The following is a 57,671-nucleotide window of genomic DNA, read 5'->3' on the forward strand; positions in this document are numbered from 1 at the left end:
CGCTATTTCAGGACAAGACAATCTGTGGATTAAAAAAAGCTCTTGTTGTTATGCATCAGGGCAGATTTTTTTTTTGAGATAATCAAGCATTGTTTGGGTGATTGGTTTCGAAAGAAAATCTATGATAATAGGATATTTTTTAGCTTTCGCTAAATCGTCAGGATCAATAGTAGAAGATAGTACGATTACGTTGGCAGTATTAAATTCGGAGTAATCAGCAGAAACAAAATAATCCAAAAATTCCCAGCCACCCATTACTGGCATATTTAAATCCAGAAAAATTAATTCAGGCTTATTTGTCTTGTTTTTATTGTATTTTAAAGTGTTGAAATAGTGCAAAGCCTCTTCACCATTTTGAGCTGTGATAATTTCTTTAGAAAATTCAGATTTTGAAATTACTTTTTTAGATAGCATTAATGTTATTGGATCATCATCAACGCATAAAATTTGCTCAAGCATAAAAATTAATTTTTAAATGTTATTGTAAAGGTAGTTCCTTTATTTACTTCGCTATCGATACTAATAGTTCCACCCATTGTTTCGACTTGCGATTTTACGAGATACAATCCCAGACCTTTGCTGTCAGGATAATTATGAAATCGTTGGTAAAGACCAAAAACTTTGTCCCGATTTCTTTCAAGATCGATTCCTATTCCATTGTCTTTAAAAGTTAAAATAGCTTTATGATCTATTTGTTCTGCAGTAATGGATATTTTTAATTTTCTGTTTTCTGATTTGTATTTTATAGAATTGGTAAGCAAATTAAGCAAAATACTTTCTAAATAGGCTTTGTTGGTATTTAATAGCGGAACACGGTCAAACTTAAGTTTAATGATCGGTTTGTGCAATTCTATTTGAAAAGCGAGCTGACTAAAAACATTTTCAAATACTTCTTTTAACGAAACTTCTTCTTTTTGCATAGAAGGGTTGTCTTTAATAATAATAACCTTGACAAGATCATTAATCGTTTCGTTCAATAAGTGAGTAGATTTATTAAAGCCAGCAAGAATTTCTTCAAGTTCCGGGTTTTTAATTGGAATGTCTTCTATAAGATTTAAAAGTCCGATTAAATTAGACAAAGGTGCTCTCAGATTATGTGATGTAATGTATGAAAACTGTTTTAAATCTTTGTTGTTTTGTGTTAACTCTCTAATTAAATGTTCCTTTTCTGTTTCTAATTTTTTCTCATCCGTAATATCTCTTTGAATAGAAATCCAGTGCGAAATGACCCCTTCATTAGTAAAAATAGGAATCATGGAAAAACGAACCCAGTATTCTTCCTTCTTCTTGGTGTAGCTAATTGTTTCGATAAGACATTCTTCCTCGTTTTTGATAGCTCTTAGAAGTTTTTTTAACTCATCAGAATCTGAATTAGGACCTTTATTGAAAATACTGGTTGATCTGCCTATTATTTCTCCTGATTCGTAGCCCGACATTTGAGAAAACGCAGGATTTACATAAACTATTTTAGGAATTTTTCCACTGGCAGAATTTGCTTCAGTAATTAAAATAGAGTCTTTAGACTGTGTAATTACGGTTTCTAAAAGTTTTAGACGTTGTTCTTCTTCTTTTTGTTTGGTAATATCCTGAATGGCTCCAATCATTCTTATGGCCCTTCCGTTTTCATCTTTCAATAAAAAACCTCGGTCTAATACATATTTATACGTCCCGTCTGCGCATCTGAAACGGTATTGATCCTGCCATTTTTCTGTTTTTTGTTCAATAAATGAATATAATTTGATAGACATTCTAATGCTGTCTTCGGGATGAATTTTATCGAACCACCATTTAGAAGTTTTACCAACTTGCTCTTGTCTGTAACCAAAAACACTTTCTATTCCTTTATTCCAGCTAATGCTGTCTTCCTGAATTTTCCAGTCCCAAATGGTATCACTTGTTGCTTTTGCTACAATATCATACTTCTCATTAGATTCTTTAATATCTTCATTCGTTTTTTTGTTATTTTGGAAAAAAGCAATATTTTTGCTTTCGTTTTTTGATAGTATATGTCTGAAAAACAGACCTGTAATAAGAATGAAAAGGGAGTCTTTTATAATGAAAAAATAAAAGTTTTCTTTTGAAGAAATAACGTTAACGAGTACTTTGTGACAGATAAAAGCCACAAATAACGAAATAATAATATAAATTAGAGTAATTTGGAGAGTTTTACTTTTCATTACTCAAATATAGTTAAATTAACCATAACTAAACAACAATTATGTTCAATTTGAAACTTCTGTTTACATAGATTTAATGAACTAATTACTTGTATATACGCAAACTATCGCAGAAACGTTTTTTATATCAAAATAAAGTGTACCTTTGCACCCATTAAAAATCTCAGATGGAATCTATTAGAAACATTGCAATTATTGCCCACGTCGATCACGGTAAAACCACTTTGGTTGATAAAATTATGTATCACTGTCAATTATTTCGTGATAACGAAAATACAGGTGATTTAATTCTTGATAATAACGATTTAGAGCGTGAGAGAGGTATTACTATTACTTCTAAAAACGTTTCTGTTCAATATAAAGGAACAAAAATCAATATTATTGATACTCCTGGTCACGCCGATTTTGGAGGTGAAGTAGAACGTGTATTAAACATGGCCGATGGTGTATGTTTGCTAGTTGATGCTTTTGAAGGTCCAATGCCACAAACGCGTTTTGTATTGCAAAAAGCGATTGACCTTGGTTTAAAGCCTTGCGTAGTTATCAATAAAGTAGATAAAGAAAACTGTACTCCTGAAGAAGTTCACGAGAAAGTTTTTGACTTAATGTTTGAATTAGGTGCTGAAGAATGGCAGTTGGATTTCCCAACAGTTTATGGTTCTGCTAAAAATAACTGGATGTCTGATCATTGGGAAAACGTAACTGATAATGTTGAAGCATTATTGGATATGGTTGTACAAAATGTACCAGCTCCTAAAGTTTCTGAAGGAACACCACAAATGTTAATTACATCTTTAGATTTCTCAGCTTTTACAGGTCGTATTGCTATTGGTCGTTTAGAAAGAGGTGTTCTTAAAGAAGGTATGCCAATCTCATTAGTAAAAAGAGATGGTACTGTATCTAAATCTCGTATCAAAGAACTTCATACTTTTGAAGGACTTGGTCGTAAAAAAGTACAAGAAGTTATTGCTGGAGATATTTGTGCAATCATTGGAGTTGAAGGTTTTGAAATTGGTGATACTATTGCTGATTTTGAAAATCCTGAAGGTTTAAAAACGATTGATATCGATGAGCCTACAATGAGTATGTTGTTTACAATTAATGACTCTCCTTTCTTTGGTAAAGAGGGTAAATTTGTAACTTCTCGTCACATTAGAGAAAGATTAACAAAAGAATTAGAGAAAAACTTAGCAATGAAGTTAGGTGAAACTGATTCTGCTGATAAATTCATGGTTTTTGGTCGTGGAGTACTTCACTTATCTGTTCTTATTGAAACAATGAGAAGAGAGGGTTATGAGTTACAAATCGGTCAGCCACAAGTTATCATCAAAGAAATTGATGGTAAAAAATGTGAGCCAATCGAGGAATTAACAATCGATTTACCGGAATCACTTTCAGGTAGAGCGGTAGAGTTTGTTTCTTTCCGTAAAGGAGAAATGTTGAGTATGGAAACTAAAGGGGAACGTATGATCATTAAATTTAATATTCCATCTCGTGGAATTATTGGATTACGTAACCAATTGCTTACTGCAACAGCTGGTGAGGCTATTATGGCACACCGTTTTATTGGATATGAGCCTTACAAAGGAGAAATTGCTGGACGTAACAAAGGTTCATTGATTTCTATGGAAAAAGGAAAAGCTATTCCTTACTCTATCGATAAATTACAAGATCGTGGTAAGTTTTTTGTTGAACCAAATGCTGAAATTTACGAAGGTCAGGTTATTGGGGAAAACTCTCGTGGTGATGATATGTGTGTAAACGTAACTAAAGAGAAAAAACAATCTAACGTTCGTTCATCTGGAAATGATGAAAAAGCAAGGATTATTCCTCCAATCATTTTCTCTCTTGAAGAAGCTTTAGAGTACATTCAAAAAGATGAATATGTAGAAGTTACACCAAAATCTATCCGTCTAAGAAAAATTTATTTGACAGAAACTGATAGAAAAAGATTTAAAATCTAATTCTACTTATATAGAAGCTAAAAAAGCCATTCGAAAGAATGGCTTTTTTTATTGTTGTTAGTTGTTAGTTGTTAGTTGTTAGTTGTTAGTTGTTAGTTGTTAGTTGTTGGTTGTTGGTTGTTGGTTGTTGCCTTGCACTGAAGTTAAACTATATTCAAAGTCTACAATCTAAAATCTAAAATCTGCAATCTAAAATCTAAGGCAATCTAAAATCTACAATCAGCAATCTAAAATCTAAAGGGTTATCTCTTCAAGCTAAAGTGTCCTTTTACAACTCTACCGTCTACAAAAGCAATGGTAAACCAATAATCATCAGCAGGTAAGGGTTGTCCGTTAAATCTTCCTGTCCAGCCGTTTGCATTGGGATCCATTTCCTTTAAAAATTTCCCGTAACGATCAAAAATAGAAATAGTACATTTAGGAAGCTGATCCAGATTTTGTATAAACCATGTGTCGTTATAGCCATCATCATTTGGTGTGAAATACCTAGGATAATCTATAACGTAGAATAAATACGAGTTAGAAAAACCACAACCATTTTTATCTCTTGCAATAGCGTTATAAATTCCTGGACTAACACGAGTAAAAAGCGGTTCGTCTTGAAAAAATGTACCGTCTAATGAAAACTCATAGTTTCCAATTCCGGTATATTCTACTGAAACTGTGTTTTCGTTAGCAGAAAAATCTTTTACTACCGTTCCTGTTATTGTTGCCGGTTCTGATGCTACTATTTTAAAGTTTTTTGTTTTTTCGCAACCATTAACATCTTTTACAGTTATCGAATAATCGCCTGCTGTTGTAATTTTTATAGAATTTGAGGTATCACCTGTACTCCATAAATAACCATTAAAACCTGTATTTACGGTTAGATTTATTTCATCTCCCTTGCACAGGTATTGTGTTTCGTTTTCAAAATTTGGCGGGTCAAAAGTATTTACAATAAGCGTTATTGGTGTAATACCGTAACAATCGGAACCGTTGATGGCTCTTGCGTATATGATTTGACTATAAGGTGTAGTGTTGCTGAAAATATTTGGTAAAGGATTAGTTTCCGTTACAGCCTCATTCGCAGTTAAAAAGTAATTAAGCGTTAAGCTTGGAGGAAGTCCTGAAAGTATCTGTGGCGATACTTCTGAGTTAAGGTCAAACTGATATAAGCCATCTTGATTTTCATCTCCATCACAAGTAGCGATTGGATTTTGAGCAGGAATAGAAGTGTTCGAAATCTGCAGTGTTACTTCTGCAACTTTAAAACAGCCAAAGGAATTTTCCACCCTTCCAAATACAATCTGATTAGCCGCTTTGTTCTTGTATTGTTCTGGATTGGAGATAGGATTTGTTTTTGATTGTGCATCAGTTAACGATTCGTAATATCCTGAGTTTACAAACTGTGATGCGTTATTCTTTATTATATTGTTTACTTTGTTTAAATTAAAAATGGTATATCCGTCCGCATCTTCATCACATTGAAATATAGCTGCATTGGAAACGGAGAAATCAGGAGCGTACTCAATTTTAAGCTCTCCCGTAGAAACACAGGTTGTTCCGTTAAGCATTACTTCAACTTTGTAAGTTCCTTCATCTTGTGCCGAATAAGTAGAATTTGTTGCCGAAGGAATAAGTGTGTAATTGTTAGCGTTGTCCTTTTTAAACCACTTAAACGTATTGCTTGTATTGTTTAATTGGGTGTCAAGAAGTACACTTTCTCCGTAGCAAGCCGGATTTCCATTAGCGGCTGTTTTGTCTTCTCCAAACTTTATTTTGGATAGAAAACTTCCTGCATCTATAAATACTGCTGAATTGTATTGGCCAGTTTTATCATCGGCTATAACTAGTTTTAAATGGTAGGTTACATTTGCTTCTACTTCAGTTTCAACGTTCATCACAACGGTTTGTCCTGCAAAATTTATAGGACTACTGATCGTATTATTTCCGTTGTAATAATTTACATTCAAAGGATCGCATCCATCGTATGTTCTGTTGTTAACCGTAACTGATTCTATTTTTGGATGAACTGTTGTAGCAGAAACAGGTATTGTTGTACGAGGTAAAACGGCTAAGTTTTTATACTCTTCTGAAGTACCTGCTTTTTTTATTAAAAATGCAAAACCGTCAGAATAAATACAGGGAAAATAACTCTGATATTCATTTGAGGCAAAAATATAATCGAAACTAATGGTGTTGGTAAGTGGCACAAAATCAAATTCTAAAACAGTTGCCTGTTTGCTTTCGGCGATATTTAATGCTCTGTTTAGATCGTTATCACCTTGCCAGCTATCATTTTTTACACCTATCGATGTCGACTGTACAAACGGGCCTTCAGTATTTTTACTAGGTCCTGTACTTAAAACAATACCACTTGGAAAAGGGAAATTGCTGGTTCCAGAGCTAAAATAAGCATAGCTCTGAGCACCAGTTTGCGGGTTTCCTGTGGCGCTAACGCTTTGTACATTAATGCAGGAGCTATTTATTAAAATATTAGTAACCAGTTCTTGTGCAGTTTTGCTGTCATCTACAATTATGCTTTGGGCATTCATTGTACTATAACATAAAACCATACCTAATACCAATAAAAAAATCTTAAAATGCCTCATGCGCGTAAATATACTATAAATCTCTGTTTTTTAATAGTTTGTAAGAAAAATGTATAAAAAGATACGTCCACGCTAAAACAATCAGAATAGCGAGATAATTCACGCCATATTCTTTTGTATTTTCAACTCCCATTTGGTTTCCAAGGTTTTTGATTACAGATAATCTTGAAAAAGGTTCAATAATTAAGTTGGATAAGGATTCCAAAGGAAAGAATTGAGTAATGTACTCATGTTTATTACTATCCGGAAAAATTTTAAAAGCCAAAATGCCTTTCAAGATTGCTTCAAAAATACTCCAAACTAAAAGAAAACCTAATGCAAATGCAGAACGTTTTACCAAAATTCCTAAAAACAAACATAGGGAAAAGAATCCAGTTAGCTTAACAAAAAACGCCAAAAGATAATCCAGATCAGTAAAAATAATTCCGAATTCGGTGTAAGATGAGAACGATAAACCCAGAAGAAGGCTCATTACAAAAACAAAAACAGTAGAACATAAGGCAAAAAGCACAACAGTTAAGAATTTTGAAAGGATAAATTCTTTTTTGCTTAAACCGTCGATTAGATTTTGTTTTAATGTTCCGTAGCTATATTCATTTGACATCATCGAAACAATTACAATAGCTAAGAAAAATTTAAGTATCGCTGCCATATAGGTATTGAAATGCCAGATAAACGGGAAGTTGAAAATTCCCATTTCAGCTACATGAAATTGAATAACGCCTAAATTAAATTTGATTGATGCGATTAAGGCAATAAAAGAAAGTAAAATGAAATACGTTAAGGTTAGAACTCGGCTGGCTTTATTTTTCCAGATTTTTTGTAATTCTATAGAGATAAGTCTGTTCATGGTTTAGTTGTTTTTGGCAGTAGCGTTTTTGGTTAATTCTAAAAATTGAGCTTCTAAGCTGTTTTTGCGTTTTACTAAATGGCTTAATGCAACCCCTTTAGAAAATAAAAACTGATTAAGAGAAGCAGCCGATAAATCAGCTTTCAGGTACACTAAAATTTTGCCTTCTTCCTCATTAATTCTGTCAATAGCAGGATGATCTTTTAAGTGGTGTTTTAGCGCGATGTTGTCATCTGCCATAACTTCAAAAAAGCCTTCGTTTGCCGACATTCCATCAACAGAACCAGAATATAAAATTTCTCCTTTTCTTAAAACTATAACGTGCGAGCATACTTTTTCTACTTCATCTAATAAATGAGAAGCCAGTAAAATGGTAGTCCCCTGCGATGCAATTTTTCTAATAATATCTCTAATCTGATGAATTCCCTGAGGATCAAGACCATTTGTTGGTTCATCTAAAATTAAAATTTCAGGATCATTTAAAAGAGCTGAAGCAATTGCTAAACGTTGTTTCATCCCTAAAGAGAACGTACTGAATTTGCTGTCTTTTCTTTCTGTTAAACCTACCAAATCCAGTTTTTCAGTGATTTTAGAGTAATCAATACTTTTTATTTTACAAACCAGCTTCAGATTTTCTTCTGCCGTCATGTAAGGATAAAAGTTAGGTCTTTCTATAATGGCGCCTACTTTTTTTAAGGCTTCATGTGTCTGCATTTTACCGCCAAACCATTTGTAATCGCCGGATGTACGGTTTACAACATTTAAAACGATGCCAAGTGTAGTCGATTTTCCACTTCCGTTTGGGCCTAAAATGCCATAAACGCGACCTTTTTGTATTTCAAAAGATACATTTTTTAAGGCTTGAATTCGCCCGTATTTTTTGTGAAGATTTTCAATAGTAAGAATGGTTTCCAAATTTATTTCGGTTTTAGTTTTAGGTATGACGATTCAGTAGGGAAATTGTTACGCTAAATTTTATTTAATGTAAATTTGTAATAAAGATATTCAAAATGAGTGAACCTTTAATGGTTTTAAAAAAGCCATCTTATCCTTTAACACAATCTCTTTTAAGTTATTTAGAGCGATATGAGCGTATATCTAAAGTTTCTGTGTTCTATGATGATTTATTGCGTTTTTCGGGCTCTGTAAACGTTTACGACAAAAATGATTCCGATACGCTTTGGATCAGAGTGTATTATAGTGAATTCGAAAGAACAGAAATCGATCTTAATCTAAAAAAAATATACTCGCTGTTACATTCTGATGGAAATAGCGAAATCATTCAGTTTTTAAATGTGGATGCGATCGACTATTGTACTTTTGGAAACTCAAAACCTTTTAGAATAAAAGTCCGAAATATTCTCAACGATAATTACGTTCATTTTTATATTAAAAAAGCGGATGCTTCACGTATATATGGACTTGAACTAGAAGATATTCTTTCGCCTGATAAGATTAACTTTCTGGTTTATAAAGATACTTTGATAGAGGAACATATTATTGGAATTCCTGGAGATGTTTTTATGGATACTTTATTAGAGAGTTGCAGTGAAACAGAAAAGGCACAGATTGCAAAAGAATTTGTAAAATTTAATGAGCGTTGTATGATACGTCTTTTAGGAGATATGCGTGCTTACAATTATGTTATTGTTCCCATTCACGATTTTGATCAGGTGGTGTACAAAATTCGCCCGATTGATTTTGATCAGCAATGTTACGAAGGAAACTTTAAGGTATATCGTCCACAGTTTTTTAAGGAAAATTATCCGATGATAAAACTAATCAAAGATAAATTAGAGGAACGTTCTATTATTCAATACAAAGACGAAGAAAGAGCTATTTTGGCAAAGCGGATTCACTCTGCAGAAAATAGAGTAAAAAAGTTATTAAATATTATGTGTCACGATACCATTTCGACAGAACAGCATCTGGATCAACTAAAAATGGAATTGTATCGTTATACTAATGATATGAAATTTAAAAATGCAAGATCAATGGGGCACATTATGTTTGCAGCTTTTGAATTTATTACACGTAATTTTAAAAACACCAATCTAATTTGATTTACAAGAGTTCAAATTGAGCTTAATTTTTAAAAATAACATTATGAAAAAGTTTTTTTTATTTAGCGTTTCTATTGTCTTATTGGCATGTCAGCAAAAGTCGCATAGTGATTTTACCACGCTTTATTCTCTTCCTAAGAAATTGAAAGAGGTTTCCGGAATTACTTATGTTCAGGATAAAAAAATAATTTATGCTATAGAAGATAGCGGAAATGCTAATAAAATTTACGCTGTAGATGCGGAAGGAAAATTAGATAAAACGATAGAAGTTACAAATGCAACCAATGTAGATTGGGAAGATATCACACAAGATAAAACAGGTAATGTATATATTGGTGATTTTGGAAATAACGACAACAAACGTCAGGATTTATGTATTTACAAAGTAGCAAAAAACGAATTGAATAACGATCAGGCTAAAGCCGAGTACAAAGTATCTTTTTCGTATCCGGAACAAACAGCATTTCCACCAAAGAAAAAAGAACTGTTTTATGATGTAGAAGGTTTTTTCGAACACGAGAACTATTTCTATCTTTTTACAAAAAACAGGAGTAAAGGCTTTGATGGAACGGCTTTTATTTATAAAATTTTGAATGCACCGGGAACTCAAAAAGCAGAAAAAATAGGTGAAATAAAAACCTGTGACAATTACAATCATTGTGTTTTGACAAGCGCAACCATTAGTCCTGATGGGAAAAAAGTAGTCTTGTTAAGTCATGATAAAATAGTTTTGCTAAAAGATTTCAAAGGAGATTCATTTCACAAGGGAACCCAAACCGAAATTCTTTTAAATCATTTTTCACAAAAAGAAGCTATCGTATTTAAAGATAACAATACCTTACTTATTGCTGATGAAAAAACAAATAAAACCGGTGGGAATGTTTATGAGTTTAAGCTTAGATAAAGTTGCTAAGATACTAAGGTACTGAGGTGCTAAGCTGCTGAGATACTAAGTTTCTAAGAGTTTAAGTTTTATACTTAAAAAAAACAGCCACGAATTCATGAATTATTTTGGAGTAAATAATTCGTGAATTCGTGGCTGAAAATTTTTATAAACGCTCAGTTTTAAGATTAACAACTTAGCAACTTAGTCCCTCAGAAGCTTAAAGCTAAAAACTAAAAGCCGCTGCAAAAATTACCCTTCCAATTTCATCCGGTGATTTAAAATACTGAATTCTTGCAGTAAGTACATTAACAGCATTAAGCCAAAGTCCGCCACCATAATCCTGGTGCCATTTTGTAGAACTTTCACCATCAAGCCAAATTCTTCCGTAATCAAATCCGCCTAGGATTCCATACGTTAACGGAGCAATGGTACGTTGAATTTTACCAATACTGTAACGGATATCACTGCTTTGTGTAAAATAAGAATCTCCTAAAAAGCGCTCGTTTCTGTAGCCACGAAGGTTCATGTCGCCACCCAGAGTAGCTCCCTGATAAAATTCGTAATTGTTGTTCAGAATCTTTTTTCCCTGAAGGATCGTAGCCAGAACTAATTTTCCGTTTTTGTCTATCCTATGTGCAAAACCTAATGAAGTTTCTAATGTTGGAAAGTTTTGTTTCGATTCTTCTAAATTAGTTGTCCAGCTTGCCGAAGCCATAAAAGCCATTCCTAAAGTTGGTTTCGATTTTAAATCAGCATTTTTAAAAGTATATTTAAGTTTTGCTCCTCCGAAAATCTGACCATCAAAAATTGCCGGATTTACAGTATTAGACGCTTCAATAAATCGACCTGTAGTTTCCTCCACTTTCATTTGTTCAAAGAAGGGCTGAACCGTAAATTCGCTTCCATAACGACCAACATGTCTCATGGCTGCTGATACTTTAAATTGCTGAATTCTAACACGATTGTAATCTAAATCGAATCTTTTCTGCTCATTTTGCGTTTCATTTCCAAAACCAAAATAATTTTTAGCAAAGTTTGGTGTAGTATATTGCGACTCAACATCAGCAATCCATCTACCTAATAATCCAGGAAAATGTGCTACATAATTTAATTCTGTACCGCCTGTTGCAAAGTAGTAAAAGGCATTGATCACATGTCTTTGCGTGTACGGATTTTGTTTGAAATTGTTTACCGTATAATTTAAATTAATACCTAGTTTTACACCATCGTCAGGATTAAAACCAATATTTGGAAGTCCTGAAATCACATTGTATTTTGGTTTTTCGTAATTATACAAGTTTACATCATAATCATCTGTAAGCTGTGTTTGCGTTTTATTGTCGAGATTATAGGTGTTTTCTTTTGACTTGAAATCGTACACAATCACCTTTCTTCCGTTTTCAATGTTATAAGTATCATTGTTCTGACCACCAATCAAACGTATTTTGATTCTTGATTTGTGATCGCCAACAACTTGAAAAATATCATTGTCATCTAAACCATAAATCCATAAATTTTTCGTTTTAGCATCGGTTACCGTTTTGGTATAAATTAGTTCCTCACCCTCTTTTTTAGTGCGGTATACTTTGATTTCAATGCTTTTTCTGGCAGTGTGATCAATAACAAATTTGTCTTTTTTATCCGTTCCGGCAATCATAACCGTTTTGCTTAACACGTCAGAATATGCAGAAGCATACTTTTGAAGTTCTTTCTTTCTGTTTTTTAATTTTCTTTTGATGTCTTCAATCGTTTCATCCTGTACTTCTTTTGGTAAATTTTTAAAAGCTTTATCAATAGCAGCGTCAGATAAATTTTCCTGAATGTATTTTGCCTGTGCGATCCAGTCTTGCTCGTTGGCAGTTTTTAAGAAAGCCAAATCCATAGGATAAGGTTCTCTGTTAAGCCATTTTACATTGTCTATCTTATTTCTAAAAGAACGCATGTGACGCAATGCCGGAATATTCATTAGTATAGAAAGTAATGTTCCGTCGTATTTTGAAAAAGCCTGATCACGATCGCGTGGAATAGGTTTGTAAATTATTTTATCGCCTACTTTATATTCTGCCCAGCGCCATTGATCACTATGTCTGTCCCAATCGCCAATCAGCATGTCAAACAATCTGGCTTTAATGTATTCTTTTTCGTCTACAGCATACTTTTCATCCTTATGAAGATTTTTCAGCATGTCATCAGTACTAATGATATTTCTTGGGTTTCCAAAGTTTTTAGCATCTAAATGATTATCAGCAGGTCTTTCTTCAACCATGTACAATTGATCTCCAAAGTTGGAGTTGAATTCTCTTAAGCCATTTTGTTTTGGAATATAGTATAAAATAGGATTGGTATGAGCGATACCTAAATTATCTGCCAAGTTGCCAATTACAAAAGGAGTGTAAGGATGAGAAGTCGTATAGAAATCTAATAAAAAATTCTCTGCGTACGTATCCTGAAAATCATTTACAACATATTGATCTTTAAAAGCAACGGATTGTAGAAATACGGTCGCGCTCTTTTTTAGAGCACGCATTACATATTCACGTCCTTTTGGATCCGACATACGTAACGATACCGATTGGTGTCCGCCGCCTTCACGAATTGGTTTTAAACCTCCTTTTAAGGTGTCGATAGTTGCTACTTTAGCTTCAATAGGAAGGCTGTAATATTTTCTGTAATGATTTCCGAATAAGAATCTATGAAATCCATTTTTCTGCGTCATTTTATCAGAATAGATTGAAGTCGTAATGGTAGCCGGAAATTTATCAGATTCGTTTGCTGCCCAATTGATTTCTTTTGCTTTGATGATCTCACGTTCAAAAAGAAGTTTTTCACTGTTCTTTTCATTTCCAAAAAAGGCAACTTTAGCATCTCCGCTTCTAAACAGAGTTAGCGTTGCGTAACCATTTCCTCCGTATGAAAAGTCATTGGCTCCGACGGCTCTTGCTGCTTCCGATTTTGAACCTGCTCCACTGATAATTTGCTTAATATTATCACCATTTATATATTGCAGATTATGATCATGACCAGAAACCACAATTACATTTTTTTGACCTTGTAATAAAGTTTTTATCCTTTTCGCGTAAGCGGTGTATTGCTTGTTCTGAATATCTTGGGGACTAACACCTGATGTTTTTCGGAGTAAATTGATAAAAGAACCAATAATAGGAAGCGGGATTTTTTTCTCTAACGGAAATAATTGTTTTTCTAATGAAAATTGTCCACCGTGAGTTCCATTGCTTAATAGCGGGTGATGGATAGCAAGCACAACTGTTTTTTCCTGATTTTTATTCAGCAAGTTTTCCAGTTGATCAAAAAAGTCTTCACGGGTTTTAATATCACAATTATCATTTATCGTAGGATGATTGTCCCAGTCTTCCAGAAACCATTCGCTATCAATAGTTATAAGTGTGGCAGTACTGTCGATTTTTACATCTTCAATAGCACAGCTTTTCCTGGGAAGAAACGCTTTTTTATCATTCAGGTATTTATTTACAAAATCTGCCTGTAGTTCCAGACCTTTAATTCCGCTGTACCAATCGTGATTTCCGGGAATAACAATTGTTTTTCCTTTAAAACCTTTTGTTAGTTTCAATTGATTCGTAAGTTTTGTTTCAGCCAAAGCTTTTTCTGCTGCATTATCATCTGAAGGAAAACCTTTAGGATAAATGTTGTCTCCTAAAAATAATAATGTCGATTTTTTGCTTGCTTTTTTAAGCTTTTTATGCAGGAGTTCAAGCGTTTGCTGGGCTTGTTCTTCATCTGCATTTCCTGCATCCCCAACTAAATAAATAGTGTGTGCAATTTTTATGGTATCAGTTGCGTTCTCAGTTTCATTTGCGCTCACATTTTTTCCATACTGAGCTTTGTGTGTAGCGCAGGAAATAAAAAATAGCGTTGTTATAATTACTAAAGAGCAGCTTTTAATTTTAGTAATAAAATGATTATCCAAAAACAATTTCATAATTTAGTGGTATAAAAATATTCTCCATGAATTTAATAGAACAGTCCGAAGAATTCGTCAGTAATTTACTCAAAGATAATCTTTCTAATCTATATTCTTACCATAATTTTAACCATACTTTTTCGGTCGTAAATGCAGTAAAAGAACTCTGCAAAAAAGAAGATGTGGAAGGAGATGATAAAGAATTATTGTTGGTTGCGGCATGGTTTCATGACACAGGTTACACAAAAGGTTATGAGAACCATGAGCTGGAAAGCACAAAAATTGCAGCTGATTTTTTAAGAGAAAAAGGCAAGTCAGATGAGTTCATTGCCAATGTCTCTAAACTGATTATGGTAACGGTAAAAGAATATATTCCGAAGACTCATTTAGAGAAAATCATGAAAGATGCCGATTATGCGCATCTTGTGGGGGTCGAATATGAAGTGACCTGCGAATTATTACGTCTTGAATTGAAGAACACGCATAATGTATTGTTTTCTAATGCAGAATGGGCAAAAGAAAACTTAAACTTTTTATTAAACAAACACCGTTTTTATACCGATCACGCTTTAAAAAAATGGCAGCCTTTAAAGGAGAAAAATTTAATTCTGGTACAGAAAAGAATTGATAAACAAGAAAAGAAAGCGGCTGAAAAAATGAAAGAAGAAAATGCAAAAAAAGATAAAGTAGAAAAACCGGATCGTGGTGTTGATACCTTATTTCGTGTTACACTTGGAAATCATACACGCTTAAGCGGAATTGCAGATAGTAAAGCCAATATTTTATTATCCGTAAATGCCATTATTATTTCGATTGCACTTTCGACTATTATTCCAAAATTAGACAGCCCGAAAAATGCGCATTTGGTCATCCCAACATTTATCATGTTGATGTCGAGTGTTGTTACCATTATTTTCGCCATACTTTCGACAAGGCCAAAAGTCACTACGGGTGTTTTTACAAGAGAAGATATAGAAGCAAAGAAAATAAACTTACTGTTTTTTGGAAATTTCTACAAAATGCCTTTAGAAGAATACGATTGGGCAATGAATGAAATGATGAAAGACCGCGATTATCTGTATTCGACAATGATTAAAGATTTGTATTATTTGGGAATCGTTTTGCAACGCAAATACAATTTACTGAGAATCGCCTACAACCTGTTTATGTTTGGGATAATTATAACCGTAATTTCTTTTATTATTGCTTTTAAAGGAGTAGGAGCCTAAACGAAACCATAAAATAGCAAATGAGCTCAATGTTAATTGAGCTCATCTAATAAATCCTGATAGGTAATTTTTTTTGTGGTTAAATTTTCGGTATTGTTAATCACTTTTACACGAATGGCTTTTAACCCTGAAACTCCCTGAAGATCTTCGACTTCAAATTGTTCGATAGAAGGTTCCAATATTTTTTTATGCTGTAAATATTTGATGTATTTCAAATATTCCGTTTCCTCATTATTTTGAGAATATACAATCGTAATTTTCTCTTTTTCTGTAATTCTTTCTTTTGTTCCTTTAATGTTTGATTTATCGATACGTTTTTTAACTACTTCATATCTTGCATTATATGTTCCGTCAACATCAAAACGTTTTTCATCCATTCTAAAACGAATAGAAAGCGGAGCACTGAATACTAAGATTAAAGACGTTACATCCAATTCATAAGGTAAAGACGCTTTGAGCTGATGATGTTCTAACTCCATTTCGCATAACGTTTGCAATTGCCATAAGCGCAGATTGTGCAAATACATAATGTCAAAAGGTTTTGTTGGCGTAATCGAAGATCCGATATACAAATTATGTTCTACACCATCTGTTTTAAATCGTTCGTAATAATGTGGATAAATTTGTTGCGCTTCCAATTGTTTTTTATCTAAAACCAAGGCAAGTCGTTTGTTGATAATAGACATTGCATTGTCAAATTTCTTTCTTTCCTGATAAAACATTCCTGTTTTTTCATCAAGACTCTCAAAATAAGATTCTTCCAGTTTATGATCCTGACTTGTTCCTTTTGTATTCTTTAGCAGCGGATGAATTTCTTCTTCGATATAACGCTGAATCTGTTGTTCTGTATTTGCTTTTAGCGGACTGTTTAATTCATCACGCATCGATTGCAATTCGAATTTTCTTTGTTCTAAAAGTACCAAATTACTATTTGGCTTTTGATTTTCGAGAATTGTTAAAATGGTTGCCAGCTGATTTTGTAAATCTTTTTTAACCGTTTCATTTCGATGTTCAGATGAACCCTTAATATCAATTTGTCCGTAAAGCGGAAAAACATTTTTGAAAACAATTTCCTTGAAGATATAATCTTTAGTATGATTAATGGTCTGAAAGTAATTTTGAGATTCTTTCTTGAATTTCCAGTATACACTTGGGTGAATCGTAGTGTATTCACGCTGAATGATAGCTTCAATCTGATGTTGCATATCAGTATTGTAGCGGTCTATAGTATCAGTTAAGTACGGAAGAACCAAGTCGAGTTTAGTAGCATTTACGCTATTTAAATCTCTTGGTCTTTCAGAAACCAGTTCAATAACACCCAATAAGTTTCCGTCTTTAATAATAGGAGCAAATAGACAACTTCCAATATTTTGTTTTAGTAAATGTTGCCCCATTAGTTTGTTTGGACTTTCTTCTGTAAATTTTTTGACATTAGAAATTACAAAAGGCTCTTTTTTATCTAATAAATTTTCAAAAGAACATCCAAAAAAAGCATTTTTACAATCGATTTCCTGATCTTTAGACAACAAGAAACTATGAATTTGTTTGTCGTATTTAATAGGTCGTATGAATTTTTCTTCTTCCTGATTATAGATAATGAAACCTACTCTTAAATCCGGAATATTAAAAATGGATTTAAAAATATTAGATATGATCTCGTCAGAAGTAACACTTTTTGCGTCTGGTTTTAGTAAGTTACTTTTTAAATTGGAGATCGAACTTTCGGTCGTTGCATCAAATAAAGAAACAATTCCAAATCCTTTTAGAATCCAGCTTCCGGGAGGAAATTTCGATTTCCATAAATCGATGTCATTATAATTGTCAATCAATTGATCGATATCATCCTGCGTGAGCGCTACCGAATTTTCTGTTGGTGTAATTTCCATGAAATCCGCATTGTACAAAATACGATAATGTTTCTCGATTCCATCTTCATCCGGAATATCGTAGAAAAAAGGTTTGTTGAAATCGATATGTTGCTTGTAATAATTACTTAGAATTAGACAGCAGTTATTTACGTAAAACTGATGACTGTCAAAATCACGGATTTCCATATAAAATTCATCTCCCGCATTGCGCAAAATTTTCTTGAAACGCTCTGTGTAATTGAATGATATATTTTGAAAAGGAATGGTAACCGCTTTTATTTCGTTTTGGGTTAAAGCGGTTGGAAATAAATCGGCTAATATATTTTTGATTAAAGCTTCATTTTTTTTAATAATAGCATAATCGCGAATACCTGTTTTCAATTCAGGAATCAATGCTATTTGTTCCAGTATTGCTTTTGCATAGTTCGATCGGTAATCGACTTCAGACAACGCAATTTCTTCGAAAGATTCAATTAATCTGTGAAAAGAGATAATAGTTTCGAAAGGGCTTTCGAGATGTAAAAGATTATCCATCTGAATTTTAGTTTAGGATGCAAAATTAAGCATTATTTGAGTATGTTATTCATTTTAATGATTTCTTTCGCTTATAATAGTATAGATTTTAATTGTTTATTGTAATAAGAGAAATGAAAGCTATGTCGTTGATTTACAATTTGGTTTTAATTAAAAAACGGCAATTACATAATGTAGTTGCCGTTTTTTGTTTTAAGTAAGTAATAGAAAATGAATAACTTCTAGCTTTTTTCTTCTTTATTGAAATAAACCAGGTAGTAATACATTTGTTTTTCTTCATCCCAGCCTTTTTCAACAAATTTTTCTGCACTTTCAGGATTGATAAAATCCATTTTGATCTGAATGTGAGTATCCAGGTTGATAACGTTTTTAATCGATTTTCTAGCGTCAGAAACTGCTGCGTTGGCGATAGGGAATGAGGTTACATCTTCGATGCTGTATTTTTCTCCTTTATCAACTTTGTAGTTTTTGAATTCAGGAATTAAGTCAGGATTGTCTAATACTTCATTCAGGAAGTTTTGTTCTTCAAACTGATCGTTTTTTGCGAAATAATTCACAGATCTGTTCATAAACATTACTTCTTCTTTTTTGTCTTCTGCCGGTAAAACAACGTCTTTTGCGAAGTTTTGACAGAATTTCAAGTATTTTTTTGTAATGAAGTTTTCATCTTCAAAAGCATCAACAGATAAAAAATGCTCTAACCAGTAGCGTGCATCATAACGGTTGCTGTCTACAGTTAAAATTTTATATCCTTCGTCTTTTTTATAATTAAAAATCAAACACCCTTTATCTAGTTTACTCAAGTTAATTCCTTGTTGTAAAACCATTTCAAGATTGCTTTCTTTTTCTTCAAATTGTAAAAAATCAGCCTGTAACTCACTTTTAAAAATTCCAATAGCATCAACAACATTATTGTCGATACTTAAATTGGTTAGGTACGTTACATAAACCTCTCCGTTTTTAATGTGCGGATGATTGGATTGTTCGTATAAATGCTTGGTTATGTTTTTTGAAACCTCATGCAATTTGCTTGGATTGTCAAAAATTTCACTTGCAAATTTAAACATGTCGTTATAGTCCAAATCGACTTCGTGTGCAAACTGAAAATAGTTTTCTTCTTTTTCTCTAAAAGGCTTAAAGAAGTACTCTTTTATTAAAGGCACAATTTCGTCATTTAAGTTAAATGCTTGTTCCGATAAAAAAATCGCTTCGTTTCGGCTTTTGTTTCCTACGCGGTGTATCGCAAGCGTCTCGATGTGGGTGTTGAAAAGGTTGATCATATTTTTTAGGTTCAGAGTGGCAAAGGTTCGAAGGAACAAAGGTTTAGTTTCGTTCTTTAATCTTTCGAATAAAAGCACTTAGCATGCGCTCTAATTCTCTGCTTTCTCCATTTATTTTGTTAAATTGATTCTCGTTTAAAAATTTTAAATTGAATGAGATTTCAAGTTGGGTTTGCATCTCGAATAACGATGACATTGAAATGTTTAAAAATCTCAGGTAATCATTATTTCCGTCTCTGCCGTAACCTTCTGCAATATTGCTTGGTATTGATATTGAACATCTTCTGATTTGTGAAGATAGTCCATAAATTTCTTCTTTTGAAAATGAGTTTGTTAATTGGTAAATTTCAGTTACTATGTTCATTGATTTTTGCCAGATTAAAAGGTCTCGAAAAGTATTCATAATTCATGTATTTAAATAAAAAACACAAAAATAAGAATATTCATATTTCTAAGTTAGCGATTTTAAAGAAAACCTCTGAACCTTTGCAACTCTGAACCTTTGAACCTAGAAAGAAAAAACTAATTCCAATTTTCCTCAAATCCGTAATCTTCGAAACTGTCATCGTCTTCGAACATGTCAAGATCGTCTTCGTCAAGATCGTCTTCGAATTCGCCGTAAATGTCGTCGTGCATATCAGCTTCAAAGTTTTTTTCAATCGCTTCGTCAGGCATTTCTCCGTGTGAGAACAACGTTTCAGGGTATGGAGCTCCTGCGATTTGATCTTCGATAGCAGCCAGTTCCACTAAGAATGTCCACATGTTAATGAAGTCGTATACGTAAATGATTTTGGTGTTTTCTTTGTCTAAAATAGAAGATAACGGATAATCTCCCATAGTTCGTTGCTCACCAGGAACATCACCAGTATCAAAAAGCGGAATTTCGTCTTCCTGATTCCAGGTTTCATCACAAGTGTAAAACGAAGCTACTTCCATTCCGTCAAAACCAAATGCATTGAAGATAGCATTGTGTAAATCTTCAAGAGTATCATCTTCAAGAATTGCAATGTCTCTAAAAATATCTTCTTCGGCGTCTAGAATTACTCTAAATTTATAAACCATAATCTTTGTTTTTATTGAAAGGTCAAAGGTAAAATATAATTAATGATTTACGAATTGCGAATTACGATTTGTTGAAAAGATTTTAATTCGCTGTTTTTTAGTGATTTAATTTATTCAGCAATCCTGTAAGGTTTTTAAAACCTTGTAGGTTTAATGTTCATTTTTAAGGTATTAATCACAATCTTTTCAAAACCTGTAATTATATTATTTGCGAATCAATCGTTTCCTGATCTTATGAATATGTTTATGATACATATTGTGACTCGGATATGACCTGCTTGGTGTCATATTGTTAAAGATTAAAGCGGTGAATAATAAAATCAAAACACCAACCAAAACCGGAGAAACCACGTACATATATCCTAAATCTTTTATCTTATCTGAACCAATAACAGCAATAAGCGCTGTTGCGCCTCCAGGAGGATGCAATGTTTTGGTTATTTGCATTAAAATAATAGCAAGTGAAACCGCGAGGGGAGCAGCAATCCAAATAATATCCGGAGCCAGTTTTTGAACCGTTACACCTATGAAAGCAGAAACCAAATGTCCGCCAACTAAATTTCGGGGCTGTGAAAACGGACTTTGAATAATACCGTAAACTAAAACACTCGAAGCTCCAAAAGAACCAATTAAATAGACAGCATCATTTCCTGAAAAATGAATAGACTGAAAATAAGCTAATAATCCAATCCCGACAAAGGAACCCAGAAAAGACCAAAATTGTTCATTAAAATCAATAAGTGTTTCCTTGTAAAGAATATAACGAGTTTTACGATAGCCTCTTTTTATTTTTTTTACAGCCATTTTTCTATTTTAAAATGCTTGGTGCATAAGAATAAACAGTGAACGGATAAATCAGTTTTGCCGTGTATTTAGAAATTAGACAAACCACTAAAATAGGCAGGAACAAAGTATAATCATTAGTTAAACCACATACTAAGAAAATAGCAGTAAAAGGCGCATGTATACTTGCACTTAGCACGGCTGCCATCCCGATGATCATAAAGTTAACCGGAATTACATGTACGTGAAAAAAGGTGTTTAGGAATGAAGCCAAAAGCAATCCTAAAAAAGCACCAATGAAAAGGCTAGGGGCAAAAACACCACCATCTCCTCCTGAAGCCAATGTAATTGAGGTTACAATTGGTTTTAAAATTAAAATTCCAATAAAGCTTAATGCCAAAGTTATGGTAAGCGGAATTTCTCTTGTGGTAGCAAATATTCCTTTTATAGCGTGATATCCTTCTCCGTATAATTGAGGGAAGATGAATAAGGAGATACTTAATACAGCAGATCCTATTAAGATTTTATAATAATGCGTTCCAATTTTTCCAAATTGAGATTTGAAGAATAGCACACAACGAGTCAGGTAAACAGAATTAACTCCGGCCAAAATACCCAAAAGAATAAAATACGGAATCGCTTTTAAATGCCAGGTTGTTATAGAAACCGCAAAAAGTGGTTCTTCTTTTAATATTGTAATTAATCCGAATGCAATTGAAACGGCAATTAAATTTGAAATTAGAAAGGCTCGCGTTACTTTTCGTGAAATAACTTCGAGGGCGAATAAAATTCCCGCGATTGGACTGCTAAACAAAGCCGTAACTCCGGCTGCCACTCCTGCACAAATCAATTCGGTTTTGTATTTTCTAAACACATTTTCTTTTTCGTGTGCAACAGAACCAATTGTGGCTGTAGCAACTACCGTAGAAACTTCGATTCCTGTAGAACCTCCAAATACAACAGTCAATAATCCGTTGATAAAGTGAGATGGAATTTTATAAGAAGGTAAGTTCTTAGATTTTGATTGTGTACTTTCAAAAACTTCTTTAATTCCTTTGTTTTCTTTTTTCTTGAATAAATATTGTCTCAGAAAATAAATGACAGACAATCCAAAGACAGGAAAAACGATATAAAAGATTGGATGTACCGAAACTTCGTGAAAGAAAATTTCTTCGTAATATTCGGTTATTTTTTTTAGTGTAATTCCTAAAAAGGCTGAAAGAAAGCCAATTAAAAGGGAAACGATAACTAATTTTTGAAGTACAATAAATTGATGATTTTTTTTGATTTTCGCCGTTTTGTTCATCAGATGTGGTATTTGTAAACCGCTATTTTTTTTCGCGGATTACAAAATTAGGCAATCAATTCTGTTTTTTAATAGAAATACTTGAATATATTGTGTTAAAGTTACTAAAACAGGAAATTTCTTTCCGTTAGGAATGTTTTGCCGGAGGCACAAAGTGCGTTTAAAAAGATTGAGAAACGAATATAAAAAATCCGTATAAATCTGTGTTTTCGCATAGCAAATCCGCGTCATTAGCGTAACAAATAAGAAGATGTGATAAACATCTGCTACTACTTAATTAGCGCTCATAAAACTCAATAGGCAAATCATCAGGATCAGCAATAAAAGTAAAACGCTTTTGAGTTGTTTCATCAATTCTGATAGGTTCTGATACAATTTTTTTAGAATTCAAAAAATCGATTGTTTCATCTAAATTAATTACTTCAAAAGCCAAATGACGCAAACCCGTAGCTTCCGGTCTTGATGGTCTTTTTGGAGGATCCGGAAACGAAAATAATTCGATGACATAAATGCCATTCAAAGCAAGATCAAGTTTATATGACTGACGTTCTTCGCGATAAATTTCTCTGATGATCGTTAAACCTAAAATCTGAGTGTAAAAATCTTTTGACTTTTGATAGTCAGAACATAAAATGGCAATATGGTGAACTTTGTTTAGCGTAAGCATTATTTTGTTGATTCAGTTTCTTGATTTAATTTTCTAATCACTTTTGCAGGATTTCCCACTGCCAGAGAATTGTCTGGAATATCTTTTGTTACCACAGATCCTGCACCAACTACACATCCTCTTCCAATGGTTACTCCGGGACAAATAACAGAATTACCGCCAATCCAGCAATCGTCACCAATAGAAATTGGTAAAGCGTTTTCGAGTGTTTTTCTTAATTCGGCGTCAAGCGGATGTGTTGCTGTGTAAATTTGCACATTTGGAGCAAAAAACACATTGGAACCAATAGTTACCGGAGCACAATCCAGTACAACACAATTGACATTAAAATAAACGTTGTCTCCGCAAATAATATTATAGCCGTAATCACAATGAAATGGAGGTTCGATATAAAAACCTTTTCCTGTATTTGGAATTAGCTCTGACAGGATTTCTTTGGCTTTTTTTGTTAAGCGATACTCCGTAACATTCAGACGATGAAGCAAATTTTTGGCTGCTCTGCGCTCTTTTATTAAAAGAGGATCTGTAGCAACGTAATATTCACCGGCAATCATTTTTTCTTTTTCTGTACTCATGTGCGTTTAAGATAGTTTTTTCAGAATCACGATTTGCCCTAAATGGTAAACATCATGCTGAATAATTCCCTGTATATGTTCGTAGAACGTGTGATTGTTTGCGGCGTATATTTTTTGAAGATCTTCATCATTAAAATCAGTAAAAAAATCATTCCATGATTCCTGAGATTTCGCCAGACTTTGAAGTGATTGTTCCCACGCAGCTTCAGACGAATCCAAAACAGGAACAAAGTAATTGTGATCCGGTGTCGTGATAACTTCACCCTGAAGACGTTTTAAAATATTTCGTCTCCATTGAATGAGATGATTTACAATCTCCCAAATTGTGTTTAAATTAGGATTCACTTTCGTGTAGGCCTGAGCTGCTGTTACTTCATCTAAAGTATCAGTTAAGTTAACTTCCAGCCATGGATTTCCATTATAAATGGATTGATACAAATTCGAAATTCTTTTACTTTCTGTCATAAGCACTGTTTTTTAAAACACAGAAGCTAAGATACAAAAATAACTTACTTACAGCTCATCCTTGAATTTCAACAATTGGGTTATTTATAATTTTTACTCTGTATGGCTAGAGATACATTTGTCTCATCAAAACCAAATGATATGAAAACCACCATTACCTTTATTTTATTAATTTTTACCTCTTTTATTTTTGCTCAAAACACCATTTCGGGAAAAGTGGTAGATGAAAAAGGAAAACCAGTTCCGGGAGCCAATGTTTATTTAGACGGAACTTATGACGGCGCTACAAGTTCTGAAACAGGAGAATTTTCTTTTGAGACAACAGAAACCGGAAATAAATTTTTGATTGTGACTTATCTAATTTATGATACGTTCAAACAAGAAATAGATGTTGCCAATTTCAAACAGCAAACGATCAAATTGCGCGAAAATGTAAACTCACTTGATGCTGTCGTTATTACAGCCGGAACTTTAGAATCGGGAGATAAAGCAAGAGTTTCTGTTTTGAAACCTCTGGATATTGTTACAACAGCCGGTTCAGCCGGTAATATTATTGCTGCTTTGCAAACATTACCGGGAACACAAACAGTGGGCGAAGATGGCCGATTGTTTGTTCGTGGAGGAGAAGCCAGCGAAACGCAAACCTTTGTAGACGGACTTCGTGTAGCACAGCCTTACGGCGCTACAACGAATAATTTACCAACCAGAAGCCGATTTTCGCCTTTTTTGTTTAACGGAATCGCCTTATCTACCGGAGGATATTCAGCAGAATACGGAGAAGCTTTGTCTAGCGTTTTACTTTTGAATACACAAGATGAACCAGATCAAAACAAAACTGAGATTGCATTAATGACAGTAGGTTTAGGCGTTGGAAATACGCAAAAATGGAAAAAAAGCTCTTTTAGTATTAATACAAATTACATTAATCTGGCACCTTATCAGGCTGTTATTCCTCAAAATGTAGATTGGAATAATCCATATCAGTCCTTAGGTGGTGAAGCAGTTTACAGATATCATACTGAACGTGGAATATTTAAATTATACGCTGCTTTTGATGCAGAGAAATTCGACTTAAACCAAAAGAATGTAAATTTTGAAAATCCCGTTAGAACAGATTTAAACAATAACAATGTTTATGTGAATGGTTCTTATAAAGGCGATTTTGGAACGGGCTGGCAATTGACTACGGGAATTAGTTACGGATACAGCAAGAACAAAATTAAATATGATATCAACAATATTGATAACGACGAAAACGCAGCACAATTGAAATTGAAGTTGAGAAAAAACTTTTCAAGACATTTTAAATTGTCTTTTGGAACAGATTATTTTATTACCAAATTCAATGAAAATGTAGCTGATAATGCAACCTTCAATGTTACAAATGGTTACGACTCTAATATTGCGGCTTTTTATACAGAAGGAGATATTTTAATTTCGAAAAACTTTGCAGTAAAAGTAGGAGCACGATTTTCAAACAATAGTTTGCTATCTGAAACCAATCTGGCGCCAAGAGCATCTTTTGCATACAAAGTATCTAAGAAAAGTCAGTTTTCATTTGCATACGGAGATTTTTCTCAGACTCCTGTTGTTGATTACATTAAGTATTCAAAATACCATCAGTTTGAAAGCGAAAAATCAAGTCATTATATTTTAAACTATCAATTTACACGACCAGGTCAAACGCTTATTGCCGAGGCTTATTACAAAGATTACAGCAACTTGGTTCAATATGATACAAGAGATATTCAGTACAATTCTATATTTAATAATAAGGGATCGGGTTATGCTAAAGGATTAGATTTATTTTGGAGAGATAATACTTTGGTTAAAAATTTACAATATTGGGTATCCTATTCTTATATCGATTCAGAAAGACAATATAAAAATTTCCCAACAGTGGCAACACCAAGTTTTGTAGCGAATCATACGTTGTCTTTGGTAACAAAATATTTTATCACCGATTGGAAATCGCAAATAGGTTTCACCAATAGTTATAGTTCAGGACGTCCGTACAATGATCCAAATCAAACGCAATTCATGAACGGAAAAACAAAAGCATATAATAGTTTAAGTTTTAACTGGGCATATTTATTAACAACGCAAAAAATTATCTACTTCTCAGTTTCCAATATTTTAGGAACACAAAATGTTTTTGGCTATGATTATGCAAGAAATCCAAATGCAAACGGAGTTTATAACAGACAAGCTGTTGTACCTACTGCAGATCGCTTTTTCTTCGTTGGTTTCTTTTGGACAATTAGCCAGAATAAAAACGATAATCAGTTAAAGAATCTTTAATCCTTAGATTTATTAAAATACAGAATTTCTTCAAAATTGAGATAGAACTTCGTCTTATGATAAGTGATTAAAGAATAAAAACGTGTTATTGTTTTTTAGCCACAAGCATGAGTATTAATTTCTAAATCTATTTAAAATGTCAAAAATGTTCTTGTTTTTTATTTTTGGTACAAGTTTAATTTACGGGCAAAACACAGTAAATGATACCATTATTGTGCAGGATACTTTATCTAATTTAAAATTTAATTACAAGCAATTGATCATTCCAGGAGTTCTTGTGAGTTATGGTGTTATAGGTTTAGAAAGTGACCAGCTGAAGGGGTATAACTCAGATATTAAGAAAGAGGTAAATGAAGATATTGATCATAAAATTTCTATTGATGATTTCTCCCAATGGGCTCCGGCAGTTTCTGTTTATAGTCTAAATGCTTTTGGTGTAAAAGGAAAACACAATTTAAAAGACCGATCTATTATTTTGGCCAGTTCGTATTTAATGATGAGTGCTACAGTGTTTGCACTAAAAGGTATTACTAAAGTAGAAAGACCAGACGGATCTTCTAATAATTCTTTTCCGTCAGGACATACAGCGACAGCTTTTGCAGGTGCTGAATTTATGTATCAGGAATATAAAGATCAATCTATTTGGTATGGAATTGCAGGATATGCGGTAGCAACTGGAACAGGACTTTTTAGAATGTATAATGACAGGCATTGGCTTACAGATGTTGTTGCGGGCGCGGGTATTGGAATTTTAAGCACCAAAGCCGCTTATTGGATGTATCCTTTTTTACAGCATAAAGTATTTAAATCATCTATAGAAAACAAAACTACATCGATGATTATGCCTTTCTATAACTGAAAAGAACTTGGATGCAGTTTTGTTCGACGATTTTAAATATTTGAATAAATCATTATTTCAGCAGTTTTTTTGTAAAAAGAAAATCTGCTGTTTGATACCATGAAATTGTCTCTTCTAAAAAAGAATGATTTATTGGAATTGATTTTAAACTATTATTATTTTTGTTCCAGGAATAAAAGGCTTGTTTTTTCTGATCTGATAAAATCATAACTTTTTCCTTTTTCATCAAGACTAATTTGCGATAAGTACCCATTAAGGCTCTTTGTTCAAAACTGTTATCTAAAACATTTTTTCCAAAAAAATCAGAATCATAACTCCAGTGAAATAAAGAAAAAAGAGTAGGCCATAAGTCAATTTGGGAACATTGTTTTGCTATTTTCTGATTTTGACTTTCAGGTAAATTCACAATGAAGGCCGGAATATGGTAATTCACTACATCAATTTCGTCTTTTCCGGCACTGCTGGCGCAATGATCTGCAATGATTACAAAAACGGTATTTTTAAACCAAGGTTTGGTCTTGGCTTTATTAAATAATTCTTTTAAAGCAAAGTCGGTGTATTTTACTGCACCTTGACGGCTTGTTCCTGATGGAATATCAATTTTTCCTGAAGGATAAGTAAAAGGCCTGTGATTAGACGTTGTCATTACAAAATTGAAAAATGGCTTTTGGTTTTTGTATTGCAAGTCAGCAACTTTTAGCATTTTATTAAAAATGTCTTCATCACAAATTCCCCACGCATTTTCAAAAGTTACTTCTTCGTCAATAATGTTATTTCGGGTAGTTTTGATAGCATCGCTTAAAACACTGCCACGTCCGCGGTCGTAAATATTAAATCCGTTTCCTCCAAAATAAGCATTCATATTATCAAAATAACCGTCTCCACCATAGAAAAAATTACAATCGTATTTTCTGGATTTGAAAATACTGCAAATGGTATAAAGATTTTGATTATCGGGTCTTTTTACAATACTTTGTCCCGGTGTAGGCGGAATACATAAAGTTACAGCCTCCATACCTCTAACTGTTCTGGTTCCGGTAGCGTACAAATCTTCAAAGAAGATACTTTTTTGAGCAAGACTGTCCAGAAACGGAGTGATATTTTCTTTATTTCCAAATTCTTTAAGAAAACTGCCGCTTAAGCTTTCTACCAAAATAAAAACGACGTTTTTGTTTTCAAGAGACGGAACGCTATCGATAATTTTTCTGTGAATAGCATAATTATTTGTAGAATAAACGGAATTACGATCTGCTAATTTGTTTTTAATAATCTTAAAGGCTTTATCATTATTAATCGATGTGTAGAAATCAACATATTCCATTTGGTTGTTTCTAAAAGCAGCAAAAAAGGAATAAATTCCCGATTTTGAAATTTCTGAATTGTATCGATTCGAAGACCATTCTGCTTGATTATTGGTAATGAAAAAGCCAAAAAACAAACCAATAACAATTGTAGTTGTTAAAACTTCGAGCCTTGTTTTTAAATTAACTTTAGAAGAAAAGGTCGTTTGAAAGGCTTGTTTTTTAGAAAAAATAAATAGAAATAGTAATGTAAGCAGCAATACTCCTCCAATTAAAACAGGTAGGGGATATGATTGTTTAATGTTGGCTACAACTTCATGGGTGTAAATCAGATAATCGACGGCTATGAAGTTAAATCTGGTTTTGAATTCATCCCAAAATGTCAATTCGGCGAAAAAAGTAAAAACAAGAATAAAAACAGTTAATGATGTAAAAAAGTAAATCAGTGCTTTGTCTAAAAAAGAACCAATCCATTTATTTGGCACAATAGTATAATAGAAAACGCTGCTCATTGCGATGAAAGCAACCGTTCCTAAATCATAAAATAAACCTGTTAGCAATGTTCTTAAAAAATCAATCACATTCCAGGAGACTTCATCAGATTGCCATATAAAAAAAACAATTCTTAAAAATTGAGAGAGAACTAAAAACCATATTGTAAAATATGTCAATAACGCATATCTGCCGTAACTTGAAGACAATTTATTCATCTACTTATTTTTTAATTTTTTAGGTACAAATCTTATAACTCAATTCTGAATTAATTTTGAATTTTAGAACGTGATTTCGAAAATATGAAGATTGTTATTAAAAATGTAGCGGATATTCCAATGACTGATGTTACATATTTTTTTAATGATAGCCAATCCAAGCCCGTTTCCTTGTGAAGAAGGATTTACTTTAGAAAAACGGTTAAAAATATTTTGTTCGGTCAGTGGTATTTCGGAACCTGTGTTTGTAAATTTCAGTGTATTGTTTTCTAATATAATATTGATTAATCCATCTTTTATATTATGACGTATTGCATTTAAAAACAGGTTGTTAATGAGTACTTCTGTTAAGGTGCTATTTCCTTTTACGATTAAATTTTCTTTGAAGTCTATATTAATTTTTAAATTCCTGGATTTTGCTTGTTCTGTAAAGAAATCAAGGTGTTTTTCAATGTATTTATTTAAAACAAAGCTATCCTGCTCCACATAAATTTCATTATCAATTTTAGATAGTAGTAAAAGATTTTTATTAAGCCTGTTAAGTCTGTATACGTCTTTATTTAACGACCCTACTAATAGCGATTGTTCTTTATCTAAATCTAATTGCTGAAGTGTATCGAGTTTTGTCTGAAACAAAGCTATAGGTGTTTGAAGTTCGTGAGCAGCATTTTCTATAAATTCTCTTTGACTTTTATATATAGCCGTATTTTTTTCGATTAAGCGTTCTAAACTTTTATTAAGACGTTCAAATTCGTCTATACCTGTAGGAATAAAGCTCAGTGGATTATTTTTATCAATTTCAAAGTTCTCTATTTGGTTTAGCGTGTTGTAGAAAGGTTTCCATATTTTGGAAGCTGTTTTTTTTGAAATCCAGATAATACCTGTCAATAAAATAATAATTATAATTAAAAACATAGCTGCGATACTAAAAACCATTCCCTCCATTTCTACGAGATTGCGCTTTTCTACATAAGTATATCTTTTCCCGTTTATATCAATCGGAGCATATAAAATCCTGAAGGGCTCTTTATCATTGGCTACAGCTTCTAGTAGCATTTCACCAACGATAGAATCATTATTTAAACCCATATCAGGACCTATAGAAATATTGGGATTGTATTTGTTCCATGCAGCAATATCTGCAGCTGAATAATTTTTGTGGCTTTCTTTGATAAATGCGCCTTTGTGAAAAAGTAAAACTTCATCTGTTTCGTAAACATACAACCATTGACATATATAGTAAAAGACTGGCGCAGCTATCAGCAGTACCATAACAGCATAAACAAGAAAGCTGTTTGTTGTTTTAAGAAGCAGTTTTTTATTACTCATTTTCCCATTTATAACCTAACCCATATACCGTTTTGATGTAATCTGCGCCACCTGCCAAAGCAAGTTTCTTTTTTAAATTTTTAATATGTGCATATATAAAATCATGGTTGTCCAGCATATCTGCCATATCACCAGAAAGATGTTCTGCAATTGCTGATTTAGACAGCACCTTATTTTCGTTACCAATCAAAAATAGCAATAAGTCCAGTTCTTTTTTAGTGATATCAAGTTTTATGTCATTAACCGACACTGTTTTTGAGAAAATATCGATTACAATTTCATTAAATATAATACTGTTGCTTCCTTTAAAATTTTTGCGTCGAATTAAGGCACGCATTCGTACCAAAAGTTCAGCAAGATGAAAAGGTTTCGTTAAATAATCATCTGCGCCAAGATTAAATCCTTCCAGCCGTGTTTCGAGATTTTCTTTAGCTGAAATTATAATAACTCCTTCTGTTTTATTTTTAGCTTTTAACTCTTTTAAAATATCAAATCCATCACCACCAGGCAGCATTAGATCTAAAAGGATACAATCGTAATCATAGTTGTTAATTTTAGTTAGTGCCAAATCGTAGTTTTCGGCCGTTTCACATTGAATGCCATTTGTTTTGAAGTATTCCTTGATACTTTGCGCAATTTCTCGCTCGTCTTCTACAATTAGAATTTTCATGCTGCAATTTACAAATGAATCCTGAAGAAATTTTGAATATTTATTATTTGATTCATAATTAATTTCAAGTTGCTAATTTATTTTATTGTTTAAATTTTAGACATAAACAATGCTTGTTTTATTAAAGACTACTAAAAAAAACAATTCAGTCATGAAATTCAACAACTCAGTACCATTAAATTTTTAAACCGTAAAAACCAATCTACTTTTGAAGTATAAATAATGACCTACTAAGCGGCTAAGCTTTGAGAGGCTGAGAAAAAAGGTAGAAAGTTTGTTATAAAGAGTTTCATTCATCAAAACAAAATATTAATTTTTAAAACCAGGAAATCATGACCAAGATTATTACAGTTATCACGTTATTTATTTGCAGTTTATTATCTGCTCAGACACAATTCGAACAAGGAATGGCAAAAGCTTTCGGGCTTTGGAAAGAAGGAAAAAGTACAGAAGCATCTGCTATGTTCGAAAGAATTGCAGCAGCTGAAAAAACAAGCTGGTTACCCAATTATTATGTTGCTTTTGTAAATACGACTTCGGCATTTTCTGAAAAAGATCCTGTGAAATTAGAATTGTTACTAACAAAAGCGCAAGATGCACTTGATGTCGAATTGATTAAAGATCAAAACAACTCAGAGTTATATGTTGTTCAGGCTCTTATTTATACTGCTTATGTAGTGGCTGATCCTATGACAAATGCACCAAAATATTCTGGTAAAATCATGGAAGCATACGGAAAAGCAAAAGCATTAAATCCAAATAATCCGCGTGCTGTATTTGGCGAAGCCGATTATCAATTGGGAGGAGCAAAATGGACAGGCGTTGATACAAAACCATTGTGCGCACAGGTTAACAAAGCTATCGAACTTTTTGCTACTTTTAAACCGGAAACGCCTTTCTCTCCAAAATGGGGTATTGAACGAGCTCTTGAAATTCAGAAAACTTGTAAATGATTTACTTAAAAAATAAAATAATGACTTTAAAACCAAATTTATTAAAAGCATTTCTTGTTGGCGGAGTGGTGTTTATGTTCTCTTTTCTGATTCGTTTTGCATCGCTTGGGATTGAAGTTTTTAACAACGATCTGTATTTTTTCTTCTTGTATTGCATGCTATACAGCGTGGTATTATACATAGTCAATGCTAGTTTGTTTGAATATCTGGATAAAGTTTTTAAAACAGACAGATTCACTCCAAAGCGAATACTGATTGGGTTTATAAGTTCATTTTTTATTTCATTGTTTGTCATTCTTTTGCTTCGCATTTTTACGCAGGTAATTATTGAAAAAAGACCCATAGTTAGTTTTTTGGCTAATGAAAGAATAGGCAATTACATAGAATCATCAGTAATTACTTTTATCGTTTTATTGATTTTTCATTCCTTACATTTTTATAAACTGTATCAGGAAAACAAAGTTACGCAGCAAAAAATCATTGCCGGAACAGCAAATGCAAAGTTTGAAAGTTTAAAGAATCAGATTGATCCGCATTTTCTTTTTAATAGTTTAAATGTATTAAGCTCTTTAATCGAAGAGAATCCGGATAATGCACAGCGTTTTACCACTTCTTTATCTAAAATTTATCGCTACGTTCTGGAGCAAAAAGATAAAGAATTGGTTTCTGTTGAAGACGAATTATCCTTTGCAAAAACTTATATGAATTTGCTGAAAATGCGTTTCGAAAATAGTTTGTTTTACGAAATCCCAACAACCAATATTGATTCTGAAGCAAAGGTTGTCCCGCTATCATTGCAGCTTTTACTCGAAAATACGGTAAAACATAATGTAGTCAGCGAGCAGAAACCACTACATATTAGGATTTTTATAGACGGAGATTATCTGGCTATTCAAAATGATTTTCAAAAGAAAGAAGTTTTACAAGACAGGCAAGGTGTTGGCTTACAAAACATAGTAAATCGATACGGTTTGATAACAAACAGAAAGGTCTCGATTGAAGAAAACAAAGAAACTTTTACCGTTAGAATTCCGATTTTAACCAAACAAATTACAGTTATGGATGCAAGTTTAGAGTATAATGACGAAAATAAAGCGTATTTCAGAGCTAAAAAAAGAGTAGAGGAATTAAAAGGATTCTACGGAAACATAATTTCATATTGTTGCGTAGTACCTTTCTTAATTTTTATAAATTTGAAATATTCTCCAGATTTTCAATGGTTTTGGTTTTCGGCTTTGGGTTGGGGTTTTGGTGTTACCATGCATGCCTTTAAGGTGTTTGGCTACAGCTCAGACTGGGAAGAACGAAAAATACGTGAGATTCTGGAAAAACAAAATAATCAAAAAACATGGAAATAGTTATGGAACCAAATTATAGTGAAGACGATAAATATTATCTCGCAAAAAAGAAAGTACAAAGTATTAAAGGATTTTATGGAAATTTGACTTCATATATAGGAGTAAATATAATCTTGATTTTTATTAATCTGTTTACAACACCAAAGCATTTATGGTTTTACTGGCCTTTATTCTGGTGGGGCATAGGTGTTGTTATTCATGGCTTAAAAGTTTTTGAAGTTATTCCGGTTTTTGGAAAAGACTGGGAACAACGAAAGATTAAAGAATTGATGGAGAAAGAAAACAGAAATAAAGAAAAGTGGCAATAATTTTAAATTTAAAATAAAATGGGACAATTTAGAAGAAGAATGTACAATGAATATTCTCAAGAGTTTAGCAATGATGAAAATTTTAATATTGCGTACCAAAAAGTAAGACGCATTCGTAAATTTTACTCACATTTAAGAATATACCTAATCGTTAATTTCATTATCATTATTGCGAATTTAAATAAAGATTTTTTTGGGCACGGAATTCAGGAAAGTGGTCTGCTAAATTGGGAAACCTATTCTACAGCCTTATTTTGGGGTATTGGTCTTTTGGCTCACGCTTTATCTGTATTTGGAAGAGATATTTTGTTTAGTGATGAATGGGAAAAGAAGAAAATTCAGGAATACATGAGTAAAGAATCAGCCAATAACAAATGGGAGTAATTTTATAATTAATATTTCATTTTACTAAATGACCACACTAATAATAGAAGACGAGAAACCAGCCGCAAGATTATTGCAGCGAAAATTAGAAAAACTAAATATCACAGTACAGACCATGCTGCATTCTGTAGAAGAATCGATAGCGTGGTTTACTAACAACGATCACCCTGATTTGATTTTTTTAGATATTCAGTTATCTGATGGTTTGTCGTTTGAGATTTTTGAAAAAATAGAAATCAAAAGCGCCATCATTTTTACAACAGCTTATGATGAATACGCGCTGAAAGCCTTTAAACTAAATAGTGTCGATTATCTTTTAAAACCTATCGACGAAGATGATCTTGAGGTTGCTGTTGCAAAATTTAAAGAACGTTTACCAAAGATAAGCGCTGAGCCTAAGAACCTTCAGCTGGATTTTGAGCAAATACGCCAAATGCTATCCAATCCTTTTGAAAAAAGCTTTAAAAAACGCTTTACAGTTAAAATAGGGCAACATTTAAAAGTGATTACGACAGAGGAAATAGAATGTTTTTTTAGTGAAAACAAAGGAACTTATATTCACACCTTCGACAATCGAAATTATCTGATCGATTCTACTTTAGAAATTCTGGAGCAGGAATTAGACATGAAGAATTTCTTTCGCGTAAGCAGAAAATTCATCATTCCACTACCTGCCATAAAAGAAATTCAGGTGTACACCAATTCGCGCCTTAAAGTAATTTTGCCTTCTTATAAGGAAGATGAGGTTATCGTAAGCCGTGAAAAAGTCCAGGACTTTAAAACCTGGCTGGGTTAAAAACTATTTTTTAGTATTATCAAAAAACGGAATTAAAAGAATTAGAATATTAGTAACCTAGTTTTTTTAATTCTGCTTTTACATCAGCTGCGGTTTTAAAATCTGCTTTCGATGGTCCGTCTTCACGTTGTCCTTCGAAACCACCATAAATAGAAGCGCTTATGTCGCTTAAGTAAGTCATTTCTTTAGGGATTTTGTTCATGTCGAAGTTGTCAAATACATAGTTGTAATATTCGGTTCCGTCGTAAAGTAATTCTAATCTATGGCTGCAGGTCGTTAGAATAATAAGTTCTCTTTCAGAATCTTTATCTGCATTAGCAAAGAAAACGGACTGTATAATAGTTTCTACATTGTCGTCTTCGAATTTATAAATCAGTACTTTTTTATAGTTTTTAGCGCCGTCCGGAATTAAAAAATAACCTTCGACATACTGACGTTCAAATGGTATTGTAGTACTTTGATCATCAATATACCGGCTTGCATAAAAAACGATAATAACATCTTTCTTTCCCCAAACTTTTGTCTGTATCACTTCGTGAACAATCTCAGCATCTTTTGGTTTAAAACGTTCAGCAACTTCTTTTGCAATTTGTTTAGCAGTTTCTTTAGTTTGCTCTTCAACTTTTGGTACTTCAGTTTCCAAAGAAGTAATTTTAGTTTGATCTGTATTGTCTTTACAATTTACAGTCAAAAGGCAACCTAAAAAGAGAACAAATATTTTTAAAGACTTCATAAAGTATTATTTAAGTTCATTATAAGTGCTTTCTTCTTCAAATCTTTTTACATCTGCAATTTCAGATTTAGTAAAATTGTCTTTAAGAGCTGTTTTTAGAAAGTAAGAACCATAACCTTCCTGATATCCTATTTTAATTCCCATAACTAAAGTGTCGTTTACCACTTTTGCATTATAAATTTCTTCAGATGAACCATCGTCATGTACAAGATTGGCAAATTTTGTCTTTGATTTATATTCTTGATTGTCAGGAATAGCAAGGGTTTTGTATTTATTGTCTTTGTGATTCAAAATTATTAATAAACTAAAATCATCACAACCAGTTAATCCGACATCGTCAGAAGCACCCATTTGAAAATTGGTCATAGAAAAAACAGAGAAAGCTTCATTTTTTTCAGATTTGAAATCAAACTTCTCCTTCTCGTTTATTTCGTAGATGTTACTTCCAAAAACGATAAGTTCTTTTTCTTTATAATTGATTTTGATAAAGTTGGACTTTAAACAATAATCAGTGCTTTTAGCGAGATTGTACATTGCAATGCTTTTTGCCAAAATCTCAACTTCTGTGATTTCTTTGATATCAATCGTCTCTATTACATTTAGATCTTTGTCAAATACTTGTATTAATTCTTTCAAAAGAATTCCTTTTCGAAGATACTTCTTAAATTCCGGTTTAGATTCTTTTTCGGTAACGGCGACATTTGCTGGTAACTCCTTTTCTTCTGTATCAGTTTGAGTAGGCTTTGACTGCTCTTTGTTGCCACAGCTTACCATTAAATACAAAGCAGAAAGAACAATTAATTTCTTCATATTAGACATTTGATCTGTAATCAATTAATTATTTTGATAATCGGTGTAAAGTAAATGTCATAGCGCTTAATAAGAAGAATGCCATAATTTGATGAATTAGTCCTAAAGCAAGCGGAACGCTGTATAAAAGTGTAAAAACACCCAATGCAAATTGTATAAGGACAAAGATTACCAACGTATTGATTCCGTTTTTTTGAGTTCTGCTCAATGAAAATTTAGTGCTTTTGTAGTATAAAAAGGCTATGAATGCAACGACAACATAAGCAAAAGTTCTGTGCACAAACTGAACGCCGCTTTTACCTTCGATTAAATTTTTTACTAAAGATGATTGCTCAATAAATACCGAATCATGAACAAATTGTCCGTCGCTCATTAAAGGCCAGTGATTGTGTATTAAACCTGCATTTAAACCTGCAACAAATCCACCGTAAATAATCTGAATCAATAAAACGACCAAAGCATAACGCGCGATATTACGAAGCGGAATTACTTTAAAGTTTCTTTCAGGATAAATTAAGTCTAGTGCAACCCATAACGTATAGGCGAAAGTTATAAATGCAAAAGTAAGGTGTAATGAAAGTCTGAAATGGCTAACGTCCGGATTGTCAATTAATCCGCTGCGAACCATAAACCAGCCTAAAAATCCCTGAAAACCTCCCATTGCCAAAAGAACAATACATTTTTTGATGGTAGAACGATCCAGTTTTTTTCTGATAAGGAAATAAACAAAAGGAACAAAAAACACCAATCCGATGATGCGTCCTATGAAACGGTGAAACCATTCCCAGAAGTAAATAAATTTATAATCTGAAAGTTGAAAATCGTTGTGAATATTGATTTTTTGATACTCAGGAAATTTCTTGTATTGCTCAAAAGCGACATTCCATTTTTCGTCTGTCAAAGGAGGGAATGTGTCCGTTACCAAATGCCAGTCGGTCATGGATAAACCTGAATTTGTCAGACGTGTAATTCCGCCCACAACAACCATTATAAACAATAAAACACAACCAGATAGTAACCAAATAATTACTGATTTATTTTCTTTTTTCATTTTGCTTTGTACTTCTTATTTCTATACTTTTTTTAATCCCATTTTTTCAGCTCTTTTGATTACAAAATCATAAGCTGCCTGATATTCGTTTGGAATATCTCCTTCTAAAATGGCTTCTTTAACTGCTTCTTTTAAAACGCCAATCTCTCGTGAAGGTTTTAAATCAAACATCTCCATAATTTCTTCTCCCGAAATTGGAGGCTGAAAATTACGTACATGATCGCGTTCTTCTACTTCAACAATTTTTTGGCGAACGATTTCGAAGTTCTTATGGTATTTTTTAAACTTAGACGGATTTTTAGTCGTGATGTCAGCTTCGCATAAAGTCATAAGATTTTCTACATCTTCGCCAGCATCAAAGACCAAACGACGCACTGCGCTATCCGTCACGACATCTTGTGCCAGTACAATAGGACGCGAGCTCATAATAACCATTTTTTGCACAAATTTCATTTTGTGATTAAGTGGCATGTGCAAACGTTCAAATATTTTCTTAGCCATCTTTCCACCCAAAAATTCGTGTCCGTGAAAAGTCCAGCCTTGTTTTTTATTGAAACGTTTGGTTGGTGCTTTCCCGATATCATGCAATAAAGCCGACCAGCGTAACCAGACATCATCAGTGTTTGGACAAATATTATCGACTACTTCAAGCGTGTGATAAAAGTTGTTTTTATGTGTATGACCTTCAATTTCTTCAACCTGATTTAAAGCGGTTAATTCAGGCAGAATAATATCTAAAAGTCCTGTTTGGTATAAAAGTAAAAATCCGATGGAAGGTTTTGGTGTCGAAAGAATTTTGTTTAATTCGTCAACAATGCGTTCCCCGGAAATAATATTTATTCGGTCTGCATTTTTGGTAATGGCATCAAGAGAATTTTTCTCGATTTCAAAACCCAATTGAGTAGCAAAACGAATAGCACGCAACATACGCAAAGGATCATCAGAATAGGTGATACTTGGATCTAAAGGTGTTTTGATCGTTTTGTTTTCAAGATCAGCCAATCCGTTAAAGGGATCAGAAAGATCTCCAAAGTTTTTTTCGTTTAAGGATAAAGCCAATGCATTGATTGTGAAATCACGACGATTCTGATCATCTTCTAAAGTTCCGTTTTCAACAAGCGGATTGCGGCTGTCAAAATTATAAGATTCTTTTCGGGCTCCAACAAATTCAATATCAGTGTCTTCAAAACGTAACATTGCTGTTCCGTACGTTTTGAAAACTTGTACTTTTGGTTTTTTTGGAAGTAGTTCAGAAACTTTAAGAGCCAATTCGATTCCGCTGCCCACAGCAACCACATCAATGTCTTTTTTAGTTCCGCGATTTAAAAGCAAATCCCTCACAAATCCACCAATAACGTATGCGTCGACGTTTAGTTCCTGAGATGCTTTCGAAATAATATCGAAGATTTTATGTTGTAAAGCTGTTTTATAGTTTGTTTGTATAGCCACGAATTTACTAGTTTTATTACCATTTCGTCAATATAACTTTCAGCTTGAGATTTGAAAAGTTATTTTGGAATTTTATAGGTGCAAATTTACAACATAGAAAACGCCTATTATAATCAAACGTCTACTTTTTTGAGCATATTCGTGAATTCGTGTTCAATTTTTTATGGAATGTTAAGATTACCCTATAATACTATTGAACAAATCAATCCGTAGAAGTTATTTTTAAGAATTCAATTTGTATTTTTGAATCATACAAAAGCGTACAAATGAAAATTGTTATATCACCCGCGAAATCACTTAATTTCGAAAAAGAATTACCAACAAATACATACACTGAATCTTCCTTTTTGAAAGAAGCACGTCAGGTTCATAAAGTTTTAAAAGATAAAAAACCGGCAGAATTGGCAGAACTAATGTCGATATCTGATAAGTTAGCGGATCTAAACTGGAAAAGAAATCAGGATTGGAAAACACCGTTTACGCCTGAAAACGCACGTCCTGCTGTTTATACTTTTGATGGCGATGTTTATACAGGATTAGATGCTTATACTATTCCAACAGAAAAATTAGAAGTTCTTCAAGATAAGCTTAGAATTTTATCAGGTCTTTATGGTGTTCTTAAACCTCTTGATTTAATGCAGGCTTATCGTCTTGAAATGGGAACGAAACTGCCTGTTGGTGATTACAAGAATCTACATGAATTCTGGAAACCAACTGTTACAAAAGCTTTGAATAAAGAATTAGCAAAAGGCGAGTTGTTTGTGAATTTAGCCAGTACTGAATATTTCTCTGCTGTTGATGTAAAAGAATTAAAAGTTCCTGTAATTACACCTGATTTTAAAGATTACAAAGATGGAAAACTAAAAATAATAAGCTTTTTTGCCAAGAAGGCAAGGGGAATGATGGTGCGTTATATTATTGATACCAATGCAGAAACAATTGATGATCTAAAAGGTTTTAATTACGATGGATATCAATTTGACGCCAATCTTTCAAAAGACAATCATTTGGTTTTTACGAGATAGATCTTTTTAAGTTACAAAGGTTCAAAGTTACAAAGGTACTGAGGTTTTTTTAGTCACTTCTAAGAATCTAAGTTGCTGGGACTAAGGTTTTCTTGATATGCTTTGATCTCTTTAAACAATAAATAAAAATGCCGGACTTAGTAAGCCCGGCATTTTTGTATATATAAATCAATTATTATTAATGCATTGCATCAGCAGGATTAATTTTGTTTTTTCCTTTTTTGATAAAGAAAATAATTGGGATACAGAATAAGAACATAATTCCTAAATACATGAAAATATCCATGTATGACATTACTGTACTTTGTTTTAGAATACTATAATCTATTGCCTGATATGCTTTTTTAAGCGCAACGTCGGCACTGTAACCTTTTGCTTCAAATGCTTTTTGCATTCCCATGATACGTTGCTGTACCTGATAGTTTGCAGGATCTAAATTCGTTAGTAAATTAACGCGGTGTTCCTGGCTCAAACGTGTGATAAAAGTGGTAATAATTGCAATACCAAATGAACCACCCAATTGTCTCATCATTCCGGTAAAAGCAGCTCCTTCACCGATATGTTTTCCTTTTAAAGTTGAAAGTGAAAGTGTGGTAATAGGTACAAAAAGTAATCCTAGTCCAATTCCTCTTAAAATTAAAGGCCAAAACATATGCTCTACTCCAGTATCTGGTGTAATGCGGTTACGCATCATAAAGGTAAAGAAGAAGAAAATTAAAAATCCAACTCCCACCATATAACCCTGCGGAACTCCTTTTTGAATCATGTTTCCAACAAATGGCATCATGATCGCTGTTGTAATCGAACCTGGAATCAATAATAATCCGGCATCAGTTGCAGTCCATCCTAAAATAGATTGCGTGTAAATTGGGATAATCAATGTTGATCCGTATAATCCAAAACCAAGAATAAAACACATTATAGTTCCTATTCTTAAATTTCCATCTTTTAAAACACTTAAGTTTACAATCGGATGTTTGTAGGTAAGCTCTCGCCATACAAATAAAACCAATCCCAAAACAGTAACAACACTTAGTGTTACAATGGTAGAATCGTTAAACCAGTCGTCTTGTTGTCCGTGCTCTAAAACGAATTGTAGCGATCCGATAAAAGAAGCTAACAATATAATTCCCCACCAGTCGACCTGATTGGCTTTTAGTTTTTCTCCGTATTTTGGACTTCTAACAAAAGTGATCGCCAAAAGAGTAGCAATAATTCCTAATGGAATATTGATATAAAAAATATAAGGCCAGGAATAATTATCTACTAAGTAACCTCCTAAAGGCGGACCTAAAGTTGGACCTACAATTACACCCATTCCGTAAATCGCTTGCGCCATTCCGCGTTTTGCGACAGGATAACTTTCTGTTATAATCGTTTGAGCAGTTACAAGTAGGGCACCACCACCCATACCTTGCACGAACCTAAAGGCTACTAACTCCCAAATATTACTGGCATTACCACAAAGAAAGGAACAGACGGTAAAAATTATGATCGAAGCCACAAAGTAATTACGTCGTCCAAATTGTTGCGATAGCCAGCTCGTCATCGGAATTACGATAACATTTGCAATTGCATATGCCGTAATTACCCAAGCCACATCAGTCAAGGTTGCACCAAGGCTACCTCGCATGTCTGTTAGCGCTACGTTTACAATGGTCGTATCAACAATTTCCAGCAGCGCACAAAGTACTGCTGTAATTGTAATAATGACACGTCTGTAACCGTATTCTACTAAATCGTCTTCTGATTGTACTGCTGTCATTTTATTTTAAATGTACGTCTACATCCACATTCATACCCGGACGTAATAATTTTACTTTTTCAGGATCGTTTGATTCGTCTAAACTAATTTTTACCGGTAATCTTTGAATTGTTTTTACGAAGTTACCAGTTGCATTATCAGGAGGTAATAATGAGAAACGAGATCCTGTTGCTGGTGAAAATGAAGTTACGATTCCTTTGAATTCATAGTTAGGATATGCATCTACTTTTAAACTTACTTTTTGTCCCACAACCATTTTGTTTAATTGTGTTTCTTTAAAGTTCGCTACAACCCAAGCTTCATTGTTGTTAATGATATAAAACAATGATTGTCCTGGCTGAACTAATTGTCCAGGTTGAATATCAACTTTAGAAACTTGTCCGTCAATAGCGGCAGTTACAACAGTATAAGTAAGGTTCAATTTCGCAACATCAAGCATTGTTTTAGCTCTTTTGATGTTAGCAGCCGCTACTTCTGTTTGTTTGTCTGAAGCTTTAGATTTAGATTGAATTACCGATTTTTGGTAAGAACTCGCTCTTTGTTGTTGCTCTAAAACACGAACCTGATTCTCTGCTTCGTCTTTTGCAGCTAAAGCCTGCTCATATTGCTGTTTGGTAATCGTATGCGTTTTGTATAAATTATTGTAACGGTTGTAATCGTTTGTAATTTGTCTTAATCTGATTTTTGCACTTTCGATAGAACCAGTTGCAGATCTCATATTAGCATCAGAAACAGAAATGCTTGCGTTTGCACTTCCAATATCAGCTTTTGCAGCTTCGTATTGTCCTTCAGCACCTAATAAAGAAGCATTAGCTTCGTCAATTTTTAATTGGTAATCTCTTTTGTCAATTGTAAATAAAGTATCTCCTTTTTTTACATAATCATTATCTTTTACATAAACTTTGCTAATGTATCCTGATACTCTTGGAATAATTGGATTCATTTTTTTCTCAATTTGCGCGTCATCTGTTTCTTCGTGAGCCAATGAGTGCATGTATTTTGTTATTCCGTAAGTTCCGCCCACTAAAACCAAAACGGTTAGTATAATGATGAATTTAGTATTTGTTTTTTTCTTTTCCATGAGAGCTATCGATTATATTTTAGAAAGATTGAATGATTGTGATAATTGTCCTGATACTGAAAGCAGTTCGTAATATTTTTGAATAATGGTTGCTTTAGACACCGCTGTATTTATTTTAGCACCTAACTGCTCAACGTCAGCTTCAACTAAATCATTTGTGTCTGCTAAACCATTATCAAATTTATCTTTTACAAGTCTGTAGTTTTCAGTTGCTTGTTGAAGGGCTTCATCATAAACTACACTTTGATTGATCGCTAAGTCGTAATCTTCAATAGATTTTTGAACTTCGACTTTAATACGATCCGTCATCACTGCTTCTGTATTTTTAACCTCTAATGCTCTGCTTTCTGCAGCTCTAACTGAGGCACTATTTTTTATAATTCCGGATAAATCATACGTTAATCCAACTCCAAAATTCATTGCATAGCGCACCGTAATAATATCTTTAAGATCAAATGCGGTATAACCTCCCAGTAAAGCTAAGGTAGGATAATATCCTGATCTGGCAATTTTGATATTTGCCTCACTTGCTTTTTGTTGAAAACGAATTGCTTCTAAATCTTTTCTGTTTTCAAGTGCTACAGCATCAGATGTTGGCGCGTTGCTTGTTTTTAAATTAAAGAAATCACTTTCATTAACTTCAAGTTTTACATTTGGCTCTAATTTTAATAAAGTCGTCAGGTAAAAATTAATGTTGTTGAAATTGTTATTTGCTTCATCAATAGATAATTGTGTCTTTGAAACTAATAACTGTGCTTTCAATAAATCATTTCTCGGTATGATTCCGTTTTTTTCTAATTCTATAAAATCAGTAACACGTTGTTTTGCCTGTTTCTGATTTTCGTTTAGTAAATCTAATGTTTTTTGCGCTTTGTATAAAGCAGCATAATAGTTTACCACACGCAAAGTAACATCTTCTTTAGTTTTGGCAGCATAAGCACTTTCTGCCTCATATAAATTATCAGATGCTTTAATGCTGTTCTGAATTTTAAATCCAGAGAAGATTGGTAACGTAAGATTTGCCATTCCAAACATAGCACGTTCCGGAGACGGCATTGGTTCAGTACTTGCCTGATCACCACTATTGTGCATGTCTATTGATGCTTTTGTTAATCTTTGGTACTGTCCAGAGATTTTTAAATCCGGATATTGGTGATTTCTCGCCTCTTGAGATTCGTATTTTTTCGAGTTTACCTTAGTGTTGGCAAGCGTAACTTCGTTACTTTTTTCCCAAGCCATTTTAACGGCTTCATCTAAGGTTAAACTTGTTTTTTCTTGCGCTTCTATTGATGAAATTCCAATAAAGAAAACACCAAAGAGCATTAGTTGATTAATTTTCATAAACAAGTAGAGCTTTTATAGTTTGTTGAATGTGCTTTGTTAGATACGTTTTAATATACTCGTCGTACATTTCCTCTGTTTTTAGATGTAATAACTCTTCAAAAAAAGGTTTATTCATGTGAAAGTGAAAGAAGGTTCCAATAATAGTAGGCGTGATAAGTGGGATAATGATATCTTTTCTAAAAACACCTTTAGATTGTCCTTGCTGAATAATACTTTCTACAGATTTTAAATTTCCTTTTTTGAGTTCTGTAAAGGCATTGAGGCTTTTCTCTCTTTTCTTAGAATTAAGTTCGAAATGCAAAACCCTAAAAATCCCTTTGTTGCAACTAATTCGGTTAAGATAAATTTCAATTAATTTATTAACTTTATCAAGAGGCTCCAGATTTTCCTGTAGTAGGTTTTCGAGCTGTAATTTAAGATCAGAAGTTTTGTAGATGATTAAAGATTCCAGCAGTCTGTCTTTAGAGCCAAAGTAATAAGAGACCATGGCAATGTTGATTTTTGCTTCTTTCGAAATATCACGTATCGATGTACCTTCAAACCCTTTTTCTGAGAATAACTTTTCAGCTACTTCCAGAATCTGAATTTTTTTATCGTTTAATTCGATTTTCGACATTTTAGTTTTTTTCTAATCCGATGCAAAATTAAACAAGCGTTTAAATTAAACGCTTGTTTAGTTTTTGTTTAACAAAATATTAACAGAAAACCGTGTAGTTATTTGAGGGTGTTTTTTACGTCTAAAATGGAGTTAATTATTCAATTTCTTTAACAGTAATATAAAAGTTTAGATCTGTTTTTAAAGGTACTGTAGTAGATAATTGTTCTATGGGTAATGATTGCCAGGTTGTTGTGGGATGAATCCAATTATCCTTTGTCCAGTTAGTTTTAATAGGCATTGCAAAATTTTTATTGCAATTGGCGTAGCGATAATGCAGTTCGTTGTTTTTTAGTTCATACTCGAAAACAGGAACTTCTTTTGTACGCAGGTATTGATCGAATAAATAATTAAACTCAATTCCGGATGCGGAACTTATATAAGTTTCAATTTGTTTTGTAGTAACGACTTTATGATAATATTCGGTGTTTAAACCTTGCAGTATTTTTTTGAATTTGTCATCATCATCGATGAGCATTTTAATCATGTGCAAAATTGCCCAGCCTTTTACGTAATTATCCTGACTACCGTCTTCGTTTATTCCGTATCGCGCAATAACAGGTTTGTCATTATTTATAGTTCTAAATCGGCCAGCCATAAACTCATTTCCTGCTTGTTTACCACTAATATCGGCAATAACAAGCTCTTCTGCCAAACCGGCAAAACCTTCCTGAATCCATCTGTCAGCAATATCAATCGCCGTAATATTGTTGCCAAACCATTCGTGCGCCATTTCATGTACAATTATTTTATCAGTTTTTTTACCCCAGCCTGTATTCGAAATATCGCCGCCTATTTTATTCGTTCCTTTTTTATACGAGCTTCCGTAAGCAATAGCACTCTGATGTTCCATCCCAATGTAAGGAGCATCTACCATTTTAAATCCATCTTCATAAAAGGGATACGGACCAAACCAATTTTCCAGTGACTTCATCGTAATATTAACTTCCGGAATCATGTGTCTTTCCGCCTTTTTTTTGTTGTAGTCCAGAATCCAGTAATCCATTGTTAGGTTTCCTTTTGTTCCTTTGTACGTCTGAGAGATATTTTCATATTGCCCAACATAAAATGATATTGCATAATGACTAATTGGGTTTTTAACGCCCCAAGTGTACGTTAGTGTACGATCGTTATTTTTGGTTTTGCGCAGTAAACGTCCATTTGCAATAGCGACCAATGTATCTGCAACGATGACCGAAATAGTAGCGCCTTTATCGGGTTCATCGTACATTGTGTTTTTGCAAGGATACCATAAACTGGCTCCTTTATATTGACAAGCGACTGATATCCAAGGTCGGTTTAAGGAATCTTTCGCCCAGACCAATCCGCCATCCCAGGGAGGTTTTATAGATTCTGTTGGTTTTCCGGAATAGAAGATTTCGATTTTATTTTTAGTCGTACTTTGATTTTTAGGTAATTTCAGGTACCAAATATTTTGATTTTGTGAATATTCAATTTTTTTACCTTTCTGAAATACGCTGTCAATCTTAAGCGGACTTACCAAGTCAATTTGCATTAGGTCTGAATGCTTTTTACCTGAAACATTATATTCAATAACATTTTTTCCTGTTATTGTTCTGTTGGTATAATCCGGTTTTATGGTTAGATCATAATGCTGAATATCCCACCAAATTCTTTCTGGAGTAATAGAACCGTTTAAAGTATCTTGTTTTGTTGGAGTTCTTAGAACTTCTGTTTGTGCCTGCAAAGAGCAAAATACAAGATTTAGCAACACGAGAAAAAACAGCTTTTTGGACATTATTACTTGTTGCTTCATACTTTAGTAATTTGATTTAATGCAATAGTATGTTCTTTATATAAACCAAGGTATTTGGTCTTCTGAAAAGTACTCTTCCAGATAATCGAAATCTCCACTGCTTTTGCATATTTCAATATATTCTAGAGCCTTTTTTGATATGTCGTCTGTTTGATTTTTTAAGAAATTGATAGTTTCTTCTACACCTGCAAAAACTGTTAGTTGAATGTCAAGACCACAATAAGTATCAAAATCAATTGTTTTTGCTTCCCAAATTTTTAAACAATCTTCAACATTTTTATGCAAACCTAAGATGTAACTTGCCAGCATTAAAGAATTGGCACTTACTTCACATTCATTTGAGTAAGGTTGAGTTCTAATTGCGGTTAAATTTTGTATAAATTGAAGCGCAAGTGCTCTGTTGGGATTGTTTTTAAAATGGACTACTAACTTTTTTCCAATCTCTTCATCGTCTTCTATAAAATCTATAGTAGCAATGCTTAAAGGTTTATTATTTTGAAGTTCTTCTAAAAAGCTTTCTACAGTCATGATTTATTTTCGATTGAAATGGATTTTTAAGATATACTAATGTAAGTATAAAACGTAAAAACAAAAAAAAACAGCCACTAAAAGTTTTTAATGGCTGTTTTTTAATTTTTAATAATGTGTGATCTATCGAATTTCGCTAACAAATTTTTCAATTTTTCCTGATCCGTTTTCGCTTAAATGTTTGATAAAAGCACTTCCGATAATAGCGCCTTTTGCGAATTTTGTTGCCTGATTAAAGGTTTCTTTGTTGGAGATTCCGAAACCTATGATTTGCGGATTCTTAAGATTCATCGTTGAAATTCTTTCGAAATAGCTTTCCTGTGTATCGCCAAAACCAGATTGAGAACCTGTAACGCTTGCAGAACTTACCATATAGATAAATCCGTTAGAAACGCTGTCGATAAAACGAATACGTTCGTCTGATGTTTGTGGTGTAATGAGGAATACATTAATTAATCCGTATTTTTCAAAAATAGCTTTGTACTCTTCTGCGTAAACATCAACAGGAAGATCCGGAATAATTAATCCATCAATTCCAATTTCTGCACATTTTTGACAGAAAGCTTCAACGCCATATTGTAGCATCGGATTAAAATACCCCATAATAATCAACGGAATTTTTACGCTTTCGCGGATGTTCTTCAGCTGGTCAAAAAGGATTTGGGTTGTCATTCCGTTATGAAGCGCCTGCGTCGAACTTGCCTGAATGGTAGGTCCATCTGCTAAAGGATCGCTGAATGGTAAACCAATTTCGATTAAATCGACACCATTTTTTTCTAAATCCTGAATGATTTGAACGGTATCATTTAAGTTGGGATATCCCGCCGAAAAGTAAATCGATAGGATCTTTTTATCTTCTTGTAATTTTTGAGTTATTCTGTTCATTATTTTATTTTTTATACTGATAGATTTTCGAAAATCTATCAGGAGTTTCATTTTGCCTTTAAATTATTAACTCTCCATATACACCCAGGCAGTAATTCCCGAATTCAATTTTACGGAAACTCTTCTGTAGGCGTTGGATTCGAAAAGATCTACTTTTGCCAAATCTTCAGTGGTAACATTAAAGACAACTCCGTGTATTGTATCTTCATGATTGTCGCTTGGGACTACCACAACATAATCTGCCATTCCAAATTCTTCTTCTATTTTAAGGCTCTTTAGTTTGTAGCCCAAAAGCTGATCTGGTGTGCTGGTTAATGTTTTATTGAAAAGACGCATTTGAACTTCTTTTGATCTTAATGTTCCGTAAGAGAATAACTGTTCCATAATATTATTTTTCTCGTTTTTTGTTTGCGTTAGGGGTAGAGGCGATATCCTTTTGCCGGCGAAGCAAGGCAAAAGATAAAGCCGAAAACCCGACCGAAGGGAACGCCCAAATTATTTATTGTTATAGTTTAAAATAGTCGATGTAATTGTCTAAATCTTTATCACCACGTCCTGAAAGACTAATTACAACAACATCTGTTGGTTTAAATTTCTTTTGATCTAAAACGGCAAAGGCATGCGCACTTTCGATTGCTGGTATAATACCTTCCAGTTTAGTAAGTTGTAAGCCGGCGTTCATGGCATCATCATCTGTTACGGAGAAAAACTCGCCTCGACCTGTTTGCGCCAAATGTGCGTGCATTGGACCAACTCCGGGATAATCTAATCCTGCTGAAATTGAATAAGGCTCGGTAATTTGTCCGTCCGGAGTTTGCATTAAAAGTGTTTTGCAACCGTGAATAATTCCAACTTTTCCCAGTTTACTTGTAGCTGCGCTATGCCCGCTGTCAATACCTTTTCCGGCTGCCTCAACGGCTATGATTCCAACTTCAGGTTCGTGTAAAAAGTGGTAAAAAGTTCCTGCGGCATTGCTTCCGCCGCCAATACAAGCTACAACATAATCAGGGTTTTCACGTCCTTCTTTTTCTTTTAACTGGTATTTTATTTCTTCTGAAATAACACTTTGAAAACGGGTTACCATATCGGGATAAGGATGTGGTCCAATCGCAGATCCGATGATATAATGGGTGTCAACAGGATTATTGATCCAATCGCGGATTGCTTCGTTTGTGGCGTCTTTTAAGGTTCTTGAACCTGAAAGTGCTGGACGAACTTCGGCTCCTAACATTTTCATACGGGCTACGTTTGGTGCCTGGCGCGCAATGTCGATTTCGCCCATGTACACAATGCATTCCATACCCATTAGCGCGCAAACTGTTGCGGTAGCAACACCATGCTGACCTGCTCCGGTTTCTGCAATGATTCGTTTTTTACCTAAACGTCTCGCTACTAATATTTGTCCAATCGTATTGTTGACTTTGTGCGCTCCTGTGTGATTAAGATCTTCTCTTTTTAGATAAATCTTGGTGTTGTATTTTTCAGATAGACGTTTTGCAAAGTAAAGTGGACTCGGACGTCCAACATAATCTTTAAGTAATTGATCGAACGCTGCTTTGAAATCCGGTTCGCTGGTAATTTTTAAATAATTCTGACGTAATTCTTCTACATTCGGATATAGCATTTCTGGAATGTAAGCTCCTCCAAATTCTCCGTAATATCCCTTTTCATTGACATTAAAATTCATTTTGCTGATTATTTTAGGTTAACAATTTCAAGTTGTCGTTTGAAATTGCTTAATAAGTTTTTATTTTTTAGTCCGGGCTCGATTTCAAATTTACTATTTACATCGATAGCATATACTGGTAAATTTAGATTTTTTATCGCCGCTATTTCTTCAATTCCTATTCCGCCACTTAAAAAAAATGGTTTTTTGGATTTGTATTTTTTTAATATTTCCCAATCGAAAGTAGTTCCATTTCCGCCGGGTAATTTTCCTTTGGTGTCAAAAAGAAAATAATCACAAAGATTTTCAAAAGGCTCTAAAACATTAAAATCAAAATCGTCTCCAACTGAAAATACTTTTATGATTTCGATTTTTTTACTGATGTTGTTTTTTAATTCTTCACAAAATTCCACAGATTCCTGTCCGTGTAACTGAATAGCTTGCAGGTTGTGTTTACTTATTTTTTCGATGATATTTTCAACTGATTCGTTGACAAATACACCTACTTTTTTAATCGTTTGTATAAGCTCCGGAATTGTTCCGTCGCAATATCGAGCGGATTTCTCCCAGAAAATAAATCCCATATAATCGGGTAGGAGTGCGCCTACGTTAATTATATTCTCGGGATATTTCATACCGCATATTTTGAGTTTCATTTCTTTATGTGCTTTAGGCTTTAAGCAATATGCTTTAGGCTTTTTTTTAATTCTTTAAGCTTTAGGCTTTAAGCTTTTTACTTTGTATTTTTTTAATGCTCTAAGCTTTAGGCTTTATGCTTTATGCTTTTTTACTTTGTGCTGAATGCCTATAGCCTACAGCCTAAAGCTTACAGCCGCGATATAAATTCAATAGCAGCTTTTCCGGCGTTATCAGTTTTCATGAAGTTTTCTCCAATTAAAAAACCGTTGTAACCATAAGGTCTCAATTCGTTGATGGCTTCGATGGATGAAATGCCGCTTTCTGAAACTTTTACAAAATCATTCGGAATCTGAGCCGCTAATTCTTTGCTAAAGTCTAAGCTTACTTCGAATGTTTTTAGGTTTCGGTTATTGACACCAATCATATCTAAACTTGGCATGATCGATTTCTCTAATTCTTCCTGGTTGTGAACTTCTAGTAAAACTTCTAAACCTAATTTCTTTGCAAATTCTGATAATGATTTGATTTCGTCACGGGTTAAAACTGCTGCGATCAACAGAATTAAATCTGCTCCAAAAGCTTTTGCTTCTAAAATTTGATATTCGTCTACGATAAATTCTTTTCTCAAAAGTGGAATATTTACACTTGCTCGTGCTAAAAGTAAATCGTCTAGAGATCCGCCAAAGTATTTTCCATCAGTTAAAACAGAGATTCCACTTGCTCCCGCAGTTTCATATCCTTTAACCACTTCTTCTACTGTAAAACTATGATTGATGACTGATTTAGAAGGTGATCTTCGTTTGTGTTCTGCTATAATTCCTGTAGCACTTGCTTTTAGTTTTTGACTTAATGAAATGGTTTGTCTTTCAAAAAAAACAGAATTCTCTAATTGAGCAACCGGAATAATCGATTTTTTAAGAATGACTTCTCTTTTTTTGTCAAGTATTATTTTATCTAGGATGTTCATTTTACTATTATTTAATGATTGAAAGATTTAAGAATTTAAAAATGCTTTTTTATTGCATTCAATTTTGCCATTTAAGTATTTAATGAAATTTGATAAGTTTTGGGATATTTCAATACTTAAATCATAACTTTTTTGAATCTCTGATTGATTACAAAACTTTAATTCTCTTGACAGTATTAGCATGCTCCTAACTTCTGCACAACTTCCTTTTGATATTTTTAAATATCTGATTAATTGTTTGTTGTTATTGTATTCTGATCTTTCGGCAATATTATTTGTTACTGAAACAACAGCTCTTTTTATTTGATCTTTGAATCCAAATTCTCTTTGAAAAGCTTGGTTCTCCATTATTTTAAAAATTAATTGAGCTAACAAAATTCCTTTTTTATAAACTTCGAATTCTTCAAAAGATTTTGTCATAATTTTTCAATTATTAAATCATTAAATTTTTTAATTTATTTAATGCCTCTAACCCTTTACCAGAAAACAAACTTTCTCTTGCTTGCTCGAATCCTTCTAGTGGAGTACATTTTGTTACAGTCGAAATTGCCATTGCTGCGTTGGCGCAAACTACATTGTTCTGAGCTTCGTTTCCTTTTCCGGATAAAATATTGATGAACATATCTGCAGATTCTTCGATGGTTTTTCCACCTTCGATATCACTTTGCGCTAAAAGCGAAACGCCAAAGTCTTCCGGTTTTAGCATGCCTTCCATATTGCTTGTGATAATTTTCGTTGGACTTGTTAATGAAATTTCATCATATCCGTCAAGCGAATGTAAAATCGTGAAGTTGATATCTGTATTTTGATACAAGTAGGCATACATTCTGGCTAGTTCTAAATTGAAAACGCCAACCAATTGATTTTGTGGGAAAGACGGATTTACCATTGGTCCCAACATATTAAAGAATGTTTTTATCACTAACTCTTTTCTAATCGCACCTACGTTTTTCATCGCAGGATGGAATAAAGGTGCGTGTAAAATACAGATTCCAGCCTTATCAATACATTTTTCTAAAAATGAATTATCATTACTGAATTTAATACCCATTTTTTCCATGACATTGCTGGATCCTGAAATAGAGGAAACACCGTAATTTCCGTGTTTAGCAACTTTTATTCCAGCACCCGCTGAGATAAAAGAAGCTAAGGTTGAAATATTGAAAGTATCTTTTCCGTCACCACCTGTTCCACATAAATCGATGGTATTGTACGCTGATAAATCAACACGAATACACATTTCCAGTAGAGCTTCACGAAATCCGGAAAGTTCATCGATTGTAATGCTTCGCATCATAAATACGGTCAAAAATGCTGAAATCTGACTTGGATTATAACTTCCGATCGAAATGTTTATCAATACGTCTTTCGCTTCTTCTTTTGAAAGTACTTCGTGATTGATTAATTTATTTAATATATTTTTCATTCTCTTGTATTAGTCTTAAAGTCATAAAGTCGAAAGTCTTCTTGTTTGTGACGTTATTTATTTTTCAATCTTATTTTTTTAGTTTTAAAAGTGATAGTGATATTTGCTAAAGTCTTTTCTACGAATTTCACTTTATGACTTTCGACATTTGACTTTATGACTTAACTACTAACTCTTAACCCAATTCTCTAAAATTCTTTTCCCTTTTGGTGTTAAAACACTTTCCGGGTGAAACTGAACGCCTCGAACATCAAAAGTTTTGTGTCTTAGCGACATAATTTGTCCGTTTTCATCTATTGAAGTAGCTTCAAGAACGTCAGGTAAATTGCTGTCCACAACCCAAGAGTGGTATCTTCCTACTTCGAATTCGTTTCCTAAGCCTTCAAATAAAATTTCGTCTGAAACTACCGTTTTTACATTGGTGGCAACACCATGATACACTTTGTCAAGATTCGAAAGTGTTCCTCCAAAAACTTCTCCGATTGCTTGTTGTCCTAAGCAAACACCTAAGATGCTTTTTGTTGGAGCATATTTTGCGATTACTGCTTTAAGTAAACCCGCTTCGTCAGGAATTCCAGGGCCTGGCGAAAGTAATATTTTATCGAAAGAAGCGATTTCATCAATTTCGAACTCATCGTTTCTGTAGACTGTTACCTCACAATTTAAATCTTCTAGGTAGTGAACTAAATTGTAAGTGAAACTATCGTAATTGTCTATAACTAATATTTTTTTCATTTTTTATTTTATTGAAAAATTGAATGATTTAATAATTGAAAGATTTGACTGATTTTTAAATCTTTCCATCTTTTAATTTTTAAATTTTCTCTGCCATTTCCAGTGCTGTGTTCAATGCTCTAAGTTTGTTGTATACTTCCTGCATTTCGCTTTCTTCATCAGAGCTTGCTACAATTCCGGCTCCTGCCTGGCAGTGTAATTGGTGATTTTTACTAAGGAAAGTTCGAATCATAATTGCATGGTTAAAGTTACCTTCAAAATCCATAAAACCAATGGCGCCTCCGTAGAAATTACGATTTGTTTTTTCGTAATCTTCAATTAGTTGCATAGCTCTGTGTTTTGGAGCTCCGCTTAAGGTTCCGGCTGGAAAAGTATCTGCAACTACCTGCATTGTTGTGGCTTTTTCATGCAAATGTCCTGTTACTTTAGAAACCAGGTGAATCACGTGCGAAAAGAACTGAACTTCTCTGTATTTTTCTACCTGAACATCATGACCATTTCTACTTAAATCATTTCTAGCCAAATCGACTAACATGACATGTTCACTGTTTTCTTTTTTATCTTCAGAAAGTTCTTTGGCTAAAAGAGCATCTTGTTCATCATTTCCGGTTCTTTTGAATGTTCCTGCAATAGGATGAATTTCGGCTTTTCTGTTTTTTACAATAATTTGAGCTTCTGGTGAAGAACCAAAAATTTTGAAATCTCCATAATCGAAAAAGAATAGGTAAGGAGAGGGGTTGATACTGCGTAAAGCACGGTAAACATTAAATTCATCACCTTTGAAACCTTGTGTAAAACGACGTGATAATACCAATTGAAATACATCACCACGGAAACAATTCTTTTTTGCCAATGCGACATTATGTTTGAATTCTTCGTCGGTTAGATTCGAGAAGCCTTCTCCTTCTTTACTGAATTTATAAGAAGCAATATTTCTGGATTGCAATAATTGTTCGATTTCTGCAATATTGTTTCTTCCGTCTACGCTATGGCAAAAAATGTAAGCTTCATTTTTGAAGTGATTGATAGCAATGATGTTTTGATACACAGCATAAAATACATCGGGAATAGAAGTTGCATCGTCTTTTTTTGCAATAGAAACTTTCTCGAAATAACGAACGGCATCGTAAGAAATGTAACCGAACAAACCATTGTTTATAAACTTAAAATCGTTTTTCTCAGACTTAAACTGATTCGAAAATTCCTGAATTACTTCTGGAATATTAGTTGAAGCGCTGATTGCAATTTGCTCTGCTGATCCGTCAGGAAACGTTTTCGAAATGGTTTCATTTTCGATCTTGATCGTTGCAATTGGATTACAGCAGATGTAAGAGAAACTGTTGTCATTTCCATGATAATCACTACTTTCTAATAATAAACTATTCGGAAATTTATCTCTGATTTTAAAATAGATACTTACCGGTGTAATCGTATCGGCAAGAATTTGTTTGTAATGTGTGTTGAGTATAAAAGGTTTCAAAATATTCGTTTTTTAATTTTTAATATATTTTTTGCTTAAGTTTTGACCAAAAAAAAAGGCTTGTCGTGATGACAAGCCTTTTATATTTATAGTTTTACAATACCATAGGAAGCTTTGTTCACGACGTTTGACGTAAATTCTTCCACCACCAGATATTGTTTAATAATGTTTTCATATTGTATTTTGATTTCACAAATATATAAATGTAATTTGAATAAAAGGATATAAAAAATAAAAAAAAACGTTTCGAAAAAGAGAAATTTGTTAAATTTTAAAATTAAAACGGCTGTCAAGCCCTTAGTTTCCAATAGCAATTGTATTGTTTACATTCATTCTAAAATCTGGATTCGTTTTAATGTTTGGTAATGCAAACAATTCTGTGTTTTTGTATTTTGTATATTCTATATTATTTCCATTGTTAAAATAATTCTGAATTGTAGTATTCATGCTTGATGATTCGCTTGTGATTCCGTCACTACAATTATTTACGATTAAATTTTTAAAAGTAAATTTTGATAAGTTGGCATCATTTACTTCAATATTTCCTTCGATTATAACAAATGGACTAAAGCCTGACACAACACTATTTGTTAAGCTAAAGAATGTATTTTCTCTAACATGTACTGATTCTCTAACAAGACCTTGATTATTTTCTTCCAAATTAACTAATGCAATGTTACTTGCTGTTATATTGGTCATTTTTTTAGTCATATCTGTGTTTTGAATTTTATCATAAGAATCAACTTCAAAGCATCTTGATCCTGAAACATCTGATGAAAAAGGATGACGAATAGCAATACTATTGCTTATGTTGATTTGTGCTCCCTGTGTGAAGTCAAAATCATCATCTGTGGTTCTAAATGAAATTAGGTTACTCAAATTCAAATCCCCTCCATAACACTCAAAAGAGTCATCATTTGAAAAACTAACTTGAATATTACTCAGAATTGTTTTTCTTCCAACAGCAGCAAGCGACAAACCGTTAAGTTCTTTTGCAGCACTTAATTTTCTACCTGCAAATTCGATACGTACATATTTTAAAATTCCGGAATTATCTTCGGCATCCTGACCACCATAATGATTTAGTAGTGGATCAAAATCAAAAGGTAAAATTTGAACACCGCCAAGTGCATTTATAGGCGCTTTTCCAAGAACAACAATTCCTCCCCAGTCTCCCGGTTTTCTGTTTAAGATATCTTTATTTGATGTAAAAACAATAGGATCTGTTTCTAATCCTTCTGCCATTATTTTTGAGCCATTTGTTATTACTAATGTTCCGCAGGTTTTGTCGTCTCCACGAATTACAGTTCCCGGTTCTATAGTTAAAGTGGCATTATTTGTTACATATACAACTCCAACCAATTGGTAAACAAAGCGTTTGTATAATTTAGTGTCTTTGTTAATTGTTCCTGCAATTATATTGGTTGCTTCGCTATATTCTATGTTGGCAGGCTTAAAATTGGTCCAGTTGTTCAGCCAGTTGTTAGTGCCGGTAATTCCTTTTTTTGGGGGTTGTGCGTGAAGTAAAAATGAGCTTAAAAGACAAAGAAGTGCAATACGTAAATTTGTTTTCATAACTATAATTTTGATTTCTAGTTTTTGATTTTTTTATGCTCCAAAATTAGAAGCACAATGTTAACCAAAGTCCGGAATGTTGTTACGAAAGTGTTATCTGAATGTTATGTATGTTATCTTTATGAGAATTAAATAAAAAAAAATAAAACCCCAACAGCACTGGTCTGTTGGGGTTTCTCTATTAAGAATTAGTAAGTCTTAAAGAATTAGAATTTTAAAGCTACAGCTAATTCAAATTCATCATTGATAGTTTTGTCTCCTAAGTTTTCGAAGAAGTTACCAGAGTTGTATTTGATATCGTATTTAGTTCTGTCAACTTTGAAAGCAGTTGTAGCAGTGTTTCCAGCTACAGTGATATCAAAAGTTACTGGTTTAGTGATTCCTTTGATAGTTAAATCAGCAGTTACAGTATATACGTCAGTTGCTTTAGCACCAATAGTTTTGAAAACTAATTTTGCAGTTGGGAATTTATCAGTTCCAAAGAAATCGTCAGCTTTTAAGTGACCATTCAATTTTCCTTGGTATTCTCCAGTTAAATCAGTAGCAGTTAATGAAGTCATATCAACAGTGAAGCTACCACCAGTTAATTTTTTTCCTTTGAAAACTAATGCTCCGTCTTTGAAGTTTACAGTTCCTGAGTGCTCACCAGTTACTTTTTTTCCTACCCATTTGATAGTACTTGTTTTAACGTCGATTTTTTTAGTTTGTGCGTTTACTGAAATTCCAGCTACTGCTACGAATAATGCTATTGCAATTGTTTTTAAATTTTTCATGTTGTAAAATTGATTTTAAAATTAATATTTAGTTATAGTGTGATAAATAATTCTTCTTGAGATTTTCTAACTTTTTTGTAATGCTGAGAGTCATC

Annotated in this window: 52 protein-coding genes (1 of these 52 running past the window's edge); 12 read left to right on the forward strand and 40 right to left on the reverse strand. The window is 33.2% G+C overall.

Annotation, left to right across the window (positions count from 1 at the left end; genetic code table 11):
• Positions 1–48: 48 nt before the first annotated feature.
• Positions 49–459: a response regulator gene (locus B0A66_RS07265; RefSeq protein ID WP_089049195.1), complete on the reverse strand. Its 411-nt coding sequence runs from the start codon at positions 457–459 to the stop codon at positions 49–51.
• A gap of 5 nt (positions 460–464) precedes the next feature.
• Complete coding sequence (locus B0A66_RS07270; RefSeq protein ID WP_089049196.1) at positions 465–2,177, reverse strand: PAS domain-containing sensor histidine kinase; 1,713 nt, start codon at positions 2,175–2,177, stop codon at positions 465–467.
• Positions 2,178–2,344: 167 nt separating this feature from the next.
• Between B0A66_RS07270 and typA the strand changes: the two genes are divergently transcribed.
• The gene (gene typA, locus B0A66_RS07275) at positions 2,345–4,141 is read left to right on the forward strand and encodes a translational GTPase TypA (protein WP_089049197.1); all 1,797 of its coding nucleotides are present in this window, start codon (positions 2,345–2,347) and stop codon (positions 4,139–4,141) included.
• Positions 4,142–4,383: 242 nt separating this feature from the next.
• Here typA and B0A66_RS07280 read toward each other — a convergent pair whose 3' ends face one another.
• Genes B0A66_RS07280 through B0A66_RS07290 form a run of 3 tightly spaced genes read right to left on the reverse strand, consistent with a single transcriptional unit; the run spans position 4,384 to position 8,500 of the window.
• Positions 4,384–6,735 (reverse strand): T9SS type B sorting domain-containing protein, encoded by a 2,352-nt coding sequence (locus tag B0A66_RS07280; protein ID WP_089049198.1) that lies wholly within the window; start codon positions 6,733–6,735, stop codon positions 4,384–4,386.
• 13 nt (positions 6,736–6,748) lie between these two features.
• Complete coding sequence (locus tag B0A66_RS07285; RefSeq protein ID WP_089049199.1) at positions 6,749–7,585, reverse strand: ABC transporter permease; 837 nt, start codon at positions 7,583–7,585, stop codon at positions 6,749–6,751.
• A gap of 3 nt (positions 7,586–7,588) precedes the next feature.
• Positions 7,589–8,500 (reverse strand): ABC transporter ATP-binding protein, encoded by a 912-nt coding sequence (locus tag B0A66_RS07290; RefSeq protein ID WP_089049200.1) that lies wholly within the window; start codon positions 8,498–8,500, stop codon positions 7,589–7,591.
• 95 nt (positions 8,501–8,595) lie between these two features.
• Between B0A66_RS07290 and B0A66_RS07295 the strand changes: the two genes are divergently transcribed.
• Positions 8,596–9,648 carry a hypothetical protein gene (locus B0A66_RS07295; RefSeq protein ID WP_089049201.1) on the forward strand — a complete coding sequence of 351 codons (1,053 nt, stop codon included), beginning with the start codon at positions 8,596–8,598 and terminating at the stop codon, positions 9,646–9,648.
• 43 nt (positions 9,649–9,691) lie between these two features.
• Complete coding sequence (locus tag B0A66_RS07300) at positions 9,692–10,552, forward strand: SdiA-regulated domain-containing protein (RefSeq protein ID WP_089049202.1); 861 nt, start codon at positions 9,692–9,694, stop codon at positions 10,550–10,552.
• A 205-nt stretch (positions 10,553–10,757) separates the two neighbouring features.
• Here the strand turns inward: B0A66_RS07300 and B0A66_RS07305 are convergent, their stop codons facing one another.
• The gene (locus tag B0A66_RS07305) at positions 10,758–14,492 is read right to left on the reverse strand and encodes a metallophosphoesterase (protein WP_089049203.1); all 3,735 of its coding nucleotides are present in this window, start codon (positions 14,490–14,492) and stop codon (positions 10,758–10,760) included.
• A gap of 26 nt (positions 14,493–14,518) precedes the next feature.
• Here B0A66_RS07305 and B0A66_RS07310 point away from each other — a divergent pair, with 26 nt between their 5' ends.
• Positions 14,519–15,703 (forward strand): Pycsar system effector family protein, encoded by a 1,185-nt coding sequence (locus B0A66_RS07310; protein WP_089049204.1) that lies wholly within the window; start codon positions 14,519–14,521, stop codon positions 15,701–15,703.
• Positions 15,704–15,735: 32 nt separating this feature from the next.
• On the opposite strand, the gene B0A66_RS07315 is transcribed toward B0A66_RS07310, so the two are convergent.
• The 9 genes from B0A66_RS07315 to B0A66_RS07355 form a co-directional block, all read right to left on the reverse strand.
• Positions 15,736–18,105, reverse strand: a complete 2,370-nt coding sequence (locus B0A66_RS07315) for a GAF domain-containing protein (RefSeq protein WP_089049205.1) — start codon at positions 18,103–18,105, stop codon at positions 15,736–15,738.
• A 221-nt stretch (positions 18,106–18,326) separates the two neighbouring features.
• Positions 18,327–19,385, reverse strand: a complete 1,059-nt coding sequence (locus tag B0A66_RS07320) for a nucleoid-associated protein (protein WP_089049206.1) — start codon at positions 19,383–19,385, stop codon at positions 18,327–18,329.
• 43 nt (positions 19,386–19,428) lie between these two features.
• Positions 19,429–19,788 (reverse strand): four helix bundle protein, encoded by a 360-nt coding sequence (locus B0A66_RS07325; protein WP_089049207.1) that lies wholly within the window; start codon positions 19,786–19,788, stop codon positions 19,429–19,431.
• A gap of 119 nt (positions 19,789–19,907) precedes the next feature.
• Positions 19,908–20,447: an IS1096 element passenger TnpR family protein gene (locus tag B0A66_RS07330; RefSeq protein WP_089049208.1), complete on the reverse strand. Its 540-nt coding sequence runs from the start codon at positions 20,445–20,447 to the stop codon at positions 19,908–19,910.
• Positions 20,448–20,651: 204 nt separating this feature from the next.
• The gene (locus B0A66_RS07335) at positions 20,652–21,251 is read right to left on the reverse strand and encodes an HPP family protein (RefSeq protein ID WP_089049209.1); all 600 of its coding nucleotides are present in this window, start codon (positions 21,249–21,251) and stop codon (positions 20,652–20,654) included.
• Positions 21,252–21,255: 4 nt separating this feature from the next.
• Positions 21,256–22,536 (reverse strand): chloride channel protein, encoded by a 1,281-nt coding sequence (locus tag B0A66_RS07340; RefSeq protein WP_089049210.1) that lies wholly within the window; start codon positions 22,534–22,536, stop codon positions 21,256–21,258.
• 277 nt (positions 22,537–22,813) lie between these two features.
• Positions 22,814–23,203, reverse strand: a complete 390-nt coding sequence (gene gloA2 / locus B0A66_RS07345; protein WP_089049211.1) for an SMU1112c/YaeR family gloxylase I-like metalloprotein — start codon at positions 23,201–23,203, stop codon at positions 22,814–22,816.
• Positions 23,203–23,778: a sugar O-acetyltransferase gene (locus B0A66_RS07350; protein WP_089049212.1), complete on the reverse strand. Its 576-nt coding sequence runs from the start codon at positions 23,776–23,778 to the stop codon at positions 23,203–23,205. The genes gloA2 and B0A66_RS07350 overlap by 1 nt, the downstream gene beginning before the upstream one ends.
• A gap of 6 nt (positions 23,779–23,784) precedes the next feature.
• The gene (locus tag B0A66_RS07355; protein WP_089049213.1) at positions 23,785–24,243 is read right to left on the reverse strand and encodes a DinB family protein; all 459 of its coding nucleotides are present in this window, start codon (positions 24,241–24,243) and stop codon (positions 23,785–23,787) included.
• A gap of 141 nt (positions 24,244–24,384) precedes the next feature.
• Between B0A66_RS07355 and B0A66_RS07360 the strand changes: the two genes are divergently transcribed.
• Both B0A66_RS07360 and B0A66_RS07365 read left to right on the forward strand, forming a co-directional pair.
• A complete protein-coding gene (locus B0A66_RS07360) occupies positions 24,385–26,544 on the forward strand; it encodes a TonB-dependent receptor (RefSeq protein WP_089049302.1) in 2,160 nt (719 codons plus the stop codon).
• Between the two features lie 136 nt (positions 26,545–26,680).
• The gene (locus B0A66_RS07365) at positions 26,681–27,403 is read left to right on the forward strand and encodes a phosphatase PAP2 family protein (protein ID WP_089049214.1); all 723 of its coding nucleotides are present in this window, start codon (positions 26,681–26,683) and stop codon (positions 27,401–27,403) included.
• 52 nt (positions 27,404–27,455) lie between these two features.
• Here the strand turns inward: B0A66_RS07365 and B0A66_RS07370 are convergent, their stop codons facing one another.
• The 3 genes from B0A66_RS07370 to B0A66_RS07380 all read right to left on the reverse strand — a co-directional run bounded on the left by B0A66_RS07370 (position 27,456) and on the right by B0A66_RS07380 (position 31,413).
• Complete coding sequence (locus tag B0A66_RS07370) at positions 27,456–29,414, reverse strand: LTA synthase family protein (RefSeq protein WP_089049215.1); 1,959 nt, start codon at positions 29,412–29,414, stop codon at positions 27,456–27,458.
• 63 nt (positions 29,415–29,477) lie between these two features.
• Positions 29,478–30,743: a sensor histidine kinase gene (locus tag B0A66_RS07375; RefSeq protein ID WP_089049216.1), complete on the reverse strand. Its 1,266-nt coding sequence runs from the start codon at positions 30,741–30,743 to the stop codon at positions 29,478–29,480.
• Positions 30,736–31,413 carry a response regulator transcription factor gene (locus tag B0A66_RS07380; protein WP_089049217.1) on the reverse strand — a complete coding sequence of 226 codons (678 nt, stop codon included), beginning with the start codon at positions 31,411–31,413 and terminating at the stop codon, positions 30,736–30,738. Before B0A66_RS07380 ends, B0A66_RS07375 begins: the two co-directional genes overlap by 8 nt.
• Before the next feature lie 332 nt (positions 31,414–31,745).
• On the opposite strand from B0A66_RS07380, the gene B0A66_RS07385 reads away from it, so the two are divergent.
• From B0A66_RS07385 to B0A66_RS07405, 5 genes are read left to right on the forward strand one after another with little or no spacing between them, the layout of a single operon-like run.
• Positions 31,746–32,366: a hypothetical protein gene (locus tag B0A66_RS07385; protein WP_089049218.1), complete on the forward strand. Its 621-nt coding sequence runs from the start codon at positions 31,746–31,748 to the stop codon at positions 32,364–32,366.
• 20 nt (positions 32,367–32,386) lie between these two features.
• Positions 32,387–33,724 carry a histidine kinase gene (locus B0A66_RS07390; RefSeq protein ID WP_089049303.1) on the forward strand — a complete coding sequence of 446 codons (1,338 nt, stop codon included), beginning with the start codon at positions 32,387–32,389 and terminating at the stop codon, positions 33,722–33,724.
• Positions 33,715–34,032 (forward strand): 2TM domain-containing protein, encoded by a 318-nt coding sequence (locus B0A66_RS07395; RefSeq protein WP_089049219.1) that lies wholly within the window; start codon positions 33,715–33,717, stop codon positions 34,030–34,032. The genes B0A66_RS07390 and B0A66_RS07395 overlap by 10 nt, the downstream gene beginning before the upstream one ends.
• Before the next feature lie 18 nt (positions 34,033–34,050).
• Positions 34,051–34,416: a 2TM domain-containing protein gene (locus tag B0A66_RS07400; protein WP_089049220.1), complete on the forward strand. Its 366-nt coding sequence runs from the start codon at positions 34,051–34,053 to the stop codon at positions 34,414–34,416.
• 28 nt (positions 34,417–34,444) lie between these two features.
• Entirely contained in the window at positions 34,445–35,212 is a 768-nt protein-coding gene (locus B0A66_RS07405; RefSeq protein ID WP_089049221.1) for a LytR/AlgR family response regulator transcription factor, read from the forward strand.
• A 49-nt stretch (positions 35,213–35,261) separates the two neighbouring features.
• Here B0A66_RS07405 and B0A66_RS07410 read toward each other — a convergent pair whose 3' ends face one another.
• The 4 genes from B0A66_RS07410 to B0A66_RS07425 are packed head-to-tail and all read right to left on the reverse strand — an operon-like array spanning position 35,262 to position 39,255.
• On the reverse strand, positions 35,262–35,945 hold the full coding sequence (locus B0A66_RS07410; RefSeq protein ID WP_123868226.1) for a hypothetical protein: 684 nt from the start codon (positions 35,943–35,945) through the stop codon (positions 35,262–35,264).
• A 6-nt stretch (positions 35,946–35,951) separates the two neighbouring features.
• Positions 35,952–36,755, reverse strand: a complete 804-nt coding sequence (locus B0A66_RS07415) for a hypothetical protein (protein WP_123868227.1) — start codon at positions 36,753–36,755, stop codon at positions 35,952–35,954.
• A 28-nt stretch (positions 36,756–36,783) separates the two neighbouring features.
• A complete protein-coding gene (locus tag B0A66_RS07420; RefSeq protein WP_089049224.1) occupies positions 36,784–37,806 on the reverse strand; it encodes a COX15/CtaA family protein in 1,023 nt (340 codons plus the stop codon).
• A 21-nt stretch (positions 37,807–37,827) separates the two neighbouring features.
• Positions 37,828–39,255 carry a CCA tRNA nucleotidyltransferase gene (locus B0A66_RS07425; protein WP_165766591.1) on the reverse strand — a complete coding sequence of 476 codons (1,428 nt, stop codon included), beginning with the start codon at positions 39,253–39,255 and terminating at the stop codon, positions 37,828–37,830.
• A 266-nt stretch (positions 39,256–39,521) separates the two neighbouring features.
• Here B0A66_RS07425 and yaaA point away from each other — a divergent pair, with 266 nt between their 5' ends.
• Positions 39,522–40,280, forward strand: a complete 759-nt coding sequence (gene yaaA, locus B0A66_RS07430; protein ID WP_089049225.1) for a peroxide stress protein YaaA — start codon at positions 39,522–39,524, stop codon at positions 40,278–40,280.
• A gap of 178 nt (positions 40,281–40,458) precedes the next feature.
• Here yaaA and B0A66_RS07435 read toward each other — a convergent pair whose 3' ends face one another.
• From B0A66_RS07435 to B0A66_RS07525, 18 genes are all read right to left on the reverse strand, one after another.
• Positions 40,459–42,045, reverse strand: a complete 1,587-nt coding sequence (locus B0A66_RS07435; protein WP_089049226.1) for an MDR family MFS transporter — start codon at positions 42,043–42,045, stop codon at positions 40,459–40,461.
• Position 42,046: 1 nt separating this feature from the next.
• Positions 42,047–43,126 carry an HlyD family secretion protein gene (locus B0A66_RS07440; RefSeq protein ID WP_089049227.1) on the reverse strand — a complete coding sequence of 360 codons (1,080 nt, stop codon included), beginning with the start codon at positions 43,124–43,126 and terminating at the stop codon, positions 42,047–42,049.
• A gap of 12 nt (positions 43,127–43,138) precedes the next feature.
• Positions 43,139–44,467 (reverse strand): TolC family protein, encoded by a 1,329-nt coding sequence (locus B0A66_RS07445; protein ID WP_089049228.1) that lies wholly within the window; start codon positions 44,465–44,467, stop codon positions 43,139–43,141.
• Positions 44,457–45,086 (reverse strand): TetR/AcrR family transcriptional regulator, encoded by a 630-nt coding sequence (locus B0A66_RS07450; RefSeq protein ID WP_089049229.1) that lies wholly within the window; start codon positions 45,084–45,086, stop codon positions 44,457–44,459. Before B0A66_RS07450 ends, B0A66_RS07445 begins: the two co-directional genes overlap by 11 nt.
• 136 nt (positions 45,087–45,222) lie before the next feature.
• Positions 45,223–46,902, reverse strand: a complete 1,680-nt coding sequence (locus B0A66_RS07455) for a M1 family metallopeptidase (RefSeq protein WP_089049230.1) — start codon at positions 46,900–46,902, stop codon at positions 45,223–45,225.
• A gap of 36 nt (positions 46,903–46,938) precedes the next feature.
• A complete protein-coding gene (locus B0A66_RS07460; RefSeq protein WP_089049231.1) occupies positions 46,939–47,430 on the reverse strand; it encodes a hypothetical protein in 492 nt (163 codons plus the stop codon).
• Positions 47,431–47,553: 123 nt separating this feature from the next.
• Positions 47,554–48,315 carry a tryptophan synthase subunit alpha gene (gene trpA / locus B0A66_RS07465; RefSeq protein ID WP_089049232.1) on the reverse strand — a complete coding sequence of 254 codons (762 nt, stop codon included), beginning with the start codon at positions 48,313–48,315 and terminating at the stop codon, positions 47,554–47,556.
• A gap of 66 nt (positions 48,316–48,381) precedes the next feature.
• Positions 48,382–48,699 carry a gamma-glutamylcyclotransferase family protein gene (locus B0A66_RS07470; protein WP_089049233.1) on the reverse strand — a complete coding sequence of 106 codons (318 nt, stop codon included), beginning with the start codon at positions 48,697–48,699 and terminating at the stop codon, positions 48,382–48,384.
• 121 nt (positions 48,700–48,820) lie between these two features.
• Positions 48,821–50,002, reverse strand: a complete 1,182-nt coding sequence (gene trpB / locus B0A66_RS07475) for a tryptophan synthase subunit beta (RefSeq protein WP_089049234.1) — start codon at positions 50,000–50,002, stop codon at positions 48,821–48,823.
• Positions 50,003–50,010: 8 nt separating this feature from the next.
• On the reverse strand, positions 50,011–50,637 hold the full coding sequence (locus tag B0A66_RS07480; RefSeq protein WP_089049235.1) for a phosphoribosylanthranilate isomerase: 627 nt from the start codon (positions 50,635–50,637) through the stop codon (positions 50,011–50,013).
• Positions 50,638–50,807: 170 nt separating this feature from the next.
• Positions 50,808–51,587: an indole-3-glycerol phosphate synthase TrpC gene (gene trpC / locus B0A66_RS07485; protein ID WP_089049236.1), complete on the reverse strand. Its 780-nt coding sequence runs from the start codon at positions 51,585–51,587 to the stop codon at positions 50,808–50,810.
• A 27-nt stretch (positions 51,588–51,614) separates the two neighbouring features.
• Positions 51,615–52,007 carry a four helix bundle protein gene (locus B0A66_RS07490; protein ID WP_089049237.1) on the reverse strand — a complete coding sequence of 131 codons (393 nt, stop codon included), beginning with the start codon at positions 52,005–52,007 and terminating at the stop codon, positions 51,615–51,617.
• A 13-nt stretch (positions 52,008–52,020) separates the two neighbouring features.
• Positions 52,021–53,013, reverse strand: coding sequence for an anthranilate phosphoribosyltransferase (gene trpD, locus B0A66_RS07495; protein ID WP_089049238.1), 993 nt, complete (start codon positions 53,011–53,013; stop codon positions 52,021–52,023).
• A 168-nt stretch (positions 53,014–53,181) separates the two neighbouring features.
• The gene (locus tag B0A66_RS07500; protein ID WP_089049239.1) at positions 53,182–53,748 is read right to left on the reverse strand and encodes an anthranilate synthase component II; all 567 of its coding nucleotides are present in this window, start codon (positions 53,746–53,748) and stop codon (positions 53,182–53,184) included.
• A 79-nt stretch (positions 53,749–53,827) separates the two neighbouring features.
• A complete protein-coding gene (locus tag B0A66_RS07505; protein ID WP_089049240.1) occupies positions 53,828–55,228 on the reverse strand; it encodes an anthranilate synthase component I family protein in 1,401 nt (466 codons plus the stop codon).
• 297 nt (positions 55,229–55,525) lie between these two features.
• Positions 55,526–56,803 carry a hypothetical protein gene (locus B0A66_RS07515; RefSeq protein ID WP_089049242.1) on the reverse strand — a complete coding sequence of 426 codons (1,278 nt, stop codon included), beginning with the start codon at positions 56,801–56,803 and terminating at the stop codon, positions 55,526–55,528.
• Between the two features lie 206 nt (positions 56,804–57,009).
• A complete protein-coding gene (locus tag B0A66_RS07520) occupies positions 57,010–57,576 on the reverse strand; it encodes a YceI family protein (protein WP_089049243.1) in 567 nt (188 codons plus the stop codon).
• A 32-nt stretch (positions 57,577–57,608) separates the two neighbouring features.
• Positions 57,609–57,671: the 3' portion of an NAD(P)H-dependent oxidoreductase gene (locus tag B0A66_RS07525; protein ID WP_089049244.1), read on the reverse strand. The gene runs 570 nt beyond the window's last position; the window shows 63 of its 633 coding nt (coding positions 571–633); its start codon lies beyond the right edge, outside the window; the stop codon is at positions 57,609–57,611.

The sequence above is a fragment of the Flavobacterium hercynium genome, from assembly GCF_002217285.1.
GTDB lineage: Bacteria > Bacteroidota > Bacteroidia > Flavobacteriales > Flavobacteriaceae > Flavobacterium > Flavobacterium hercynium.

Coding starts and splice junctions, on each gene's coding strand:
- B0A66_RS07270 (WP_089049196.1), bottom strand. CDS start 2,177: ATGAAAAGTAAAACTCTCCAAATTACTCTAATTTATATTATTATTTCG.
- B0A66_RS07265 (WP_089049195.1), bottom strand. CDS start 459: ATGCTTGAGCAAATTTTATGCGTTGATGATGATCCAATAACATTAATG.
- B0A66_RS07320 (WP_089049206.1), bottom strand. CDS start 19,385: ATGATCAACCTTTTCAACACCCACATCGAGACGCTTGCGATACACCGC.
- B0A66_RS07470 (WP_089049233.1), bottom strand. CDS start 48,699: ATGGAACAGTTATTCTCTTACGGAACATTAAGATCAAAAGAAGTTCAA.
- B0A66_RS07490 (WP_089049237.1), bottom strand. CDS start 52,007: ATGACAAAATCTTTTGAAGAATTCGAAGTTTATAAAAAAGGAATTTTG.
- B0A66_RS07295 (WP_089049201.1), top strand. CDS start 8,596: ATGAGTGAACCTTTAATGGTTTTAAAAAAGCCATCTTATCCTTTAACA.
- B0A66_RS07355 (WP_089049213.1), bottom strand. CDS start 24,243: ATGACAGAAAGTAAAAGAATTTCGAATTTGTATCAATCCATTTATAAT.
- B0A66_RS07330 (WP_089049208.1), bottom strand. CDS start 20,447: ATGGTTTATAAATTTAGAGTAATTCTAGACGCCGAAGAAGATATTTTT.
- B0A66_RS07410 (WP_123868226.1), bottom strand. CDS start 35,945: ATGAAGTCTTTAAAAATATTTGTTCTCTTTTTAGGTTGCCTTTTGACT.
- gloA2 (WP_089049211.1), bottom strand. CDS start 23,203: ATGCTTACGCTAAACAAAGTTCACCATATTGCCATTTTATGTTCTGAC.
- B0A66_RS07360 (WP_089049302.1), top strand. CDS start 24,385: ATGAAAACCACCATTACCTTTATTTTATTAATTTTTACCTCTTTTATT.
- B0A66_RS07440 (WP_089049227.1), bottom strand. CDS start 43,126: ATGGAAAAGAAAAAAACAAATACTAAATTCATCATTATACTAACCGTT.
- B0A66_RS07415 (WP_123868227.1), bottom strand. CDS start 36,755: ATGAAGAAATTAATTGTTCTTTCTGCTTTGTATTTAATGGTAAGCTGT.
- B0A66_RS07435 (WP_089049226.1), bottom strand. CDS start 42,045: ATGACAGCAGTACAATCAGAAGACGATTTAGTAGAATACGGTTACAGA.
- B0A66_RS07325 (WP_089049207.1), bottom strand. CDS start 19,788: ATGAATACTTTTCGAGACCTTTTAATCTGGCAAAAATCAATGAACATA.
- B0A66_RS07285 (WP_089049199.1), bottom strand. CDS start 7,585: ATGAACAGACTTATCTCTATAGAATTACAAAAAATCTGGAAAAATAAA.
- B0A66_RS07315 (WP_089049205.1), bottom strand. CDS start 18,105: ATGGATAATCTTTTACATCTCGAAAGCCCTTTCGAAACTATTATCTCT.
- B0A66_RS07400 (WP_089049220.1), top strand. CDS start 34,051: ATGGGACAATTTAGAAGAAGAATGTACAATGAATATTCTCAAGAGTTT.
- trpC (WP_089049236.1), bottom strand. CDS start 51,587: ATGAACATCCTAGATAAAATAATACTTGACAAAAAAAGAGAAGTCATT.
- B0A66_RS07460 (WP_089049231.1), bottom strand. CDS start 47,430: ATGACTGTAGAAAGCTTTTTAGAAGAACTTCAAAATAATAAACCTTTA.
- B0A66_RS07280 (WP_089049198.1), bottom strand. CDS start 6,735: ATGAGGCATTTTAAGATTTTTTTATTGGTATTAGGTATGGTTTTATGT.
- B0A66_RS07515 (WP_089049242.1), bottom strand. CDS start 56,803: ATGAAAACAAATTTACGTATTGCACTTCTTTGTCTTTTAAGCTCATTT.
- B0A66_RS07500 (WP_089049239.1), bottom strand. CDS start 53,748: ATGAAAAAAATATTAGTTATAGACAATTACGATAGTTTCACTTACAAT.
- B0A66_RS07395 (WP_089049219.1), top strand. CDS start 33,715: ATGGAAATAGTTATGGAACCAAATTATAGTGAAGACGATAAATATTAT.
- B0A66_RS07520 (WP_089049243.1), bottom strand. CDS start 57,576: ATGAAAAATTTAAAAACAATTGCAATAGCATTATTCGTAGCAGTAGCT.
- B0A66_RS07455 (WP_089049230.1), bottom strand. CDS start 46,902: ATGAAGCAACAAGTAATAATGTCCAAAAAGCTGTTTTTTCTCGTGTTG.
- typA (WP_089049197.1), top strand. CDS start 2,345: ATGGAATCTATTAGAAACATTGCAATTATTGCCCACGTCGATCACGGT.
- B0A66_RS07450 (WP_089049229.1), bottom strand. CDS start 45,086: ATGTCGAAAATCGAATTAAACGATAAAAAAATTCAGATTCTGGAAGTA.
- B0A66_RS07480 (WP_089049235.1), bottom strand. CDS start 50,637: ATGAAACTCAAAATATGCGGTATGAAATATCCCGAGAATATAATTAAC.
- B0A66_RS07445 (WP_089049228.1), bottom strand. CDS start 44,467: ATGAAAATTAATCAACTAATGCTCTTTGGTGTTTTCTTTATTGGAATT.
- yaaA (WP_089049225.1), top strand. CDS start 39,522: ATGAAAATTGTTATATCACCCGCGAAATCACTTAATTTCGAAAAAGAA.
- B0A66_RS07385 (WP_089049218.1), top strand. CDS start 31,746: ATGACCAAGATTATTACAGTTATCACGTTATTTATTTGCAGTTTATTA.
- B0A66_RS07420 (WP_089049224.1), bottom strand. CDS start 37,806: ATGAAAAAAGAAAATAAATCAGTAATTATTTGGTTACTATCTGGTTGT.
- B0A66_RS07370 (WP_089049215.1), bottom strand. CDS start 29,414: ATGAATAAATTGTCTTCAAGTTACGGCAGATATGCGTTATTGACATAT.
- B0A66_RS07380 (WP_089049217.1), bottom strand. CDS start 31,413: ATGAAAATTCTAATTGTAGAAGACGAGCGAGAAATTGCGCAAAGTATC.
- B0A66_RS07300 (WP_089049202.1), top strand. CDS start 9,692: ATGAAAAAGTTTTTTTTATTTAGCGTTTCTATTGTCTTATTGGCATGT.
- B0A66_RS07365 (WP_089049214.1), top strand. CDS start 26,681: ATGTCAAAAATGTTCTTGTTTTTTATTTTTGGTACAAGTTTAATTTAC.
- B0A66_RS07335 (WP_089049209.1), bottom strand. CDS start 21,251: ATGGCTGTAAAAAAAATAAAAAGAGGCTATCGTAAAACTCGTTATATT.
- trpA (WP_089049232.1), bottom strand. CDS start 48,315: ATGAACAGAATAACTCAAAAATTACAAGAAGATAAAAAGATCCTATCG.
- B0A66_RS07390 (WP_089049303.1), top strand. CDS start 32,387: ATGACTTTAAAACCAAATTTATTAAAAGCATTTCTTGTTGGCGGAGTG.
- B0A66_RS07310 (WP_089049204.1), top strand. CDS start 14,519: ATGAATTTAATAGAACAGTCCGAAGAATTCGTCAGTAATTTACTCAAA.
- B0A66_RS07350 (WP_089049212.1), bottom strand. CDS start 23,778: ATGAGTACAGAAAAAGAAAAAATGATTGCCGGTGAATATTACGTTGCT.
- B0A66_RS07405 (WP_089049221.1), top strand. CDS start 34,445: ATGACCACACTAATAATAGAAGACGAGAAACCAGCCGCAAGATTATTG.
- B0A66_RS07305 (WP_089049203.1), bottom strand. CDS start 14,492: ATGAAATTGTTTTTGGATAATCATTTTATTACTAAAATTAAAAGCTGC.
- trpB (WP_089049234.1), bottom strand. CDS start 50,002: ATGAATTTTAATGTCAATGAAAAGGGATATTACGGAGAATTTGGAGGA.
- trpD (WP_089049238.1), bottom strand. CDS start 53,013: ATGAAAAATATATTAAATAAATTAATCAATCACGAAGTACTTTCAAAA.
- B0A66_RS07340 (WP_089049210.1), bottom strand. CDS start 22,536: ATGAACAAAACGGCGAAAATCAAAAAAAATCATCAATTTATTGTACTT.
- B0A66_RS07375 (WP_089049216.1), bottom strand. CDS start 30,743: ATGAGTAATAAAAAACTGCTTCTTAAAACAACAAACAGCTTTCTTGTT.